The following is a 56,151-nucleotide window of genomic DNA, read 5'->3' as shown; positions in this document are numbered from 1 at the left end:
TGATAGTCACAAAGTACACGATCCATGTATTATTCCTTACAAAGGAAAGTTCTATTTGTACTACAAAGGAGAACAAATGGGAGAAGCTATTACTTTTGGAGGTCGTCAAATTAGACATGGAGTTGCCATTGCAGACAATCCTAAAGGTCCTTATGTAAAATCAGAATACAATCCAATTTCTAACAGTGGACACGAAATATGCGTTTGGCCATACAATGGAGGAATTGCATCGTTAATTACTACAGATGGTCCAGAAAGAAACACGGTACAGTGGTCTCCTGATGGAATTAATTTTGAAATTATGGGAGCTGTAAAAGGAGCACCACATGCAATAGGATTAAACAGAACTGCTGATAACGAAAAAGAGCCAACAGAAATTTTACGTTGGGGATTAACACATGAATACATGAATTACAACTATCAATACATTCGTGGGTTTAAAACAAGAGTTATGAGAAAGCATACTGCCAATTCTGATAAAGAAGCTAAAGACAAATAAGTTATTTTTATGTACAAAAAAGACCACTTTTAAGTGGTCTTTTTTGTTTTAGACTTGGTCGGATTTGTGTGTTTTTGTTTATCTATTTATTTTTATTTTTATTGGAGTTATTGATTTTTTAAGTCGGATTTGATTTGTTTTTAATGATCGTTTAAAATAATAGGTGTAATGAGAAATATAATAGAAAAAACAAGATTATTTTTTTGGTTCTTGATTTGTACATCCGTTGGATTTGCACAACCAGGAAGTATCAACTCACATGATGAAAATAGTCAGTTGGTAAGAGATTTAAGTGGACATCGTTGGAAAATGAAAATGATGTTGCCTGGAGAAGGTGTAAAGCAAGGTTTACACAAATTACCGCCAGAAGATATTGAAACTTTAGTTTGGAACCCTGCCAAAATTCCAGGAGATGTATATACAGATTTGTGGAAAGCAGGAGTGATAGAAGATCCTTATTTTGGAAGAAATAGCGTAAAGGCTCAATGGGTAATGCAATATGAATGGTGGTACTCTTATCAATTTAATGTAACTCAAGATTTAGGAGATAACTTGGCAAGGTTAGATTTTGATGGAGTAGATTATGCATGTGACGTATGGTTAAACGGTGAATATTTAGGAAGTCACGAAGGTGCTTTTTCTCCATTTTCGTTTGACATCAATCACGCTTTAAGAACTTCTAAAAAGAATTTAAAAAGTTCTAACTTATTAATGATTCGTTTGGCTCCACCTCCACAGGTAAACTCTAAAGTGGCGGGGAGAAAAACTCCTTGGTTTGGAGATTATTGGAGAGATTTAATTCCTTTTGGAATTTACAGACCCATTAAAATGGTATATACTGGATCTTCTAGAGTTACTGATTTGTATGTGCATTCTAATATTCATAAAGACAAATCGGCAACAGTACATCTACAGGTTGAGGTAGAAAACACCACTTCCAAACCTAAAAACATCACGTTTACAAGCTCTATAGAAGGTAGTAACTTTAAGAGCAAACAAATCAATACAAAATTTACTGCCTTGGTACAACCAGGTAAGCAGGTGGTAAAAAAACAAATTAAAGTAAAAAATGCTCAGTTGTGGTGGCCTTGGGATTTAGGAAAACCTAATTTGTACGTAGCCAAAGTTTCTATAACAGAAAATAAAGTAAATCAAGATTTTGCCGAAACTACTTTTGGGATTAGAGAAGTTAGCATGAAATGGAATCCTGGATTTTCTAAAGATCAAGTTAGTTTTCCAAGAACTACGGTTATTAATGGAAAGCCAATATTTATCCGTTCGGCTTGTTGGGGAGGTCCACCAGATATTTTTGTAGGAAGAACTACCGAAGAAAAATACAGAAGATTAATTCAGTTAGCCAAAGATGCAAATATGAATAACATCAGAATTTTTGGTTGGCATCCTCCTGAAATTCCAATTTTTTACAAGTTGTGCGATGAAGCTGGAATTACAGTTTGGCAAGATATTATTCCCTTAGGAACAGGAAATCTATCTAAAGATCCAGTGTTTTTAGAAAAAATATTAAAAGAAGGAGAAAATGTAATTACAGAAAGAAGAAATCATCCCTCTTTAATTATGATGGAAGGTGGTGAAGAAATGTTTTTAAGATCTGGAGATGCTATGTTTACACGTAACTTTTTAGAAACCTTAGGAAAAAGATTGCAAGCAAAAGTAGATTTACCTTATGTGCCAGATTCTCCGTTAACTTGTGAAACAGCACAATCAGCAGGATATAAACCCAAAGAGGCTGTGCATGCCTTAGGATATTTTTACGGTATGGGAAAATGGTTAATGGAAGATTGGTTCTCTAGTTTAGATTTTCCAATTGTACCAGAATTAGCCATTACATCAGTACCTAATGTAGAAAGTTTAAAAAAGTTTATTCCAAAAGATGAATTGTGGAAACCTGGAGTAAGTTGGGGACATCATTGGGCAGATTTAGATAGATTAAGAATTCAAAATTTTGATGCTTTTGGTGATGAAAAAACAGGATTGTTACAAGAATTTGTAGATGCTACTCAAGATGCACAGGGAATTATTTTTCAATTGTCTATAGAGCACTTTAGAAGAAATAAACCTAGAACTAGCGGAATTTCATTGTGTCATTTTATTACCTACTGGCCTGATATGAAATGGGGAATTGTAGATAATTACACACAACCTAAACGTTCTTACAATTATGTAAAAACAGCTTATCAACCCTTGTTGATTAATTTAAAGTTTGATAAACGTAGATGGAAAACATCAGATACTTTTAATGGAGAAATATGGGTAGTAAACGATTTTTACAAAACCTACAAAAATTGCAAAGCTAGTTATGTAATTAAAGATGATGATGGTAGTGTATTAGCTAAAAATAGTTTTGATGTAGGAACTGTAGGAGAAAATAGTTCTCTAAAACTAATGAGTCTGAATCATAAAGTACTTAAAACAGTAAAGAAAAATTTTTATGTTACTTTAGAATTAAAAGATAAAAAAGGAGATATAGTTTCTGCTAATGAGTATATGTTTTTAATTGGAGATCAGAAAGAAACTTCTAAAAAGTTTAAGACTATGGGCTTAGAAATTAGAAAGAGAAATCAGACCTATACTTATGGAAATTATTATAAGTTTTTTGATAAATTATCAGGTGAAAACGAACAAGAATATGAAACAAAACTAGATACTATAAAGTCTAGAGGTTTTTAATTGTTTAGAAAGTAAAGAGATACAATACTAACATAGATTAAATCATTTAAAATGAAAAAATATATAAAATTACTAGCTGTTTTAACACTTGTTTTTATAACAGCATCTTGTCAGCAAAAAGAGGAAAAAAAGAAGTATCAAGCAAATTGGGAATCTTTAAAAAAACATCAAACACCAGAATGGTTTTTAGATGCAAAATTTGGAATTTATTGTCATTGGGGACCTTATTCTGTACCCGAATATAAAAATGAATGGTATTCGCATTGGATGTATGTAAACAAAGATAATCCCGAAGCTAGAAATGGAGAGGCAAGTCATTATTACAAACATCATGTAGAAACTTATGGAACGTTATATAAATTTGGATACAAAGATTTTATTCCCATGTTTACTGCAGATAAATTTGATGCTGCAGAATGGGCAGATTTATTCCAAAAAGCAGGAGCTAAATTTGCAGGACCGGTATCAGAACATGCAGATGGTTTTGCTATGTGGGATAGTGATTTAACTCGTTGGAACGCTAAAGACATGGGGCCTAAAAGAGATATTATGGGAGAACTTTCTAAAGAAATTAGAAAGCGAGACATGAAATTTATTGCTACTTTCCACAGACAATGGTTGTATGCATGGTTTCCTACATGGGATGAAACTACAGATGCTGCTAATCCTGAATTTGCAGATTTGTATGGACCTAAAGTAAACAAAGGAGATTTTCAATTTCCACACAAAAAAAATCATGCAACTGCTAATGGAGAAAAATTTCATTATCCAATGGCAGGAAAAGAATTTGATGATGAATGGTTAAATAGATTAAAAGAAATCATCAATAAATACGATCCGGACTTGGTTTGGTTTGACAATAAAATGGATATTATTTCTGAAGAACACAGACAAGAGTTTTTAGAATATTACTATAATCATGCAGATAAAAAAAATCAAGAAGTAGTATCTACTTATAAATTTGAAGACTTTGCCAAAGGTTCTGCAGTACTAGATTTGGAAAGAGCCAGAATGAGTGAAAAGAAAGAATTTCCTTGGTTAACGGATGATTCTATAGATTGGAATTCTTGGTCGCATATTAAAAATCCAAAATATAAAACAACCAATAGGTTGATTGATTTTTTAGTAGATGTGGTTAGTAAAAACGGAGCTGTATTGTTAAATATTACACCCAAAGCCAACGGAGAAATTCCAGAACCTGTAAAAGAGCGTTTGTTAGAAATGGGAGCTTGGTTGCAAACTAATGGTGAAGCTATTTACGGAACTAGAACTTTTGATATTTATGGAGAGGGAAGTTTTAAAGCGGTAGAAGGACATTTGAGTGAGCAAAAAAATGCAGACAATACAGCAGAAGATATTCGCTTTACCACAAAGGGGAACATTTTATATGCTATTGCTTTAGATTGGCCAGAAGGAAAAGAATTTACCATACATTCTTTGGTAAAAGATAATGGTTTGTACCCAAAAAAAATAAAATCAATTCAAATGTTAGGAGACAATCAAGATTTAAAATTTGAGAGAAATAGCAAAGGTTTAACCATTCAACTTCCTAAAAACAAAAAAGGAAATCATGCGTTTACTTTTAAAATTACTCCGGTAGAATAGTAGTAAATCATATAAAAATTTAAAAACCTCGTATTTTTTACGAGGTTTTTTGTGTTTTAAGACTAGTGTGTTTGTGGTATTGATTTAACCATATGGTGTTAAAGGTGTTGTGTGAATGTGTGAACTTTGAGAGTCTAAACCTTTTTATATGAATTGTACTGTATTTAAAATAGTTTTTATGGGTCTTTTAGGATTTATGAGCTCTGGGTTCTCTCAGGTTACAATTACTTTAGACCCTTCTTGTCAACGATTTTTAGGAACTGTTTCGGCTCTAGATAGAACAAAATATTTTAGTGTTCATGATACAGGTAACGATGCAGAACAAAGTGCTTTTAGAAATGAGTATGGTGTTACCGGAGGTAGACAGTTTTGGGGAGCTTTTGCAAGAGCAAAACAATTAACAGGGCAAGTAGGAGTGTACCCTGCTAATAAATCGGGAAATGATGTTGTAAGAGCTGTTAAAAAGGGATATGTAAGTACACATCATCCTAGAGATGTTTTTGTTGATGGAATGGATGTGATTTCCGCTGCAGATTGGGCAGCAGAATATTACAAAGATTATTTAGCCAACGGAGAATCTCAAGAGTTTGTAGAGGTAATGAATGAACCTTTTGTACATGCTAAAGATTTTTACGAAGGAGCTTGGAGTGGTTCGGAAAATGATAGAATTAAACTACAAATGGCTAAGTTGTATAACGAGGTTGGAAAAAGAATACACAACACTCCTGCTTTGGCAAACGTAAAAGTTATTGGTTATTCTAGTGCATGGCCTTCTGTAGAACTAAATGATTTTGGTCATTGGGAAGAAAATTTAAAAATGTTTATGGATACGGCTGGAGAAAATATGTATGGATTTTCTACACATTTCTATGATGGAATTAATGTAGAAGGTCAAGACAATAAACGATCTGGGAGTAATTCTGAGGCTATTTTAGATTTAATAGAAAACTACAGCTATATTAAATGGAACAAAGTAAAACCACATGCAATTACAGAATATGGAGCTATAGAAAGTGGTTATGGAGATGCTTATAGTAAAATTGCAAGTGCTCAAACGTTAAGAGCTATTAATAATATTTTATTCAATTTGTTAGAGCGTCAAGACAGGTTGGTGAGTTCCATTCCGTTTATTACAGGAAAAGCTACTTGGCATATTAACGAAGCCAATAATTACCAACCTTACCAAGCTGTACTTTGGATTCCTACTAATATTGGAGAACCTACTCCTGCAGGATGGACCTACTCTCCACGAATTCGTTTTTATGATTTGTGGAAAAATGTACAAGGAGATAGAGTTCTAATTAAAAGTAACCACGTAGATGTACAAACTCAAGCTTTTGTAAATGGAAACACCTTATACGTAGCTTTAAATAATCTAGATGAACAAGATAGAACAGTAACTTTACCCACTCAATTTAACGGTCAAAATATTCAATCTGTTCGTAAAAGAAGCTTAAGAGTATATAGTCAAAATCCTTTGGAATATGTAGATGAAGAAATTAGTGGAATTCCTTCTGAAATAACTTTGCTTAAAGATGAAACGGTTGTTTTAGTATATACATTTAATCAACCTATAGCTTATACAAATAGCATTACGGCAAAATCTTATTACAGCACAGATTATTTAAAAACGATAGCAACCAATACTCCTATAAATTACAGTTTTAATAATGTAGATACAGGTGATGGCTATGCTGTGTTAAGAATGAGTATTTCTAGAAAACACGACAAAACAAAACAACCCATAGTAAAAGTAAACGGAGTTACAGTAGAGGTTCCTAACAATTGGAAAGGTTACGATCAGGCAAATAGAGATGACTTTTTTGGAATGATAGAAATACCAGTTCCCTCTTCCGTATTAAGTACAAATAACACCGTTAGTGTTACATTTCCAGATGCAGGGGGTAGAATAAGTTCTTTAATTTTAAATGTAGAAAAATATACAAATCCTGTAAATGTATTAAGTCTAGAAACAATTTCTAGTCCTTGTCCTGACGAGCATAAAGGAGCTATTGTAATTCAAACAAATGGGATAGATAATTACCAAGCAACAATAAAAGCTAATGGGTTTGAAGAGGTTTTTGAGTTTAGTGATAATTATACCATTTCTAATTTAGCCCCATCGGTTTATGATGTTCTAATTACTTCTAAAAACGATGTAAGTTTACAACAAGAATATCAAGTTGTAATTACCGAACCTACTAAAATAGCTGTAGAAACATTAATAGACCATCGGCTCCAAAAGTTGAATATCAATTTATCAGGAGCAAAAGAGTATCAAATTCAGTTCAACCAACAAAAAATTACAACCCAAGAACAAAATATAAGTTTGGATTTAGTTGACGAAAAAAATCATTTAATTGTAAAAACTACTAATGATTGTCAGGGAGTTATTGAAAAACAGATAGATGTAGCTTCTAGAATTTTTTTAGCATCTAATTTAATCGATGATCAAATAGAGATACATATACCTAGTGCTACAACTACAAATCAACAAGCTATTATAGAGTTAAGCAATTTGTATGGTGCTTTTGTAATTAAAAAGGAAATTAAAATAATTGATGGTAACTTATCTATTCCTGTGGCTAGCCTGTCTAAAGGAATTTATGTACTTAAAATTAAGATGCTAGAAGATGAACTTATTTCCAAAATAGTAAAGCAATAAGGTTAAAAAGAGGAACCTTCATTGATTCTATTTCTTACTACTTTAAAATAATCAAAAGCTTTTATTAATCTAGATCCAAACCAGCTAAACATTTCTCCGTCTACAAATACAGCACTAGATCTGTTGGTGTATTCGCTAATTTCAAAAGCATGTTCATCTTTAAAAGGAAAAGGTTCCGATGAAAAGAATAAGATTTCAGGATCTCCATCGTGTCTAATTCTTTTGGGGTTAATTTCTGGATACTGTTCTAAATTAGAATAGATGTTATCAAACTTATTAAGGTTTAATAAAGTGTTTATATATGTGTTGTTAGCAGCTACCATCCACGGATTGTACCAAATAAAATAAGCTGCTTTTTTAATGTCAAAATCAGTAATAAAATTGGTAAAGTCTTCTAATTTTAACTCAATTTTTCTGTTTAGTAAGTCAGCCTCTGTTCTTCTGTTTAAAAGAATTCCTAAGTTGGCAATCATACGTTTAGAATCTTCTATATTACTAATTTCTGTAACGTATACTTGGGTAAATTCTTGTAGTTGAGCTACTATTTCAGGTGTGTTTTCTTCTTTGTTACAAAAAACAATATCTGGTTGCAGTTCTTTTATTTTTTCTAGTTTGATGGTTTTGGTTCCTCCAATAATTGCTTTGGTGTGTTTAAAATGTACAGGATGCACACAAAATTTAGTCACACCAATAATAAACTCTTCTAGGTTTAAATCGTACAGCGTTTCGGTAATAGAAGGGACTAACGAAATTATTTTTTTAGGCTTTTTTTCAAAGCTAAGTTCGTTTCCTAAATCATCAGTAAAAGTCATTACGAAATGTTGTTTTTAGCTAAGATAGTAGCCATTTGTTGCTGTAATTTTTCTGCTTCTAATTTAGCTGCTTCGGCAAAATTAGTTCCGTTACTTGCGTAAATAATTCCTCTAGAAGAATTAATTAATAAGCCAATATTGTTTTTGTTAATTCCGTGTTCACAAACACCTTCTAAACTACCACCTTGTGCACCAACACCAGGCACCAATAAAAAACTATTAGGAGCAATCTCTCTAATACCTTTAAAATATTCTGCTTTTGTAGCACCTACTACAAACATTAAGTTTTCTGAATTGTTCCAGGTTAAAGATGTTTTTAAAACTTCTTTATACAAGGGTTTTCCATCTGTTAATTCTTTTCCTTGAAAGTCTAATCCTCCTTTGTTAGAGGTTAAGGCTAACATAATGGTGAACTTATCTTTAAAAGCTAAAAAAGGCTCTACAGAGTCGCTACCCATGTATGGAGCAACAGTTACAGAATCAAAATTTAAATCTTCAAAAAAAGCTTTGGCATACATGGTAGATGTATTTCCAATATCTCCACGTTTGGCATCGGCAATGGTAAAAATTTCAGGATAATTTTCGTTAATGTACCGAATGGTTTTGTCTAAAGATTGCCATCCTTTGATACCATAAGCTTCGTAAAAAGCAGTGTTAGGCTTGTAAGATACGGCCACATGATGTGTCGCATCAATAATCTGTTTATTAAATTCAAAAATAGGATCTTCGGTTTCCAATAAGTGTGGTGGAATTTTGTTTAAATCCACATCTAAACCTACACATAAAAAAGATTTTTTTCTTTTAATTTCTGAAACCAATTCTGCTAATGTCATCCGTTTGTTTTTTGCATTTAATAACTCTGCAAAAATAGGGATATCCTAGTAAATAATCACTCTAATTAGAGTTCGTAATTTTTAGAAGCATCTAATTTTATAAAAATAAAAAGCAGCATGGTAAATCCCCAAAGTGATGAACCTCCATAACTAAAAAAAGGTAGTGGAATACCAATGGTAGGAAACAGTCCAATAACCATGGCAATGTTTATTAATACATGAAAGAAAAATATACAAGCAACACCATAACCATACACTCTACTAAAGGTAGATTTTTGTTTTTCGGCCAGTACAACAATTCTTAAAATAAAGGTGATAAAAAAGACTACCACTAGCATAGATCCCCAAAAACCCCATTCTTCTCCAATGGTACTAAAAATATAATCAGTGTCTTGTTCGGGTACAAATTTACCTTGAGTTCTATCTCCTTGTAAATATCCTTTACCCCAAAAACCTCCAGAAGAAATAGTTTTAATAGATTGATAAGTATTGTATCCAATATCACTGGTATCATCACTTAGTCCTAACAGAATATTAAATCTATCTCTGTGTCTTTGTTTAAAAACATAATTAAATAAATAATAAACACTGTACACGTACCCTAAAATAATAGAAACAATACTTAGGATTTTTGGCCATTCAAAACGGAGCGATTTTTTACGTCCTTTGGCAATATACCATAGTATAAATGTGGTTACTACTAAAACTCCACCAATTACATAAATATAGCCAAATACAAGAGTGGCTAAAAAGAGCGCAACAGCTGTAATACCTACAATTAAAATATTAGGCGATAATCCTTCTCTGTAAAACAATAAGATAAAAGATAGGTAAACTAATGCCGAACCAGGATCAGGTTGTAGTGTAATTAAGATAGCCGGAATGGTAATAATTATAAAAGTTTTAATCTTGTTTTTTAAAGGTTTAAAACTAAATTGTCTATCGTTTAATAACCTAGCTAAAGCCAATACGGTTCCTGTTTTAGCAAACTCTGTAGGTTGTAAACTAAAACTACCTATGGAATACCAAGAAGTGGCTCCGTTTATGTTTTTACCAAAAATAAATAGTCCTGCCAATAAGAACATGGTGGCTAAATAGATATAGGCTGCAAATTTTTCGTAAAAAGAACTTTCTATAAATAATAGAAATACGGAAATTAGAATTCCCAATCCTATCCAAATAATTTGTTTACCGTAACGAGCAGCAAAATCAAAAATTTCGTTGTGATCGGCAGAACTGGATGCAGAATATATATTCATCCAACCAAAACCAACTAAGGCTAGGTATAGAAAAATTAAAATCCAATCTATTTCTAATTTTATGTTATTTCTTTGCGACCTCAAGTGATTGTATAGATAGTTGTTTGTTATATTCTTTTTCTAGAGAAGTATTGATGATTCTGTTTTCCCAGTATTTTAGTTTATGTGTACCTAATAGATATTTCTCAATCATTAAACTAGCAATAGGTGCAGCAATCATAGAACCGTAACCTCCATTTTCTACAAAAATAGCCAAGGCAATTTTTGGATTGTCTTTAGGAGCAAAAGCCACAAAAATTGAGTGATCTTCTAGTTCGTATTTTACTCCATTTTTACGAATGTAATTTTGTACTGTACCTGTTTTTCCACACATGTCCAATTCTTTAATTTGTACGTGTTTGGCAGTTCCACTTTTATAAACATCGTGCATTCCATCAATAACAGGAGCAAAATTTTCTTTATCTATGGTGGTTTGTCTTTTGGTGGTAAATTTTTCGATATCAATATTTTTATCGTTAACCTTTTTAAGAATATGTGGTGTGTAAAAATAACCTCTATTGGCAATAGCAGCAATCATGTTTGCTAACTGAATTGGAGTGGTTACAACTTCTCCTTGTCCAATAGCATTAGAAATAATGGTAGGGAATTTCCATGTTTTTCTAGGGTAAACTTTATCGTAATAATCTGATGTAGGAATGTTTCCTTTTCTACCTGAGGGTAAGTCGTATCCTAAATAATTTCCCAATCCAAAACTGTGTAAATGATCTGCCCATTTGGTTACACTTTCTTGTGGGGTTGGGTATTTTTCTATTAAACGTTTGTATACATTGGCAAAATAGCTGTTGCAAGATTTGGCAATTCCTAAACGTAAATCAATAGGTCTACCTACAATGTCGCAGTGGCAGCCCATAAAGTTGTGTTTACCACTAGCATACTTGTATCCGTGATGACAATAAAATCCTGTTTCTGGAGTGATTACTTTTTCTTGTAGACCAATTAATCCTTGAATTAATTTAAAAGGAGATCCGGGAGCATAAGCAGCTTGTAGTCCACGATCAATCATGGGTTTGTTAATACTATCGTTAAACAGAATAACAGAGTTTTTAGATTTTTTTCTTCCTACCATTAAATTAGGATCGTAGTTGGGTGCAGTTACCAAAGCAAGAATTTCTCCTGTGTTAGGTTCTATAGCTACAATTCCACCACGCTTGTTGTTCATTAAAAGTTCTCCATATTTTTGAAGTTCTAAATCAATGGTTAACGTTAAATCTTCTCCAGGTTTAGATATGGTATCAAAAATACCATCTTTATAAGGACCAATAACTTTGTTTAATCGGTTTCTTAATTTGTATTTAACTCCTTTGGTTCCTCTTAATAAGTGTTCATATTCTTTTTCTATTCCTTGAGTTCCTACCAACTCCCCCTGTTCGTAATAAGGATTTTGTTGGGCTAAATATTCATTTACCTCATTAATATATCCTAAAATGTTGGAGGAGGATTTATGTGGGTAGTTTCGTAAAGATTTACGTTGAATACTAAAGCCTTTATACTTGTATATTTTTTCTTGTAAGTAAGCATAATCTTCTTTAGATAACTGACTTAAAAATACAGAAGGTAGCCATCTGGAGTAGTTTTTAGCTCTTGCTAATTTATGCTCTAAATAGTCTTTGTCTATTTTTAAAAGCTTACAAAATTCAAGTGTATCAAAAGGTTTTACTTCGTTTGGAATAACCTTTACATCGTAAGTTTGCTCGTTGGCAACCATTAATTGTCCGTTTCTATCAAACACAAAACCTCTTTCCGGATAGGTGTATATTCTTTTAATAGTAGAACTATTCAAAGAAATATCATTACTATCGTGTTTTATAATTTGAAGAAAAAAAAGTCTAGAAATAAAGATAAATCCCGTAACGATGATTAGTAAGGGAAATAACAGACTTCTTTTTTTCATTGTTTTTTGGTTGAGGTAAAAATGGATAAGAAAATGATGACTACAAATGTAGTAAATAAACTATTGGTAAACGTTTTGTATAGGATACTTAGTATGTGAGAAAAGCTAAAATATTCTAAAGCGTAAATTGTGAGTTGATGAATGAGTGCTAAACAAAAAATAAGCACAATTTTAGGAACAGTTCCGTAGTTGCTGTATTTAAAAAGTTTTAGGTTTAAATCACGATCGTTAAACACAAACTTTAAGATTGGTAAACGAGCGTAAGCAATTAATAAACAAGCAGCAGCATTTACACCTCCAGAATTGCTAAACATATCTATAATTAATCCAAACAGAAAACTAGTTACTAAAAATCCAGAAATGTCTTTTTTTAAAGGATACCATAATGCAAATAGCAAACATATTTGTGGGTTTATGTAACCAAACAATCGCATATGGTTTGCAATTAATACCTGCAAAGGAATTAACAACAGAAAACGAATTAGTATTTTAATATTAGCACTAGTCATTATTCTTGCTTTCTAATTGTTTTATTTCTTCTTTTTGTAAATTTCTAACGATGTAAACGTTGGTTACGTTTCTTACATCGTTAAATAAATTCACATTAATTTTTTCGTATCGGTTGTTTTGGTATTGAATGCTAGAAACACTTCCAATTAAAACACCTTCTGGAAAAATAGCAGAACGACCACCTGTTACAATAGTATCGCCTACTTTTAAAGAAGCTTGTCTGGGAATATCTATTAACTGAACTTCTTGATGAGATTTTCCATTCCAGGTTAAAGTTCCAAAATAATTGGCCTTTTTTAAACGAGCGTTTACTTTAAAATTAGTGTTTAATACAGAAATAGCACTTGTATAGTTTTTAGATGTATTGGCTGTAATTCCAATAATTCCTTTGGCATTGATAACCGCCATATCGGGTAAAATACTGTCTTTTTTACCTCTGTTAAGTGTTATAAAGTTGTTGTTCTTGTGAAAATCATTGTTGATGATTTTGGCAGGAGCGTATTGAAACTTCTGTTGAAACTTACCATTTATACTATCTTTAAAAGATACAGGTATAGAAATTTGTTCTGATAGTTTGTTTCTTAATTCGCTGTTTTCTTTAGCTAACAAAGTGTTTTCATCCTCTAGGTATAGGTAACTTCTAAATGAGGTTACGCTATTATACAATCCACCAGTAATTCCGTTTGCAGAATTGATGAATTTACTTTTTTGATAGGAGTGAAACTGTATAGTAAAAAACAATGCAATCAATTCCAAAACAAAAAACAGGAGAAAGGTTCTGTGTTTTTGAATTAAATATAAAATAAACTGCATGTGCTTAACTTAATAGAACGGATTTGTATTTTTCTAATTCTTTTAAAGCAATTCCAGTTCCTCTTACTACAGCTCTTAATGGATCTTCTGCAATGTAAACAGGTAAATCTGTTTTTCTAGATAAACGTTTGTCTAAACCTCTTAACATAGAACCACCACCAGCTAAATAAATACCTGTATTGTAAATATCAGCAGCTAACTCTGGAGGAGTAGATGATAAACATTCCATAACAGCATCTTCAATTCTTAAGATAGATTTATCTAAAGCTTTGGCAATTTCTCTGTAAGAAACTTGTACTTGTTTTGGTTTACCGCTAAGTAAGTCACGTCCTTGTACCAACATATCGTCTGGAGGAGTTTCTAAATCTTCGGTAGCAGCACCAATCTGAATTTTAATTTTTTCGGCAGTAGATTCACCAACATGTAAGTTGTGTTGGGTTCTCATGTAGTACATAATATCACTAGTAAATAAATCACCAGCTACTTTTACAGATTTATCGCACACAATACCAGCTAGGGCAATAACGGCAATTTCTGTAGTACCACCACCTATATCAATAATCATGTTACCTCTAGGTTCCATAATATCAATACCTACACCAATGGCCGCAGCCATTGGTTCGTAGATAAGGTATATTTCTTTTGCATTCATGTGAACGGCAGAGTCTCTTACGGCTCTTTTTTCTACCTCTGTAATTCCAGAAGGAATACAGATAACCATTCTTAATGAAGGTGCAAAAATTTTCTTTTTTATAGAAGGAATACTTTTAACAAACTCTTTAATCATCTCTTCTGATGCTTGGAAATCGGCAATAACTCCATCTTTTAACGGTCTAATCGTTTTGATGTTTTCATGCGTTTTACCTTGCATTAAACTAGCATCTTTACCTGTAGCGATAATTTTACCTGTGGTCCTGTCTCTTGCTACAATAGATGGCGAGTCAATCACAACTTTACCTTCGTGAATGATAAGTGTGTTTGCGGTACCAAGATCTATAGCAATGTCTTCAGTCCAAAAGTCAAAAAATCCCATGTTTGTAGTCTGTTTTTTTAGTTCCTAAGTTGTTCTATAAATGTAATCAAATTAATGTTTGAAATGACGTGTTCCTGTCATTACCATTCCAATTCCATTTTCGTTACAGTAATCTATAGATAATTGATCTTTAATAGATCCTCCTGGTTGAATTACAGCTTCAATTCCTGCTTTGTGAGCAATTTCTACACAGTCAGGGAAAGGGAAAAATGCATCACTTGCCATTACAGAACCTTGTAAGTCAAACTTAAAGTGTTTTGCTTTTGCAATTGCTTGCTCTAAAGCATCTACACGAGATGTTTGTCCTGTACCACCAGCACATAAAGTTTTGTTCTTTACTAAAATAATAGTGTTAGACTTTGTGTGTTTACAAATTTTAGAAGCAAATAATAAATCATCTATTTGAGCCTCTGTAACTACTTTTTCTGTTACGTTTTTTAAACCTTCTCTGCTATCTGTAATTAAGTTAGCATCTTGGAATAAAACTCCGTTTAAAGCAGTACGGTAAGAAACCTTAGGTAACTCAACATCTTTTAAAATTAAAATTACTCTGTTTTTCTTTCCTTTTAAAACTTCTAAAGCATCAGCATCATAAGCAGGAGCAATAACAACCTCACAGAATAATTTGTGAATTTCTTCAGCAGTAGCTAAATCAATAGTTTTGTTAGCAATTAATACACCACCAAAAGCAGAAGTAGGATCACCAGCTAAAGCATCTACATAAGCATCTTTTAAATTGTCTCTTTGTGCAAAACCACAAGCGTTGTTGTGTTTTAAAATAGCAAAAGTAGGAGCTTCTCCTTTAAATTCGTTAATTAAATTTACGGCAGCATCTACATCTAACAAGTTGTTAAACGATAATTCTTTACCATGTAATTTATCAAACATAGCATCTAAATCTCCGTAGAAAGCACCTTTTTGATGAGGGTTTTCTCCGTAACGTAAAGAAGTAACTTTGTCAAAAGATTGACGGAAGTTTGTTTCTTCTTCGTTCATGTAATTATAGATTGCAGAATCGTAGTGAGAAGAAACAGCAAATGCTTTTGCAGAAAAACGTTTACGGTCTGCAATTGTTGTAGTTCCGTTGTTTTCTGAAATAATGTTTAAAAACTCATCGTATTGTTCCATAGAAGAAACACAGATAACGTCTTTAAAGTTTTTAGCAGCAGCTCTAATTAAAGAAATACCACCTATATCAATTTTTTCAATAATATCTTGTTCAGGAGCACCACTTGCTACTGTTTTTTCAAAAGGATATAAATCCACAATTACGATATCCATTTCTGGAATTTCGAACTCCGCTAACTGAGCTTTGTCACTCTCGTTATCTCTACGGCTTAAAATTCCACCAAATACTTTTGGGTGCAAAGTTTTAACACGTCCTCCTAAAATAGATGGGTAAGATGTAATATCTTCAACTGCAACACAGTCAATACCTAAGTCTCTGATGAATTTTTCAGTTCCTCCAGTGGTGTAAATAGTAATCCCTAAGTCGTTAAACTTTCTAACAATTGGCTCTAAACCATCTTTGTGAAAAACTGAAATTAAAGCTGATTTAGCTTGTTTCGTAGTGCTCATTTTTGTGAATTTCGATTAAAAAGGCAAAATTACTAAAAGTACTCCAAAGCGTAAACTATTTAAAGCCTCTTTATTCTCAAAGTTTTATAAAAAGTATACAACTTTATTTTTTTAACTTTAAATTTGAGTAATAATTGACACTTGGCTATGAAAAATAAAAAAATATGGTGGTTTTTGTTCCGTTTTTTAGGAACTTACTTTTTCCTTTTTTTATTGTATTCTCTTTTTTTGATGAGTACACAAACTAAAGGGCCTGTTTTTATTTGTGATCCTTTAACAATTGATGTTGCCGAACAGTCTAAAAATATATTAAATATTTTTGATCAAGGAATTGTTACCGTTGCCGATCCTGCAGAGTTAAGCGTTAATATGCTGGTAGATGGAGAATATATTGTTGGAATTATAGAAGGGTGTAATTCTGTAAGTATTATTATCCTTTTTGTTGCTTTTATAATTGCTTTTAAGGGAAATTGGAAAAGAACAATTTTGTTTTCTGTAGTAGGAGCAGTGTCTATTTATTATGTAAACATTCTTAGAATAGTATTGCTTACTTACGGTATGTATCATTATCCTGCCTATACATGGTTATTTCACGATTTGGTTTTTCCTGCCATTATTTATGGTTATATATTTTTATTGTGGATTGTATGGGTTAATTATTTTTCGAACTTAAAAAACAGAAAACATGCCTAAGGTAGTTAGAGTTTTAGTAGTTGTATGTTTGTTACTTTGCCTAGTATTGGTAAGAGCTTTTGAGTACGATTTGTTTTACGATCCGTTTCTAAACTATTTTGAAAGTGACCATTTAACAAAACCAATGCCCGAGGTAGCTTATCTAAAATTATTTTTTTCTTATTTATTTCGATTTTCTTTAAATAGTGGAATCTCCTTTTTAATACTTAAAGTAGCTTTTCCTGTAAGATCTTTTTTAAAAACAATTATGAGTTTTTACGGAATTGCTTTTCTTTTCTTATCAGTTTTGTTTTTTGGACTGATTATTTCAAAAGTAGAAGTAGGGTATTTGTTTCCTTTTTATGTAAGACGATTTATTATTCATCCTGTTTTTATTATTGTTCTTTTTCCATTTGTTTACTTATTAAAAAAACGTTACCGTTTTAATTTAGAGTAAAACAAAGCGCATAAGCATTTTTTAGATTGTATTTTTGCAATCTCTAAATACAGATTATGTGGATTTACTTAGGATTATTATCAGCTTTGTTTTTAAGCTTTAATGCATTATCTAGAAAAAGAAGTGTTAAAGGAAACGCTGTTTTTCCTGTATTGTTGGTTTCCAATGCAACTAGTTTGTTGGTGTTGTTACCTGTTTTTTTAGGGTCTGTATTTTATGCAGATGAAATGAAAAACGTTGGTTTTTACATTTCAAGTATATCTTTAGAAGATCATTTTTTTATAGCTATAAAATCTGTGTTAATGACTTGCTCTTGGACTTTAGCTTTTTATGCTTTAAAACATTTACCCATTACCATTGTAACTCCTATAAGAGCTTCGGGACCTTTTTTTACTTTTTTAGGAGCTATTTTTATTTATAATGAGAGTCCTGTTTTGTTACAGTGGATTGGTTTTTTCTTGATTATTATATCGATGCTGTTTTATTCCAGAATAGGAAAAAAAGAAGGGATTGTCTTTAAAAGTAACAAATGGATTTTAGCCATTGTAGGGGCTACGGTATTTGGATCGGGGAGTGGTTTGTATGATAAGTTTTTATTTCAATATAAAAATTACGATGTCCTTGCTGTACAATGGTGGTTCTTTTTTTATATAACATTTTTTATGTTGCTCTTAGTGCTTTTTGTGTACAAGCCAAACAAAGAAAAAATGGGCAAATTTCATTTGCACTGGACCATTATGGCTAGTGGTGTTCTTATATTTTTAGCCGATTATTTTTATTTTAAAGGACTGCAAGATCCAGAAGCCTTAATAATGATTATGTCTGCTGTAAAAAGAAGTCAAATATTATTTACCGTTGTAATTGGTGGATTTGTGTTTAAAGAACAAAACAAACGAATGAAGTTAATTCCCTTGCTAGGAGTTTTGATTGGTGTTTTCTTTATACTGTATAGTTCTTAAATACTAACCAATACTACTGCAATTAAACCCAGAACAATTCCTGCAATTTTTAAAGGTGTAAGTTGTTCGCCTAAAAAAATAACACCTAAGCCAATGGTAATAAGCAAGGCTAAATTTCTAATAGGAACCACAGTGCTTAATTTACCATGTTTCATGGCTAAAAAAAAGCAAACCTGAGCCAAGCCTCCTAAAGCTCCACCAACAGCTATAAACTTAAAATGTTTGGCATCGTACTTTGTTTTTTCTACCAAGGATAAAATTCCCAAAACCAACATGTGACTCATAATAAAGATAGCAGCCCCTAGGCCTGTAGAAAAAAATGGAGTTCCTTGTTTGTATAAAAAAACCGCCACACCAAATAATAGCATGGCAGCTATAGCGTATAGAATAGATACCATTTAGATAGGAAGAATTATTTTTGCAATAGAAAAATAAATAAAGATTCCTAAGATATCATTACTAGTCGTAATAAAAGGTCCTGTTGCTAGTGCAGGATCTACACCTCTTTTGTGTAATATTAAAGGTACAAAGGTTCCTATTAATGCAGCTATGGTAATTACAATAACTAATGATGAGGCAATGGTAATGCTTAAAAGTAAATCGGAATGTTGAAGAAATCCATATCCAATAACCAAGCAACCTAAGACTCCACCATTAATAAGGCTTAATCCTATTTCTTTAAATAAACGATTCCACAAGCTTCCTTTGATGTTGTCATTAGCCAAACCTTGTACCATAATAGCAGAGGATTGTACACCTACATTACCACCCATAGCAGCAATTAAAGGAGTAAAAAAGAATAGTTCGGAAAAATCTCTTAGTAAATGACTATCAAAACTTCCCATAATAGCGGCAGCACATAAACTTCCAAACAGCCCTAAAATTAACCAAGGTAGTCTTGCTTTGGTAAGTTCAAGAATTGAATCATCTGCTTCTACACCATCGGTAATACCAGCAGCCATTTGGTAATCTTTTTCAGCTTCATCAATAATAATATCTACAATATCATCAATGGTAATTTGCCCTACCAAACGATTCATTTGATCTACAACAGCTACCACAACTAAATCGTATTTTTGCATGACTTTGGCAACATCTTCTGCTTTGTCGTCTACTTTTACAGAAGTAATAGAAGGAGAATAAACTTCGCTAACCGAAGTTTTTGTAGAGGTGGTTAATAAGCTTTTTAAAGACAATCTCCCCTTTAAAACATCATTATCATCAACTACATATATGGTGTATACTTTTTCTACCTCTTCAGCCTGCAAACGCATTTCTTTAATGCTTCGCATATTGCTCCAAGACTCGTTTACTTTAACAAGTTCTTTTCCCATTATACCACCGGCAGTATCTTCATCATAACGTAAAAGATCTATAATATCTTTTGCGTGTTCTAAGTCTTCAATTTGAGAAATTACCTCTTCTTTTTGTAATTCCGAAAGTTCAGAAATTACATCGGCAGCATCATCGGTATCTAGTTCATCAACCTCTTTGGCAATTTCGGCAGATGACATTCCTTTTAAAATAATTTCACGAATATCTTCATCTAGCTCTACAATGGCATCAGATGTTTTATCGGTGTCTAGTATTTTAATAATAGCAACGGCTAACTCTGGAGTTATTTCTTCAAAAAGCTCAGCCAAATCGGCATAGTGAACTTCTGCAAAGATTTCTTCTATCTGTTTTGTATTGTTTTGTTCTACAAGTTCAGATAGATAAGTAATAAATTCTTTATTGATTTGAAATTCCATCTTTTTCAATTAATGCAGTTAATTCAATAAACCCTTGTACAGATACTTGTTCTGGTCTTTTATTAAATATTTCTTGAGCTCTTAATTCTTCTGAGAGATTAAAACTTTTAAGACTACTACGCATCATTTTTCTACGTTGTCCAAAAGCAGTTTTAACAATGTGTTTAAATAACTTATCTGGGACAGGAAGAAATAAGTCTTTTTTACGTTTCATAATCATTACTCCAGAATCTACTTTTGGGGGTGGATTAAAAACTGTAGGAGGTACAGTAAATAAATATTCCGTATCGTAATAAGCTTGGGTAAGTACAGAAATAATTCCGTAAGCTTTACTTCCTGGATCTGCACAAATTCTTTTAGCAACTTCCATTTGAAACATTCCTCCTAATTCTGGAATAAATTCTCTGTAATCAATAGTTTTAAATATAATTTGACTAGAAATATTGTAAGGAAAGTTTCCTATAATGGCAAATTGTTCGGTTTTAAAAATTTCGTTTAAATCGGTTTTTAAAAAGTCTTTACCATAAATTCTAGGAGCTAAGTGTAAATAATTAGCTTGTAAGTATTCTACAGATTCATCATCTATTTCTATAGCGTGTGTGGTGTATGATTTTTCTAATAAGTATTTAGTCATCATTCCCATACCAGGACCAATTTCTAATACTTGTTTGTATCCATCTTCTGATAAGATATCAGCAATTTTTTGAGCAATACTTTCGTCTGTTAAAAAGTGTTGTCCTAAATGTTTTTTGGCTCTTACTGACATGTTATTTGTTTTTTTTATAGTACCTCCAAATAATGAAGGCAACAATGGCTACTAAAATATAAGGAATAATCATTAAGGTTACAATTCCATCATTTAACCCTTTGGCCAAACCAGAATCTCCGTTTTCTACTACTGCTTTACACATAGCACATTGGCTATAGGTATTGCTAGTTATAAAAACCAAAACTGTTAGAATGATATATTGTAAGTTCTTCATTTTAATAATAAGGATTAATCATTATATAAACAACAACACCTGTAACGGCTACATACAACCATAAAGGAAATGTATATTTAGCTATTTTTCTGTGTTTTTCATCTTCACGATTTAATCCACGTACAAAGGTGGTTAATACCAAAGGAATAACAGCTATAGATAGAATAATGTGTGTAATTAAAATAAAATAATACACATATTTAATAATTCCTTGTCCACCAAATGTAGTAGAATTACTAGTCATGTGATACAATACATACATGACTAAAAATAATGCAGAACATACTAGTGCTGATTTTATAAAAAGTTCGTGTCTTTTTATGTTTCCACTTTTTACAGCAATTACTGCTAATACTAACAATACGGCTGTAAATCCGTTAATAGTAGCGTAAATAGGAGGTAAGAATACAGGAAGTTCTATATCTATTTTTACTCCAAATAAAATGGCTACTGCTACGGGTATAGCAATAGATAAAACGGTAATTAGTTTTTTGTAGTTTTTAGTTGTTGTCTCCATTTTGTTCTTCTTCTAATAATAATTTAATATCTTCTATTAACAAAGCCACTTCTTCTTCTTCTATACCTTGATAGAAAATTTTTGGATTTCCGTGATTGTCTTTTCTGGATCTTAAGTATCCGTTTTTGTCTACCAAAGCAAAAAAACCTTGATGTTCAAAACCACCCTCAACTTCAGGGTTTAAACCTGCAAAAATGTTTAAACCTTTGTTAGCTATTTCAAAAATTGTATCTCTATCGCCAGTTAAAAAATGCCAGTTTAAACTAGTAACCCCATAATTTTCTGCATACTTTTTTAGTTTTATAGGAGTATCTACACTAGGGTTAATGGTAACAGAAGCAATTCCAAAGTCATTTCTATCTCCAAATTTTTCTTCTACTTTTAACATGTTTCTGTTCATAATAGGACAGATAGATGGACAAGTCGTAAAAAAGAATTCTACCACAAAGACTTTTCCTTCATAATCTATGTTAGAAACAGTTTGATTGTTTTGATCTGTAAGATTAAATTCAGGCATTTTACGCTCTTTTCTGTCAATCACTAAATAAGAAAGTCCGCTAGAATTTGGCAATTCTTTTTTTACATGATTTAGTCTAGAGTCTCTAGGTGTTGAATGGTGTTTGTAATTTCTAACTACAAAAACACCAAAAAGTAAAATAATAAAGCAGATTCCTACGTAAGAGTATTTTTTATTTTTCATCTTTTCCTAATCTTTCTTTTCTAGAAGTAGTAGATACTTCTTGTTCGTAAAAAACGTTTTGTGTATCGGTTAATAATTTATTTTTTAAATCGTTTACAGAAGATAAATCGTAAGCAAATACATCTTCTCCTATTTTATCATCATCAGTTCTACCTCTTTGATGATTGTTTTTATCTACAATAAACGCTTTGTTTGCTGCTAAATTATGATCTAAACTAGAATTTGTTTTTAATGAGTTGTAAATTGTAACAGTTTGTAAAGAATCTAAACGTACAAACTTCCATTTAAAGAACTTACTTCCGTTAGTTTTAGCTAATCTATTTTTTATAGTTTCTATTTCAGGGTTGTTTTCTCCTATGTAAAAAGAAATTAATTGGAACTTGGTATACTTTGCTAACTTTTTAAAAACAACTTCGTTAATATTAAATATTTCCGTGTCTTTAGTTGTTGGTTTTTCTCCTAAAAAAGTAACAACATTTATATTATTACTTAAAGAAATACTATCATTTTTTAAAGCGGTAATGTCTACAACATCTGTTTTAAAAGTTTTACAAGGAATAAAGTTAACTTCTCCTAAGGATAGGAAAATAAAGAAAGCTAAAGGTCCTATAAAAAGGAGCGAAAGAATAATTTTTTTCTTCATAATGGATGAGGTTTGAATACCAAAAAAGGTGGATAAATCCACCTTTTAATATTGTACTAATTCTAAAGAATTAGTATTTCCAGTTGATAAAAGGAGCTAAAGTATCGTGTATGTAGCTACCTTCTATTAATAACAATGTTACTAAGTAAGGAATTAAAATTACTAAAGGAATAATAATAGAGTTTACAAAGTTTTTACGCTCATGGTTCATGTGCATAAAGTACCACATAATTCCTGCTGCTTTTACTATTGTTAAAATAATAAAGATCCAGTTTAATAAAGAAGTTCCTAAAAAGTTAGTGTAGTGTAAACCATGAGGTTTAATAATACCTAAAATTACTTCTATAATTGTTACTAATGATAAGAATCCGAATACTTGCCAGATTAACTTAGTGTTTGATTCGTGTTGTGCCATAATATAATATGCTGTCGCTTTTTTTTAATTAAACTAAGTAGAAGAATGTAAATACAAATACCCACACTAAATCTACAAAGTGCCAGTACAATCCAACTTTTTCTACCATTTCATAATGTCCTCTTCTTTCGTAAGTACCTAATAAAACATTGATAAAAATGATAATGTTTAATAAAATACCAGAACATACGTGGAATCCGTGGAAACCTGTAATAAAGAAAAAGAAATCTGCAAATTGGCTAGAACCATATTCGTTTACTTCTAAATTAGCTCCTCTAACTACTCTAGATGAATGCTCTAAGAATCTTAAAGCTTCCTCTTTGTTAAGGATAACAATTTTTTGTTTTGTTTCTGGGTTTATTTTTTCTAAACGAATTCCAACTTCTGGATTGTGTTTAAAAGCTTCTATAATTCCAGCAGTAGTATATTCGTATGTTGTTTCTCCTTTTTCAAACCATAATCCGTTTTCACGAGTATGTTCTATAACAGCGTTGTCTGGAGTAGCAAAGTCTTCTAAAGCAATTTGTTTACCATCGTGGTTTACAAACTGAATAATTTTACCATCGTTTAATTGTACAGCTCCAAATTCTCCTTTGATAAAGTTTTTCCATTCCCAAGCTTGAGAACCTACAAAGACTAAACCACCTATAATTGTTAAAAACATGTAAGTGATTACTTTGTTTTTCTTCATTTGGTGACCAGCATCAACAGCTAATACCATAGTTACAGATGAGAATATTAAGATAAACGTCATCAATGCAACATAATACATTGGGTATGTTCCATGAAAAAACGGAAAGTGAGTAAATACTTCATCGGCTATTGGCCAAATGTCTATGAATTTGTAACGAGTAAATCCATAAGCCGCTAAGAATCCTGCAAAAGTTAATGCATCAGATAAAATGAAGAACCACATCATCATTTTTCCATAGCTAGCACCCATTGGTCTAGTAGCTCCACCTTCCCATACGTTTGTGTTCTGATCAGCAGTTGTTGCTTTCATAAGTGTTATTGTTGTTTATTTAGTTCGGTTTTCGTTCGAATGGCAAATTTATAAATTTAGATTAAGTATTAAAATAAAAGAATAAAAATAGTATAATCCATAGTAAATCTAAAAAGTGCCAAAAAATAGCCCCTAATTCAAGGCCTAGAGTGTTGCCGTTGTTGTATTTACCTAAAAGTTGTCTTGTTAAAATTACAATTAAAACAATTAAAGCGGCAAAAATATGTAGCAAGTGCGTAAAAACAATCACCATTAACATAGAAGATGAGATCAAACTTTTAGGTCCTGTAAAAAATAAACCAGACTCTTTTAATTGATCAAATCCGTTAAATTGAGAAACCACAAATCCAATTCCTAACCCTAAAGTTATAGCTAATAGAATTGTTGTAACATTGGAGTTGTTCTTTTTTGCAAAGTAAACAGCTAAATGAATGGTAATACTGCTAATTAAAATTAAAACAGTACTTGCTACTAAAGAGCTAGGCAAATCAAAAGAAACCCAGTCTTCTCTATTGCTGCTAATTACATAAGCACTTACCAAACCTGCAAACATCATTGTCATACTAACTAATGAGATCCACAACATTGGTTTTGCTGCTTTTTTTCTACTTACGCTTAATTCGTCTTTAAGATTGATTGTACTATCCATTTAATGAAGAAATTTATCTATGATATAAATAATTTGAATTGCTGTAATGTAAAACACACTGGCAAGCATTAGTTTTTTTGCAGTTTCTTTACTAAGGTCTTTATATAGTAAAATACCGTAGTACAAAATTACACAACCGCTTAAGAATATAAGCACTGCAGTGGCAGGAAATATATATAAAGTTCCCGTTTTTTGAAATACAGGTATAATAGAAGCAAAAATTAGCATTACTGTGTAAATTAAAATTTGCACAACTGCCTTTCTATCTCTTTTACCCATGGGTAATAAATTATAGCCTGCTTTTAAATATTCATCGTGTCCTAACCAACCAATAGCCCAAAAGTGTGGAAATTGCCAAAAGAACTGAATCATAAATAAAATTCCTGCTTCAATACCAAAATGATCTGTAGCAGCTACCCACCCTAACATGAAAGGAATGGCTCCAGGAATAGCCCCCACAAAAACGGCTAAAGGGGTAACTCCTTTTAGTGGAGTGTAAGCACAAGTGTATAAAAATATAGAAATAGCTCCAAAAAGAGCCGTTTTCTCGTTAATAGTATATAGAATTCCTAAACCTATAATAGTAAAGCTAACAGCAATAATCATGGCTGTTTTTAAATCATATCTTCCTGTAGGTAAAGGTCTATTTTTGGTTCTTTGCATTAACTTATCTACATCCTTTTCTATAATCTGATTAAATGCATTAGAAGCTCCTACCATTAAGTACCCTCCAATAGCTAATAAAGCTACTGTAGTATAGTTAATTGTTTCGGCTGCTAATAAATAACCTGCTACAGCAGAAAAAACAACACTTAAAGAAAGACCAAATTTGGTAAGTTGTTTAAAATCACTCATGAAAGAGTTTTTAGGAGCTACCAAAGTATTATCTGTATTTGACATTTAGTTTTGTATTCTAAATTTTTTGCAAAGATAGGGATTAAATTTACTTAGGAATTGAAGTTTGACATTTAATTAAGTTATAAGGTTTGTAGTTGGATATCAGGTAGATGAAAAAAAAACTAAAAAAAACACAAATTTATTTTTTTGCAAAGATAAATATCCCTTATATTTGCACTCGCATTTGAAGAGATGCAAACGTTCTTTAAAACTGAAATAAAACATACCAAATATTTAGTGTAAACTGAATGCTCAAGTGGTGGAATTGGTAGACACGCTGGACTTAAAATCCAGTGGGCAGAAATGCCCGTATGGGTTCAAGTCCCATCTTGAGTACAAAAGTTTTATAAGAAATAAGTTTACACACGCTCAAGTGGTGGAATTGGTAGACACGCTGGACTTAAAATCCAGTGGGCAGAAATGCCCGTATGGGTTCAAGTCCCATCTTGAGTACAAAGCCTCATCGATTATTCGGTGAGGCTTTTTTGATTTTAATAATTAAGTTAAAAAAATTACATAAAAAAACTAGAAAGCTAATCCTCGGTTTTTAGTTGTTAAATAATGACTGTTTATTTTAAAAAGTTTCTAATACCATAGCTAGCTAAAACTCCTTCTCCAGTAGCAGCGGCTACTTGTGCAATGGCACCTTCTCTACAATCTCCAGCAGCAAATATTCCTTTTACAGAAGTTTCTGCTAAGTTTTTAGTTGTAATAAAACCCTGGTTGTTTAAGTCTACTAGTCCTTTAAAACTTTTAGTGTTTGGTATTAATCCAATAAATATAAAAGCACCATCGGCAGTAATTTCTTTTTCTTCTTCTGTTTTATTGTCTTTTACAATAATACCTTTAAATAGGTTTTTATCGTTTTTAGTAAAAGATATAGGAGTGTTGTCTGTGTAAACTTCTATATTATCAATACTATTTAGTTTTTCTATATAAGTTTTAGAGGCTTTAAATTCTGCAGATCGGTTAATAATTTTAACAGTTTTACAAAATCCTGCTAAAAAGATTCCTTCTTCTAAAGCTGAGTTTCCTCCTCCAATAACAACAACTTCTTTGTCTCTATAAAAAGCTCCATCGCAAGTAGCACAAAAGTGAACACCAGAGCCAATTAAATCACCTTCGTTAGGAATTCCTAATTTTCTGTAGGTAGAACCTGTAGATAAAACTACTGTTTTGGTTAAATAGGTTCCCATAATGGTGGTAAGTTCAAATAGTTCTCCTTTTCTTTCTATGTTAGATACTTCTTCTCCAGTTTTAATTTCAGCTCCATAGGTTTTTGCCTGATGCTCCATGCGTTCCATCAATTTAGGTCCAGAAATTTCTGTAAACCCAGGATAGTTTTCTATTTTTTCGGTTAAAAAAGCGTTTCCGCCAATGTTTTTCTTTTCAAGAATTAAAGTGTTAAATCTATCTCTTTGAGCGTAAATAGATGTGGTTAAACCTGCTGCACCTCCACCTATAATAATACTATCATATACTTTGTGTTCTTTGTTGGTATCAATATTTAATAATTCTTTAAGTTTTGCGTTGTCAGGATTTGTGTATGGAACTTCATTTAATAAAATGGTTGGTATAATTCTTTTTCCATTATTTATTTCTTCTACTTTGGCTGTAGCCCAATCGTGTTTGTCAACATCAATAAAAAGAAATTTTACTCCGTTATCGTTTAAATAGCTTTTTGCTCTTCTACAATCAGGACACCAATCAGCACCAAATAAGGTTAATTGCCCTTCGGGATTAATTCCCAAAATACTTGCTAATTTTGCATTGTTTGGATTAGTGTATGGCTTGTTGTTAATAATAACGGTAGGTATAATTCTTTTTCCGTTGTTGATGGTTTCTACTTTAGCAGTAGCTTCTTTATCTAGGTCAACATCTACAAATTCAAAAGTAATATTGTTGTCTTTTAAGTAGGATTTAGCTCTTCTGCAATCAGGACACCAATCGGCACCGTATAGTGTGATTTTATTCATAGTTCGGTTTATTTGCATTTGTAGTCGTTAACATACCATGTTTTTTACAGATAAAGAAATGTAATTTCTTTATGTTCTGTTGTTTTTTTACTCAAGAGCGACTGTGTTGGTTGAGTTTGTTTTGTGTTTGGCTTTATTGTTTTTCCAGTCAATCCATTTTTGCCCCATTGTTTTTCGCATGATATTTTCTACAGGTACCATAATAAGGAGATTGTATAGTGCATGTGAAATGTTTTTTGGAGATTTGGCAAGACTTCTTAAACTCATTGAAAATCCTGGTGTTATATATTTCATGTAGTGCCAATATCCTTCTGGTATATAAAGCATATCTCCATGCTCCAATTGTGCAATATAACCTTGGGCATTTTTTAAAGCAGGCCACTCTTCTAGGTCTGGATTAGAAAAATCTATACCTCTGTGACTCATTAAAGAGTTTGGAATTTTGTAAAGATGTTCGGTTTGTTGTTGATCGAATAAAATGCATTCTTTTTTACCTTCAAAATGAAAATGAAAAATATTAGCCAAATCTATATCATAATGCATAAAGGTATAGGAGTCATATCCTCCAAAAAACAGCGTAGGTAATCTTTTAATGAACGAAATTCCTAAATCTGGATATTTAAAGTCTTTTTGTAAAAGTGGAATTTCTTTTAAAATGTTCCATAAGAAAATTCGATATTTAGTAGGTTCTCTTTTTAGTAAATCTACATATTCATCCATTTGCATATAAGCATGGGGACTGTTAAATTTAGCTTTAGGATCTACGGGTCTGTCATCGTAAAGCGGAACTTTTTTGTCTCCAGCTACTTTTTTAATGTATTCTAAATTCCACTTAGTGTATGCTGGCCAATTTTTAGAGTACTGTTTTACAATTACGGGTTTTTGTTTTTTGTAATATTTTTTAATAAAATCCTTTTTACTAATGTTTTCTACAACATCAATAGGAGTAAGTTGTAATTCCATAAATGCATGTATTTTTAGAAACAAACGAATTGTTGGTCATAAAATTACAAGGAATCAATGTTTTTTTAAAATTTTAGAGGTTGATTGTTGTCAAGCTATTTCTAAAAATTAAATTTTTTGGGAATAGGAGCTTCTATTAAAAAGTTTTTGTTTTGATAATGAAAGCTAAGTTTCCAAGCATGAAGGAACAAACAATCTGTATTATAAGTAAGAGGATTGTTTTTAAAGTAATTACTGTCTTTGTAGCCAATATCTCCAACAATAGGAAAACCAAGTTGTGCTAAATGCAAACGAATTTGATTGGTTCTTCCTGTGTGTGGGGTAACTTCTAAAAGTGTTTGGTTGATTGTTGCTCTTCGTTCTAAGACTTTAAATTCGGTATAGGCATCTATTCCGTCTGTTGCCGATGCTCGTCCTCCTCCAGCAGTTTTATCTGTTCCAATTTTAGTGTTGGTGTTAAAATAATCATCCGTAGGAATTCCTTCTACTAAAGCTAGGTATGTTTTTTTAGTTTGTTTGCTTTCAAACTGAGAGCCAATTGTTTTTACAATTTCTTTGTTTCTTCCTAAAATTACAATACCCGTAGTGTTGGCATCTAACCTATGTACAATTTTAAAATCTTCTTTTGGAAAAGCGAGTTTTAAAATTTCGGTAAGTGAATTTCTATTAAATCTTCCACTAGGATGCATAGGAAGGGGAGCAGGTTTGTTAATTATAATAATAGCATCATCACTGTATAGTAATTGAATATTATTTGAAACTTCGGGTTCTGTTTTTGGTGCAGATGAATGCTCGGTAATATCTCCTCCTTTTACAATAGAATTAACAGTAGCAGGTTTACCGTTAATCAACAAAGTTTTAGTGTTAATTTTTTCTAGCCAAACTTGCTTGTTAGCACGTGGAACCAGTTTTAAAAAAAAGTCTATAATATTTAAATTTTCATACTTTTTTTTAACAGGTAATTTGTAGTGTGTTGGCATAGCTACACTGCCTGGTAAGGGTTGTGTTACTTTGCTTATGTGCTCTTTAAAAAGTTCTTTGGTAATTAGCATATGGCTACAAATATACTAGATAAGAATTTGTAAATATTTTTTAAAGTATGATTTATATCATTTAGATGGATGTTTTTATCGTATAAATTTACTTTCATAAATAAGGAATGAATATAGTTAGAAAATAAATGGTGTAGTAGCCACTAATAAACATGGAAAAAAATAAAAGTTTTTTACCCGAGAAAAAATCAAAATGGCGATCTATAGCTGTTTTTTCAATTGCCATTGTTATTGGTTTAGGAGCTTTTATGGCAAAGGAATCGTCTATTGTTTCTTATATGTCAGACGATCCTAAATCTTGTGTAAACTGTCATGTAATGGTGCCTATGTATAATGCTTGGATGCATAGCTCTCATAGAGAATGGGCAAGCTGTAACGATTGCCATGTACCACATAACAATGTATTTAATAAATATTTTTTTAAAGCCAAAGATGGATTGTTTCACTCTTCTGTGTTTACGGCAAGAGCAGAACCCGAAGTAATGTTTATGAGACCTGCATCTCAAGAAGTGGTGCAAAACAATTGTTTGCGTTGCCACGTACAACAAGTTACTCAAACTAAATACGATGGTTTTATAGCCAGTCATGGAGGAAACAGAACGGATAGACAATGTTGGTCTTGTCATAAAGAAGTGCCTCATGGAGATGTACATGGAATTTCTACCGTAAAATACAACATTGCTCCCTTGCCTACAGATGGTGAAGAAACTGTAGTTCCTAAATGGTTGCAAGAATCTATAGATAAAGAATAACTAAATCAAAAAATCATAAATTTAAAACGATACAAATGAAAAACAAGGTACTATTTGCGCTTACAGCAGTGTTTGTATTTTTACTGGGGTTGTTGGCTTCAAGCATCATTAATAGAAAAAATGAGGCGAAATACAAATACCTACCTAAAGTAAAAATTAACGAGAACGAACCAAGAAATGAGGTCTGGGGAGAAAACTATCCTGCAGAATATCAATCGTATATTAAAACGGCAGATACTTCTTTTGCATCTTATCAAGGAGGTTCTGCAAAAAGAGATATGTTAGAAGAAGATCCTAGATTGGTAGTGCTTTGGGCAGGGTATGGTTTCTCTAAAGATTACAATCAAGGAGGTGGTCATTTAAACGCAGTAAAAGATATTCAAAATACTTTAAGAACCGGTGGGCCAAAAGGAGAAGGTGATGGACCAATGCCTGCAACTTGTTGGACGTGTAAAGGACCAGATGTGCCTCGTTTAATGAATGAAAAAGGAGTGGCGGAATTCTATAGTGGAAAATGGGCAGATAAAGGAGCAGAAGTTGTGAATCCTATTGGGTGTGCCGATTGTCATGATCCTAAAACCATGAAGTTAACCATTACAAGACCTGCGTTAATAGAAGGGTTTAAAGCAATGGGGAAAGATATTAACAAAGCTTCGCATCAAGAAATGAGATCGTTGGTGTGTGCACAATGTCACGTAGAGTATTATTTTGATAAAAAGAAACCAGGTAAAGAAGGAGTTCCTTATTTAACCTTTCCTTGGAAAAACGGAATGACGGTAGAAGATATGGAGAGATATTATGATGATATTGAGTTTTCAGATTGGACTCATAAGCTAAGTAAAACCCCAATGTTAAAAGCACAGCATCCAGGTTACGAAACTTATTTAACAGGGGTGCATGCAGATAGAGGTGTTTCTTGTGCAGATTGTCATATGCCTTATAAAAGTGAAGGTGGTCAAAAATACACAGATCATCACATTCAATCTCCTTTAAATAATGTGGCTAATTCATGTCAAGTTTGTCATAGAGAGGATAAAGACAAGTTGATTGCCAATGTTTATGAACGTCAACAAAAATCTACACAAAGCAGATTAAAGTTAGAAGACTTTTTGGTAAAAGCACATATAGAAGCTAAAAAAGCTTGGGATTTAGGAGCAACAGAAGCTCAAATGAAAGAGATTTTAATGGATATCCGTCATGCACAATGGAGATGGGATTATGCAGCTGCATCACACGGAGCTTCTTTCCATTCACCTGTGGAGATTGCAAGAGTAATTAGTTCTGGATTAGATGTGGTTCAAGAAGGTCGTGTAAAATTAGCAAGATTGTTGGCAGAGTTAGGTTATAACAAACCTGTAGAAATGCCAGATATTTCTTCTAAAGAAAAAGCACAGGCTTACATTGGTTTGGATATGAAAAAATTAAACTTAGAAAAAGAAGAGTTTAAAAAGACTTTGTTACCTGAGTGGTTAAAAGAGGCAAAAGAGCGTGAAGCTAATTATCCAGAAACAACATTAGAATAAACTAAACTAAATCTATAATTCACGGTAAAGACACATGGGTATGCCTATTGTGTCTTTACTTATTTTAAAAACAAACGCTATGAAAATTTTATATAGAATTTTTGCTTCCCCTGCCTTAGCGGTTTTATCCTTAATTGCATTTGCCGTTTCTATGGCTGTAGCCACTTTTGTAGAAAATGACTACGGAACAGCTACTGCTTGGGTATTGATTTATGATGCTTGGTGGTTTGAAATGATTATGCTCTTAATGACGGTTAGTTTTGTGTTTAATATTTTTAAATACAAGTTGCTTAGAAAAGAAAAATGGGCGGTGTTAATGTTTCATCTTGCGTTTGTGTTAATTATGGTAGGTGCTGCTATTACCAGGTATTATTCTTATGGAGGAGTGTTAAGAGTTAGAGAAGGGCAAGAATCTAATACGGTATTGTCTACAACCAATTTTGTAACGGTAAAACTACATCACCACGGTAAAACAAAAGTAGTTCAGAAAAAAGCATCATTTTCTCATGCCAAAAGTAATTCTTTTGAGTTGTCTACGGATTATAACAATACACCTGTAACGTTGGTTTATAAAGATTATATTCCTGATGCAACTTCTAAAATAGCGATTGACACTTTGGTGGGAAAACCCATATTAGAAGTAGTTGTTTCTGTAGGAGATGGAAGAAAAACCATTTTTTTAACGGACGGAGAAATTAGGGTTGTAGGAAAAGAAAATTATAAGATAGGTTTAAATACAGATGAAAAGGATGCTGTTAATATCCTAAATAAGGATGAAACTTTTCAAATAAAAGCTCCTAACGGGTTGGATTATTTTATCATGGCTTCTCAAAATGCAGGAAAAATAAAACCCAATACTTGGGATGTAATGCATTTAAGCACCTTGTATAGATATCAGAACTTATCTTTGGTTCCATTGGCTTTTCATGCAAAAGGGAAAGTCGCTTTTGAATCGGGGACTGTAGAAGGTTCTAAAGAAAACGACAAAAACAAAGATGATGTATTGTTGTTAGAAGCAAGATCAGGAAATCAGGTTGTAGAAGTTCCTTTATTGTATAGAGAGGGTTTTGTTCCAGAAACACATCGTATTAATTTAAAAGGAACTTATATGGATATAGCTTATGGATCTAGAGAAATTACTTTGCCTTTTTCTATTCGTTTGAATGATTTCCAATTAGATCGTTATCCGGGTTCTACAAGTCCTGCTGCTTATGCTAGTGAGGTTTCTGTGATAGATAATGGAAAAGAAACTCCGTTTAGAATTTTTATGAACAATGTATTAGATTATAAAGGGTATAGATTTTTTCAGGCAAGTTATGATACTGATGAAAAAGGAACTGTGTTGTCTGTAAATCACGATGCTATTGGAACAAATATAACCTACTTAGGATATTTGTTTATGGGAATTGGAATGTTTTTTACTTTGTTTGGAAAAGGAACTAGGTTTAGAACTGTTTTAACTAAGATGAAAAAATTAGAAACGGTTAAAGTTGTTGCCATCTTGTTTACGTTGTTATCCTCTTTTTCTAACTATGCTCAAGCTAACACTACAGACAAAACAACTAGTGTAGCTGCTTTTGTAAAAATTTCCATGGATAATCATCATTCTAAACAATTTGAAAAGTTGTTGGTTCAAGATTTAGATGGTAGAATAAAACCAATAGGAACTTTAGCTTCGGAATTTCTAAGAAAAATATCAGGAAAAACGTATTATAAGTATAGAAAAGATGGAGTGATTAAAAAGCTAAATGCCAGTCAGGTGTTTTTGGCTTTGCAAATGGCATCAGAAGTAAGTCAGAACATTCCTATGATTAAAGTAGATGTTAAAAAAACGAAAGATGTTTTAAATGGCATTGAAATTTCTGAATTTAAAACAGTTGCTTTTAGAGATTTATTGGCAAATGATGGAAGTTATGTGTTATCTAAACATGTAGAAGAAGCAAATCAGAAAAAGCCAGCAGAAAGATCGGAGTTTGATAAAGAAATTTTAAAGATTGATGAACGATTCAATATTTTATACAATCTATTTATAGGGAGTTATTTAAAAATATTCCCAAATAAGTTAGATACCAATGATACTTGGTTTAGTTATACACATCACTTTGAAGATTTTCCGAATGAAGATGCTTTGTTTGTAAAAAGTGTCATCGCTAATTATTTTAAAAACCTATCTCTAAAAAGATGGGAAGAAGCTGAAAAAGATTTGTCTTATATCAGTACCTATCAAAAAGTGTTGGGTAGAGATATTATACCCTCAGAAAAAAGAATAGAGGCTGAGTTGTTGTACAATAAGTTGAATTTGAACTTTTGGTTGTTTCAGGTCTTTTTTGTTTTTGGTTTTGTGTTGTTAATTTTTGCGGTTATCCGAGTTTTTACACATCATAAAATAATTCATTATTTATGGAATGGAATTGTATTGCTTACTTGGTTAGGATTTATAGTGTTTGCTACTAACATTATTTTACGTTGGTATGTGGCACAACATGCTCCTTGGAGTAACGGATACGAAATGTTGGTTTTTGTTGCTTGGGTATTATTATTGTGCGGTTTGTTCGTCTATAAAAAATCTGATTTTGCCTTACCGCTAGCAACTATATTTACAGGTGCTTTGTTGTTTGTTAGTTATTTGGATTGGATTAGTCCGGAAATTACCAACTTAATGCCTGTGTTAAAATCTTACTGGTTAAAAGTACACGTAGCAACCATTGTAAGTAGTTATGCTCCGTTAGCATTGTCTGCCGTATTAGGAATGATGGCTTTAATTTTAATGGTAGTTAGAAACCCTAAAAACAAAGCAAGAGTAAATGTAAAAATAAAAGAGCTGACTTATTTAAACGAGTTAGCCATGACCATTGGTTTGTTTGTGCTTTCTGTAGGAACATTTTTAGGTGGAGTTTGGGCAAATGAATCTTGGGGAAGATATTGGGCTTGGGATCCAAAAGAAACTTGGGCTTTGATAAGTATTATTGTATATGCGGTAGTGTTGCACTTGAGGTTGATTCCGAAACTAAAAAGTGACTACGTTTTAAATATGGTAAGTATGTTTGCTTTTTGGTCTATAATTATGACTTCTTTTGGAGTGAATTATTATTTAACAGGTTTGCATAGTTATGCTTCTGGAGATCCTGTTCCTATTCCAAAATTTACCTATGTAATTATGGGGAGTATGATTTTTATTTCCGTTTTTGCTTACACAAGAAACAAACAGTTTAAAAAGAATAAGTAATAAAAAAGCTCGAGAATTTTCTCGAGCTTTTTTATTTATAAGAATACAATTTGTTAAGATTGTTGTTCTGCGTTGGCTTTTTTAACAAACTTTGTTAAAATTACAATTTGTGTTCCGCTAATTCTTCCTTCAATTTGTTCTGCATTGTCATGCACTAAAGAAATGTTTCTAACAGCAGTACCTCTTTTAGCAGTAAAGTTTCCTCCACCTTTTACATCTAAGTCTTTGGTAAGTGTAATAGTATCACCAGCTTCTAAAATAGCACCGTTGGTGTCTCTGTGAATAATTTTTTCATCATCACTTAAGTGGTCACCTGTAGCTTCTGCAAAACGTAAATCAGCATCTTCTAAATACATCATGTCTAATAAATCTTGAGGCCATCCTTCTCCTTTTAATCTATTTAACATTCTCCATGCTGTAATTTGAACTGCTTTTTGTTCGCTCCACATAGAGTCGTTTAAACATCTCCAGTGATTGGCATCCATGTTTTCAGGATTGTCAATTTGATCTTTACAAGTATCACAGATTAAAATATTGGTATCTAATGTGTCTGTTAAACTAGGCTTAAGTCTTACATCATTTAAGTTCCCCGTAGCTGTGCACAATTCACATTGATTTCCACTTCTTTTTTCTAATTCTTCTCTTACGTTCATTATAATATCAATTCTTTTAATTATTCATTCTCTGTCTTACTGTTTCGTATAAAAAGGCTCCACAGGCAACAGAAACGTTTAAAGAACCAATTTTTCCTAACAAAGGCAATTTTGCTTTTGTGTCAGCAATTTTTAAAATAGAAGGGTTAATACCTCTATCTTCAGAACCCATAACAATGGCCGTAGGTTGATTAAAGTTAACGTCAAAAACAGTGTCTTCTGTTTTTTCGGTAGCACAAACAATTTTAATGTCTGCTGCTTGTAACATAAAAATAGCATCCTTAATATGATCTACTTTACAAATAGGCACATTAAAAGCTGCCCCTGCCGATGTCTTTACAGTTTCTCCGTTAATAGGAGCATTTCCTGTTTTAGGAACTATAATTCCGTGTACACCTGTACAATCAGCGGTACGAATAATAGCACCAAAATTACGTACGTCAGAAATTTGATCTAGTAATACAAATAAAGGAGTTTCTCCTTTTTCTATAGTAGAGGTAATAAGTGTGTCAAGGTCGTAAAAAGCAACAGGAGCAATTAAAGCTCCAGCACCTTGGTGATTGTTATCTCTAGACATACGGTCCAGTTTTTCAACGGGTACAATACTAGAGGTTATATTGTTTTCTTTAATCAATTGTTTTAGTTCAATCATTAAAGGTCCGTTTACATCTTTTTGTAAAAAAACCTTGTCGATTGAGTTACCAGCATTAATAGCTTCAATGATAGCTCTAATACCAAATATTTTTGATGATTGTTTTTCCATGGTGCAAATGTAGTTAAAAGCTAGAATATGGTAACAAAGTTGATGTGAAACAATCCGTTACTTATATTAAAATTTGTATTTTGATTTTTTCCAACGGCATAACTTATTTTTAAAAGTCCCGATGGTGTTCCTAAAGTGTATCCCAAACCAATGCTTATTAAGTTGTTCTGGCTGCTTAAATTTCTAAAATGACCAACATCAGAAAAAGCATACAAGTAACTAATAGGATTGTTAAAATATCTGTATTCAAAATTTGCGTAATCATATAAGTGACTCAAAATACTTTGTTCCAAAAAACCGCGCATAGTGGTAGCTCCTCCAATTCTGTAGAGTTCATTGTTTGTTTTGTTGGCAGATCTTAAATAGGCATTTCTGTTTCGAATGTAAAAATGATTATTGGGAGTTATTTCTATATTGTAAATTAAATCACTTTTAAAAGTTTGTTGTTGGGTGGTTTCTGCTGTTTTTCTAGTTCCGTAAGCAATGTCAAACTCAATTTTAATTTTAGGAATTCTCCAACTGTTAATCTCTTTATAGCTATATCCAAGTCCAATAAAACTTTTAGTGTATTCTGTGTTGTTAATGGTGTTGGCTAGCGTTGTAGAAGATTCGTTGTGGTAATAAGAGGATATTAAATGTTTGTAGTGAGGTTTGTAGCTTAGGCTAAATTGTTGTTGTGTGTTTACAAAGGTGCTGTCTTGTCTAAAAATATTTAATTGATAACCTACGTTTATGGGACTGTTAAAGATGTAAGGGTTGTCTATGTTTAAATCAATCTCTTGCTGATCTTGCCCTGAATTGTTCCATTTAAAAGCAAGTGTTTCTCCTTTGTGTAGTGTGTTGGTTAAAGATAAATCTATATATCCGTTAAACTGAATTTTGCTTTCTCCATCCTGATTGCTAAAACCAATTAAAGCATCTAATTTGTTTGCTTTTACTTTTTCTATATATAAATAAAGATGTGTAGAGTCTTTGGTAAAAAGAACGGCAGGTTTCTTTTGGTTTTGTACAAACGTAAGTTGATTTATTTTTTCTTCGGTTTCTTCAAGAAGTTCTTTATTAAAAGGTTTTTTACACTTTATGTAATATTTTAAAAATCGTTTAGAAAAACGACTGTATCCTTTTACCACGGTTTTATTGATGAATCTCTTTTTAGATTTTGATATAGATAAATCGCAATAAAGAGTATCGTTTTGTAGTTGTTGATTTTTTAACTCAATAACAGTAAAGTTTTCTCCTAATTTATCAAACTCGGAATTAAGTTGCTTCATCCAATCGTTTAGTTGATTAGGAGCTATGTAATAGATGTCTTTTTTTGTTTTTAAAATTGTATGAATCTCTTTATATGAGTTTTTAATTTTTAAAACGGAAGTTTTAGTTCCTAAGGAGATAGAGAAGATGTCAATACTATCTTTTTTGATGAGGGTAGAGGTGTAGTAATAATATCCTTTATTGTGTAAAGTTTTGTTTAAAGAAGAAATGTCTTTTACGTCATCAAGAGAAAAATCAACAGCTAAACTGTCTTTTAAAATAAATACAGCTGTTTTTTCTTGAGCCCAATTTGATGATGTTATCAAAAAGAACGAAAAAAATAAAAAAAAGAATTTTAAAAACTTCATAAAAATCAAATCTAGTTAATTCATTTGACGTTTCCATTTGTTGTTGCGAAATAAGAAACAAAACATTAAAATTTAGAAATTATTGTAGGTTTCTAAAAATCAAAAAAATAGGCTTTAAATAAAATTAACTCCTTGATATTTGATTATTTAGAAAATAATTGTACTTTTGCAAACCTTTGGAGAGAACTTCAGAGGGAAATATTAAAACGTTATATATATTAATTTATGCCAACTATTCAACAATTAGTTAGAAAAGGAAGAGCCCAAGTTACTAAGAAGAGTAAATCGGCTGCCTTGAAGGCATGTCCACAACGTCGTGGAGTATGTACGCGTGTTTATACCACTACACCTAAGAAACCTAACTCGGCAATGCGTAAAGTAGCCCGTGTTAGATTGACTAACGGTAATGAGATAAACGCCTACATCCCAGGAGAAGGACATAACCTACAAGAGCACTCGATAGTATTAGTAAGGGGAGGAAGAGTAAAAGATTTACCAGGGGTAAAGTATCACGTAGTACGTGGAGCTTTAGATACTGCTGGTGTTGAGGGAAGAACTCAACGTAGATCTAAGTATGGAACTAAGCGTCCAAAAAAATAATCTATAATCTTTTAAATTCTTAAGAAAACATGAGAAAAAGAAGAGCAAAAAAAAGAGTTCTTTTACCGGATCCAAAGTTCAATGATCAATTGGTAACACGTTTTGTGAATAACTTAATGTGGGATGGAAAGAAGTCTACAGCGTTCAAGATTTTTTACGATGCATTAGAGATTGTAGAAAACAAAAAAGGTGATGAAGAAGAAAAATCTTCATTAGAAATATGGAAAGATGCATTATCTAACGTAATGCCTCAAGTAGAAGTACGTAGCCGTCGTGTTGGTGGTGCTACTTTTCAAATTCCAATGCCAATTAGACCAGACCGTAAGGTTTCTATGGCAATGAAATGGTTAATTTCTTACTCTAGAAAGAGAAATGAAAAGACTATGGCTCAAAAATTAGCTGCAGAAGTATTAGCTGCTGCTAAAGAAGAAGGAGCTGCTGTTAAGAAGAGAGTTGATGTTCACAAGATGGCAGAAGCTAACAAAGCATTTTCACACTTTAGATTTTAATAGAAATGGCTAGAGATTTAAAATTAACTAGAAATATTGGTATTGCTGCTCATATTGATGCAGGAAAAACAACAACAACAGAACGTATTTTGTACTATACAGGAGTTTCTCACAAAATTGGAGAAGTTCACGATGGTGCTGCAACTATGGACTGGATGGAACAAGAGCAAGAAAGAGGTATTACAATTACTTCTGCTGCTACTACTTGTGAATGGAAGTTTCCTGTGGAAAACGGACAGCCTACTGCTGATGCTAAAGAATATCACTTTAATATTATCGATACTCCAGGTCACGTTGACTTTACAGTAGAGGTAAACCGTTCTTTACGTGTTTTAGATGGATTAGTGTTTTTATTTAGTGCTGTTGATGGTGTTGAGCCTCAGTCAGAAACTAACTGGAGATTAGCTGATAACTATAAAGTGCCTCGTATTGGATTCGTAAACAAAATGGACCGTCAAGGTTCTAACTTTGCTAAAGTTTGTACTCAAGTAAAGGAAATGTTAGGATCTAATGCTGTTGAAATCGTTTTACCAATTGGTGAAGAAAACGATTTTAGAGGAGTTGTGGATTTAGTTAAGAACAGAGCAATCTTATGGCATGATGATACTCAAGGGGCAACTTTTGATGTAATTGATATTCCAGAAGATTTAGTTGATGAAGCTGCTGAAGCTAGAGCTAGATTGATCGAAGAAGTTGCTTCTTATGATGAGGAATTATTAGAGAAATTCATGGAAGATGAAAACTCTATCTCAGAAGATGAAGTACATGCTGCTTTAAGAGCTGCTGTAATGGATATGGCTATTATTCCAATGATTTGTGGTTCTTCGTTTAAAAACAAAGGAGTTCAATTCTTGTTAGATGCTGTATGTCGTTACTTACCTTCACCAATGGACAGACCAGAGGTTGTAGGTGTAGATCCTAGAACAGACGAAGAGACTACAAGAAAACCAGATGCAAAAGATAAATTTGCTGCATTAGCATTTAAAATTGCTACTGATCCTTTCGTAGGACGTTTAGCTTTCTTCCGTGCTTATTCAGGACGTTTAGATGCTGGTTCTTATATTTTAAATAACCGTTCAGGTAAAAAAGAACGTATTTCACGTATCTATCAGATGCATGCAAACTCTCAAAAAGCTATCGATTTTATTGAAGCTGGAGATATTGGAGCAGCTGTTGGATTTAAAGATATTAAAACAGGAGATACAATGTCATCATTAGATGCTCCTATCGTTTTAGAATCTATGGATTTCCCAGATCCAGTAATTGGTATTTCAATTGAACCTAAAACAAAGGGTGATGTTGATAGAATGGGAATTGCTTTAGGTAAATTAGCTGAAGAGGATCCAACGTTTACAGTAAAAACAGACGAGTCTTCAGGACAAACTGTAATTTCTGGAATGGGTGAATTACACTTAGAAGTATTAGTTGACCGTTTAAAGCGTGAATTTAAAGTTGAAGTTAACCAAGGACAACCTCAAGTAGAATACAAAGAAGCTGTAACTAAAACAACTGATCACAGAGAAACTTATAAAAAGCAATCTGGAGGACGTGGTAAGTTTGGTGATATTATATTCGAAATGGGACCTGTTGATGAAGATTTCGAAGGATCTGGATTACAATTTATTGATCAAGTTAAAGGTGGACGTATTCCTAAAGAATTTATTCCAGCTGTTGAGAAAGGATTTAAAGAATCTATGTCTAACGGACCTTTAGCTGGTTTCGTAATGGATACATTAAAGGTTGTTTTAAAAGATGGATCTTTCCACCCTGTGGATTCTGATGCTTTATCTTTTGAATTAGCTGCAAAATTAGGATACAAATCTTGTGCAAAAGCTGCAGGTGCTGTAATCTTAGAACCAATCATGTTATTAGAGGTGATTACACCAGAAGAAAACATGGGAGATATCGTAGGTGACTTAAACAGACGTAGAGGTCAAGTGAACGATATGAGTGATAGAAGTGGAGCTAAAGTTGTAAAAGCTGAAGTGCCTTTATCTGAAATGTTTGGATACGTTACAACGTTACGTACATTGTCATCAGGTAGAGCAACATCTACTATGTCATTCTCTCACTACGCTCAAACACCTTCAAACGTGTCTGAGGAAGTAATCGCAGCTTCTAAAGCTTAATTTAAAACATTCAGAAAATGAGTCAAAAAATCAGAATAAAATTAAAGTCTTACGACTACAACTTAGTAGATAAATCTGCTGAGAAGATCGTAAAGACGGTAAAGTCTACTGGAGCTGTAGTAAACGGTCCTATTCCTTTGCCAACAAATAAAAAGATTTTTACTGTATTACGTTCTCCACACGTAAACAAAAAATCTAGAGAGCAATTTCAATTATCTTCTTATAAAAGATTATTAGATATCTATAGTTCTTCTTCAAAGACTATTGATGCTTTAATGAAATTAGAATTACCTTCTGGAGTAGAAGTAGAAATCAAAGTTTGATAAAACTTAATAGACATGTAAAACCAGCCTAACTGTGTTAGGCCGGTTTTTGTGTCTCTTGGTAAATCATAAAATTTAATAACAATAATTAATTAATAATAATGTCTGGGTTAATAGGAAAAAAAATCGGAATGACTAGTATTTTTGATGAGAACGGGAAGAACATTCCTTGTACTGTAATTCAAGCTGGTCCATGTGTAGTTACCCAAGTCAGAACTGAGGAAGTAGATGGTTATTCTGCTATCCAATTAGGTTTCGATGACAAATCTGACAAGAACACTACCAAAGCATTGCAAGGTCACTTTGCAAAAGCTGGTACTACTTCTAAGAAGAAAGTCGTTGAGTTTAGTTTTGATGAGGAGTTGAATTTAGGAGATACAGTAGGTGTAGATCTATTTGTAGAAGGTGAATTTGTTGATGTAAGTGGAATCTCAAAAGGTAAAGGTTTCCAAGGTGTTGTAAAACGTCATGGATTTGCTGGAGTAGGTCAAGCTACTCACGGTCAACATAACCGTTTAAGAGCTCCAGGATCTATTGGTGCTGCATCTTACCCTGCACGTGTATTCAAAGGAATGCGTATGGCAGGAAGAATGGGTGGAGATACAGTTAAAGTTGAAAACTTAAGAGTTTTAAAAGTTGTTGCTGACAAGAACTTAATCGTAGTAAAGGGATGTGTTCCTGGTGCTAAGAACTCTTACTTAACTATCGAGAAATAATGAAAGTATCAGTTTTAGATTATACAGGAAAAGATACAGGACGTCAGGTAGAGTTATCTGATGCGGTATTCGCAATAGAGCCAAATGACCATGCAGTTTACTTAGATGTAAAGCAACACTTGGCAAACAAAAGACAAGGAACTCACAAAGCTAAAGAAAGAGCTGAGATTGCTGGGTCTACTAGAAAGATTAAAAAACAAAAAGGTACTGGTACTGCTCGTGCAGGATCTATCAAATCTCCTGTGTTTAGAGGAGGAGGTAGAGTTTTTGGACCAAGACCAAAAGATTATTCTTTCAAATTAAACAAAAACTTAAAGAGATTAGCTAGAAAATCAGCTTTAAGTTTACAAGCAAAAGAGTCAAATATTATCGTTTTAGAAGACTTCACATTTGAAGCTCCAAACACTAAGAATTTCATTAACGTATTGAAAGCTTTAGAGTTAGATAATAAAAAATCTCTATTTGTGTTGGGTGAGTCAAATAAAAATGTATATTTGTCTTCACGAAATTTAAAAGGGTCTGAAGTTGTAACTACCTCAGAATTAAACACTTACAAAGTATTGAATGCTGGTACAGTTGTTTTATTAGAGGGGTCTATTTCAGATATTGAAGCTAATTTAAGTAAATAGGGTACAGATATGAGTATTTTAATAAAGCCTATTATTACAGAAAAAGCAACAAAAGATACCGAGTTATTAAACCGTTATGCTTTTGTTGTAAATTTGAAAGCTAATAAAATTGAAATCAAAGAAGCTATAGAAGCTACTTATGGTGTTTCAGTTGAGAAGGTAAGAACAATGGTATATCCAGTAAAACGTTCGACTAAATATACTAAAAAAGGTATAGTTCAGTCGAAAATTTCTGCATACAAAAAAGCTATCATAGAGGTAGCTGAAGGAGAGAATATTGACTTTTATAGCAATATTTAATTATAAATAATTTTAAATTTTAACATGTCAGTTAGAAAATTAAAACCAATCACACCAGGTCAGCGTTTTAGAGTAGTAAATGGGTTCGACGCCATAACTACTGATAAGCCGGAAAAGTCATTATTGGCACCGAATAAAAGATCTGGAGGTCGAAACAACAGTGGTAGAATGACAATGCGCTACGTAGGTGGTGGTCATAAAAAAAGATACCGTATTATCGATTTTAATAGAGATAAATTCGGTGTTGCTGCAACTGTAAAAACAATTGAGTACGATCCAAATCGTACTGCATTTATTGCATTAGTAGAATATACTGATGGAGAAAAAAGATATGTAATTGCTCAAGCTGGTTTACAGGTTGGACAAACTATCATTAGTGGACAGGAAGCTGTTACTCCAGATGTAGGTAATGCAATGCCTTTAGCAAACATGCCTTTAGGTACAACAATTTGTTGTATTGAATTAAGACCAGGTCAAGGAGCTGTTATGGCTCGTTCTGCGGGATCTTTTGCTCAGTTAATGGCAAAAGAAGGAAAGTATGCTACTGTAAAATTACCGTCAGGTGAAACAAGATTGATCTTGTTAACTTGTATCGCAACAATCGGAGTTGTTTCAAACTCAGATCACCAATTATTAGTTTCTGGTAAAGCTGGTAGATCAAGATGGTTAGGTAGAAGACCAAGAACAAATGCTGTTAGAATGAACCCAGTCGATCACCCAATGGGAGGTGGAGAAGGACGTTCTTCAGGAGGTCACCCAAGATCAAGAAATGGTATACCTGCTAAAGGATACAAGACTAGATCTAAGACCAAAGCGAGTAATAAGTATATTTTAGAACGTAGAAAAAAATAAGAAGATATGGCACGTTCATTAAAGAAAGGACCTTTCATTTTTCATAGACTTGAGAAAAGAGTTATTGCTAATGCTGAGGCAGGAAGCAAAGAAGTAATCAAGACTTGGTCAAGAGCTTCTATGATTACTCCAGATTTCGTTGGGCAAACTATTGGAGTTCACAACGGAAGAACATTTGTACCAGTATATGTTACTGAAAACATGGTAGGTCATAAATTAGGAGAGTTTTCACCAACACGTACCTTTAGAGGTCACGGTGCAGACAAGAAAAACAAAGGAAAAAAATAGTAGGATATGGGAGTTCGTAAACATAATATGGCAAAACAGATCAAAGAGGCAAAGAAAGATGTTGCTTTCGCTAAATTGACTGGTTGTCCTACATCACCAAGAAAGATGAGATTGGTGGCTGATTTAGTAAGAGGAGTAGAGGTTGAAAAAGCTTTACAAATCTTGAAGTTTTGTGTTAAAGAAGCATCTATAAACATAGAAAAGTTATTGTTATCTGCTATTGCCAACTGGCAAGCAAAGAACGAAGACGCTAGTTTAGAAGAAGCTAACTTATACGTTAAAACAATTACTGTAGATTCTGCAGCGATGTTAAAGAGATTAAGACCAGCTCCACAAGGTCGTGCACATAGAATTCGTAAGCGTTCTAATCACGTTACTATTGTGTTGGGAAGTAAAAATGTTGAAAGCAAATAATCATAAGTAGAAATGGGACAAAAGACTAATCCAATTGGAAATCGTTTAGGAATCATCAGAGGATGGGACTCAAACTGGTACGGAGGTAATGACTACGGAGATAAAATTGCTGAAGATAATAAAATAAGAAAGTATTTAAACGCTAGATTATACAAAGCAAGCGTTTCTAGAATAATTATTGAGCGTACTCTTAAACTTGTAACCGTTACTATCACTACTGCTAGACCTGGTATCATTATCGGAAAAGGTGGACAAGAGGTAGACAAGTTAAAAGAGGAGTTAAAGAAATTAACTGGAAACGAAGTACAAATCAATATTTTTGAAATTAAGCGTCCAGAATTAGATGCTAATTTAGTAGCAGCAAGTGTTGCTCGTCAAATTGAAAATAGAATTTCATACAGACGTGCAATTAAAATGGCTATTGCTGCCACTATGCGTATGAACGCTGAAGGGATTAAAATCCAAATTTCAGGACGTTTAAACGGAGCAGAAATGGCACGTTCAGAGCACTATAAAGAAGGTAGAATTCCTCTATCTACTTTTAGAGCTGATATTGATTATGCTTTGGTAGAAGCACATACAACTTACGGTAGAATCGGGGTTAAAGTGTGGATAATGAAAGGTGAGGTTTATGGTAAGCGCGACTTATCTCCATTAGTAGGTCTGTCTAAAAAGACAGGAGGAAAAGGTGGAGCTAACGCAGGAGCTAAGAAAGGACCTCGTAGGAGAAAATAATTTTTCACAAAAATTAGAATTTAGAAATGTTACAGCCTAAAAGAGTAAAGTACCGTAAGGTGCAGAAAGGTAAAGGTAATATGAGCGGTGATTCTCACAGAGGGAATCAATTAGCTTTTGGTATGTTCGGGATTAAATCTTTAGAACAAGCCTTAATTACCTCTAGACAAATAGAAGCAGGTCGTATTGCTGCGACACGTTATATGAAAAGAGAAGGTCAATTATGGATCAAAATATTTCCAGATAAGCCTATTACAAAGAAACCTTTAGAGGTTCGTATGGGTAAAGGAAAGGGTGCTCCTGAGTATTTCGTAGCGGTAGTTAAGCCTGGTAGAATATTGTTTGAAATCGGAGGGGTACCTTTCGATGTTGCTAAAGAAGCGTTACGCTTAGCAGCTCAAAAAATGCCAGTTAAAACTAAGTTCGTTGTTGCGAGAGATTATGATAACGCTTAATATCTAAGAGAAATGAAACAATCAGAAATTAAAGAATTATCAGTAGCTGACTTACAAGAGAAATTAGTTTCTCTTAAAAAGAGCTATACTGATCTTAAGATGGCTCATGCTATTTCTCCATTAGAGAATCCTTTAGAGTTGAGAGCGCTTAGAAAAACTGTAGCAAGAGTAGCTACTGAGTTAACTAACAGACAATAAGTATTTTTACAAGATGGAAAATAGAAATCTTAGAAAAGAAAGAATTGGTGTTGTATCTAGTAACAAAATGGACAAGTCTATTGTTGTTGCAGAGGTAAAGAAAGTGAAACACCCAATGTACGGTAAGTTCGTATTGAATACGAAAAAGTACGTTGCACACGATGAGCAAAACGATTGCAACATTGGAGATACTGTAAGAATCATGGAAACAAGACCTTTAAGTAAATCTAAACGTTGGCGATTAGTAGAAATCCTAGAAAGAGCTAAATAGTATGTTACAAACAGAATCAAGATTAAACGTAGCAGATAACACTGGAGCTAAAGAGGTCTTAGTGATCCGTGTTTTAGGAGGAACAGGAAAGCGTTATGCATCTATTGGAGATAAAATTGTTGTTACTGTAAAGTCTGCAACTCCAAATGGAAACGCTAAAAAAGGTCAAGTATTTAAAGCTGTTGTTGTTCGTACTTCTAAGGAAGTACGAAGAAAAGACGGTTCTTACATTCGCTTTGATGACAACGCATGCGTGTTGTTAAACGCGACTGGAGAAATGTCTGGAACACGTGTATTTGGACCTGTAGCAAGAGAACTTCGTGATAAGCAATTCATGAAAATTGTATCATTAGCACCTGAGGTGCTTTAATATTTGTAAACAATGGCAAAGATTAAAATTAAATCAGGAGATACAGTAAGAGTTATTGCTGGAGATCAGAAAGGTAAAGAAGGGAAAGTAGTAACTATTATTACTGACAAAAACAAAGCAATTGTAGAAGGTGTAAACTTAGTTTCTAAGCACACTAAACCAAGCGCTCAAAACCCTCAAGGTGGAATTGTAAAGAAAGAAGCAGCTTTGCCTATTTCTAACTTAGCTATTTTAGAAGATGGAAACATCACTAAAGTTGGTTACAGAGTAGAAGATGGTAAAAAAGTGCGTTTTTCTAAAAAATCAGAAAAAGCTATTTAATATGAGTTATATTCCAAGACTTAAACAAGAGTACACTGACAGAATTAAGGCTGCCTTAACTGAAGAGTACGGATATAGCAATATTATGCAAGTACCTAAATTAGAGAAAATAGTTATCTCTAAAGGTGTAGGTGCTGCTATTGCAGATAAGAAATTAGTAGATTACGCTGTTGAAGAGTTAACTACTATTTCAGGACAAAAAGCAGTTGCAACATTATCTAAAAAAGATATCGCAACATTTAAATTACGTAAAGGTATGCCAATTGGGGCAAGAGTAACTTTACGTGGAATTAAAATGTACGAATTCTTAGACAGATTAATTACTGCTTCTTTACCACGTGTTAGAGATTTTAACGGTATTAAAGCTACTGGTTTTGATGGAAGAGGAAATTATAACTTAGGTATTACTGAGCAAATTATTTTCCCTGAAATTAATATTGATCAAGTGAAAAAGATTGGTGGTATGGATATTACTTTTGTAACATCTGCTCCTACTGATAAAGAAGCTAAATCATTATTAACAGAATTAGGATTACCATTTAAAAAGAACTAGTCATGGCTAAAGAATCAATGAAGGCTCGTGAGAGAAAAAGAGCTAAAACAGTTGCTAAATACGCTGAAAAACGTAAAGCTTTGAAAGAAGCTGGTGATTACGAAGGATTACAGAAGTTACCTAAAAATGCTTCTCCAGTTCGTGGTCATAACCGTTGTAAGTTAACAGGTAGACCAAAAGGATATATGAGACAATTCGGAATTTCTCGTGTAACTTTTCGTGAAATGGCTAACCAAGGGTTAATCCCAGGTGTTACAAAAGCAAGTTGGTAAAATTTTAAGAATTAATTTTAGATGCTAGCCCCGAAACTATTTCGGGGTGATAATCTAAAACCAATACAAATAATTATGTATACAGATCCAATAGCAGATTACTTAACAAGAGTAAGAAATGCTTATTTAGCAGGCCACAGAGTAGTGGAGATTCCTGCATCAAAGGTTAAAAAAGCGATCACAGAGATCTTATTTGACCAAGGATTTATTTTAAGTTATAAGTTTGAGGAGAAAACTGCTCAAGACTCTATTAAAATAGCTTTAAAATACAACCCTGAAACAAACGAGTCAGTAATTAAAAAAATTGAACGTATTTCTACACCAGGTTTACGAAAGTATGTTGGTGTTGAGGATTTACCAAGAGTTTTAAATGGTTTAGGTATTGCAATTGTGTCTACTTCTAAAGGAGTTATGACATCTAAGCAAGCTAAACAAGAGAACATTGGTGGAGAAGTAATTTGTCACGTTTACTAAAAAATAGAATAGTATGTCAAGAATAGGAAAAAGCCCAATCGCAATTCCAGCTGGTGTTACTGTTACTATTAACGGAGACACAGTTACTGTAAAAGGGAGTTTAGGAGAATTAACTCAAGAAATTACTGATGGTATCAGTATTAAAGAAGAAGAAGGATCACTTATCTTAGATAGACCATCTGAATCTAAATCACATAAAGCTAAACACGGATTATACAGAGCTTTAATCAATAACATGATTGAAGGTGTATCTAAAGGTTGGTCTAAAGAATTAGAATTAGTAGGGGTAGGATATAGAGCTTCTAATCAAGGTCAAGTTTTAGATTTAGCAATTGGATTCTCTCACAACATTGTGTTAGATATAGCTCCAGAAGTTAAAATAGAAACAGTATCTGATAAAGGTAAAAACCCAATCGTAAAACTTACTTCTTTCGATAAGCAATTGGTAGGTCAAGTAGCGGCTAAGATTCGTTCTTTCCGTAGCCCTGAACCGTACAAAGGAAAAGGAATTAAGTTTGTTGGTGAAGAATTAAGAAGAAAAGCAGGTAAATCTGCATAATTTATAGTATTATGGCATTATCAAAGCTTGAAAGAAGACAAAGAATTAAGCGTAGAATTAGAAAAATTTCTACTGGTACAGCATCTAAACCTAGATTATCTGTATTTAGAAGTAATAAAGAAATTTACGCTCAATTAGTTGATGACAAAGCAGGAGTTACATTAGCTTCTGTATCATCAAGAGATAAAGAAATCGATGCAAAGGGAACTAAAATTGAAGTAGCTACATTAGTAGGTAAATCAATTGCAGAGAAAGCATCTGCTGCAGGTGTAGAAACTGTTGCATTCGATAGAAATGGTTATTTATACCATGGTAGAGTTAAAGCATTAGCTGAAGCAGCTAGAGAAGCTGGTTTAAAATTTTAAGAAAATTATATTATGCAAGGATATAAAAACGTAGAAAGAGTTAAGCCAAGCGGATTAGAATTAACAGATCGCTTAGTAGCTGTGAACCGTGTAACTAAAGTTACAAAAGGTGGACGTACTTTCGGATTTTCTGCTATTGTAGTAGTAGGAAATGGAGAAGGTGTAGTAGGTTACGGATCTGGTAAATCTTTAGATGTTGCATCTGCAATTGCTAAGGCTGTGGAAGAAGCTAAGAAAAGCTTAGTTCGTATTCCATTAATGAATGCAACTTTACCTCACGAACAAAAAGGTAAATTTGGTGGATCTAAGGTATTATTATTACCTGCATCTCATGGTACCGGAGTTATTGCTGGTGGTGCTGTACGTGCGGTATTAGAATCTGTAGGTGTACATGATGTATTATCTAAGTCTCAAGGATCATCTAACCCTCATAACGTAGTGAAAGCAACTTTTGATGCTTTATTACAATTAAGAAGCCCACAACAAGTGGCTGCTGAGAGAGGAATTTCTTTAGACAAAGTATTTAACGGTTAATATTGAATACCATGGGAAAAATTAAATTAACACAAGTAAAGAGCCAAATTAACCGTACGCAAGTTCAAAAAAGAACTTTAGAAGCGTTAGGTTTAACTAGAATTGGAAAGGTTGTTGAGCATGATGCTACTCCATCAATTGTAGGAATGGTTAATAAAGTTAAACACTTAATTTCTGTTGAAGAAATTAAATAAGTTATAGAAAGATGAGTTTAAACAATTTAAAACCTGCCAAAGGTTCTGTCAAAAGCGGTAAGCGTATTGCTAGAGGTGAAGGTTCTGGTCACGGAGGTACTGCTACAAGAGGTCATAATGGACAACAATCTCGTTCTGGATATTCTAGAAAAGTAGGATTCGAGGGTGGACAAATGCCATTACAAAGAAGAGTACCTAAGTTTGGATTTACTAACGTAAACCGTAAGGAATACAATGGAATCAATCTAGACAAGTTACAATCTTTAGTAGATAGTGGTAAGATTACAGATACTGTTGATTTAGCTGTATTAGTTGAAAATGGTTTAGCAAACAAAAACGACTTAGTAAAAATACTAGGTGGTGGAGAATTAAAAGCTAAATTAAACGTAACTGCTCACAAATTTACAGGAACTGCTAAGGCTGCTATTGAAGCTGCTGGAGGTGAAGCTGTATCTTTATAATTATTATTAAGTAGATGAAGAAATTTATCCAAACCATAAAAGACATTTGGTCTATTGACGAGTTAAAAGGTAAAATATTATTGACTTTAGGGTTAATGGCAGTTTACAGATTTATGGCTCAGGTAACTTTACCTGGTATAGATCCTCAACAATTAACAGCATTAGGTGATAAAACATCTGATGGTCTTTTAGGTTTATTAAGCGCATTTACAGGTGGTGCATTCTCAAGAGCTTCTATTATGGCTCTTGGGATTATGCCATATATATCAGCATCTATTGTAGTTCAGTTAATGGGAATTGCGGTTCCTTATTTACAAAAATTACAAAAGGATGGTGAAAGCGGAAGAAATAAGATCAACCAAATTACACGTTGGTTAACAATAGGTATTACTGTTGTGCAAGGAGGAGCTTATTTAACAAGTTTACCAACCTTAGGTATTCCTCAAGAGGCATACTTATTAGGTCAAGGTGGAATGTTCTGGATTTCTTCAATGATCTTATTAACTGCAGGTACTGTTTTTGCAATGTGGTTAGGGGAGCGTATTACTGAGAAAGGAATTGGTAATGGAATTTCATTATTAATTATGATTGGTATTATTGCTAGATTCCCTGGTGCATTTATGCAAGAATTAACATCTAAGTATGCAGCTGGTTCTGGAGGTTTCATGATGATTCTTTTAGAAATTATTGTATGGTTGGCAATTATTTTGGCAAGTATATTATTAGTAACAGCTGTAAGAAAAATTGCAGTTCAATACGCTAGACGTACTGTTGTAGGAAGTATAGATGATGCTCAAGGAGCAAGACAGTATATTCCTTTAAAGTTGAATTCGGCAGGAGTTATGCCAATTATCTTTGCACAAGCAATTATGTTTGTACCTGGATTAGTTGCAAGAAACACTGATGGAACAATGCAAACAGTATTTAATGCTTTATCTGATTTTAATGGTTGGGGTTACAATATTTTATTCTGTGTTTTGATTATTGTGTTTAGTTATTTTTATACAGCAATCACAATTCCAACGAATAAAATGGCTGATGACCTTAAAAAAAGTGGAGGATTTATCCCGGGAACCCGCCCAGGTACTGAGACTGCAGAAAAATTAGATAGTATTTTGTCAAAAATTACGTTACCTGGATCTATTTTCTTAGCTTTGCTGGCTGTTTTCCCGGCCATTGTAGTACATTTTGGTGTACAACAAAACTGGGCTCTGTTTTACGGAGGTACTTCGTTAATAATTATGGTGGGTGTTGCAATTGACACGATCCAACAAATTAACTCGTACTTGTTAAACAGACATTATGACGGTCTAATGAAAACTGGAACTAAAAGAAGAGCGACAATTTAATTATGGCAAAACAAGCGTCAATACAACAAGACGGTACAATTACAGAAGCATTATCTAACGCAATGTTTAGAGTTGAATTAGAAAATGGTCATATTGTTACTGCACACATCTCAGGTAAAATGCGAATGCATTACATTAAGTTGTTACCAGGAGATAAAGTTAAGTTAGAAATGAGTCCTTATGATTTATCAAAGGCTCGAATTACTTATAGATACTAAAATATCATACGATGAAAGTAAGAGCATCAATAAAAAAGAGAAGTGCCGAGTGCAAGATTGTGCGTAGAAAAGGCAGATTATATGTAATCAATAAAAAGAATCCTAGATTCAAACAAAGACAAGGTTAGTTATGGCAAGAATTTCAGGTATTGACATTCCAAAAAACAAACGTGGTGTTATCGCGTTAACTTATATTTTTGGAATTGGTAGAACTAGAGCTAAAGAGATTTTAGCAAATGCTGGAGTAGATGAGAACATCAAAGTTCAAGATTGGACAGATGCTCAAATCGGAGCAATTCGTGAACAAGCAGGTACTTTCACTATTGAAGGTGAGTTACGTTCAGAAATCCAAATAAACATTAAACGTTTAATGGATATTGGATGTTTTAGAGGAATCCGTCACCGTGCTGGATTACCGTTAAGAGGTCAAAGAACCAAAAACAACTCTAGAACTAGAAAAGGTAAACGTAAAACTGTAGCGAACAAAAAGAAATAATTAAGTTATGGCTAAATCTAATACAAAGACCGCTAAAAAGCGTAAAGTTATTGTTGAGTCTGTTGGAGAAGCACACATTACAGCTTCATTTAACAACATCATCATTTCTTTAACAAATAAAAAAGGAGATGTAATTTCATGGTCTTCTGCAGGTAAAATGGGATTCCGTGGATCTAAAAAGAACACTCCTTATGCTGCACAAACAGCTGCTGAAGATTGTGCTGCTGTAGCACACGAAGCTGGATTACGTAAAGTTAAAGTTTATGTAAAAGGACCTGGAAATGGTAGAGAATCTGCTATCCGTACTATTCACAATGCTGGAATTGAAGTATCAGAAATTATTGATGTTACTCCATTACCACACAACGGATGTAGACCTCCAAAAAGAAGAAGAATATAATTTTATTTTTATTAACACTAAAATTGGCAATTAAGTTATCGAAGGACTAAGCCTTAATTCATAACTGCCAATTTTTTTTAATTTTTTACTATGGCAAGATATAATGGACCTAAAACTAAAATTGCTCGTAAGTTTGGTGAAGCAATTTTTGGAGACGATAAGTCTTTTGAAAAACGTAATTACCCACCTGGACAACACGGGTTGGCGAAGAAAAGAGCTAAGCGTTCTGAGTACTCTTTACAATTACAAGAAAAGCAAAAAGCAAAGTATACTTATGGTATTTTAGAGCGTCAATTCTCTAATTTATTTAAGAAAGCTTCTTCTAGCAAAGGTATTACCGGAGAGGTATTATTACAATTATGTGAATCTCGTTTAGACAACACTGTATTCCGTATGGGGTTATCTAACTCTAGAAGTGGAGCACGTCAGTTAGTGTCTCACAGACATATTACTGTTAATGGAGAAATCCTTAACATTCCTTCTTACCAATTGAAACCTGGTGATGTTGTTGGTGTAAGAGAAAAATCTAAATCGCTTGCAGTTATTGAAAGTAGTTTAGCTACTTCTTCTACTGTTTTTGAGTGGTTGACTTGGAATAATGATACAAAAACTGGAACGTTTGTTGCAGTTCCTGAAAGACTTCAGATTCCAGAAAACATCAAAGAGCAATTAATCGTCGAGTTATACTCGAAATAATAAATAGACACCAGTTAGCTATGGCAATATTAAATTTTCAGAAACCAGATAAAGTTATCATGATTGAATCTACCGATTTTGAAGGTAAATTCGAGTTCAGACCGTTAGAGCCAGGTTTTGGTTTAACAGTAGGTAATGCTTTGAGAAGAGTATTATTGTCTTCTTTAGAAGGTTTCGCTATTACATCTTTACGCATTGAAGGAGTTGAGCATGAGTTCTCAACTGTTGAAGGTGTTGTTGAGGATGTTACTGAAATCATTTTAAACTTAAAACAAGTACGTTTTAAGCAGCAGATAGAAGACACGGATAAAGAGACTGTTTCAGTATCTGTATCTGGTCAGAACCAAATCACTGCTGGTGATATACAAAAGTTTACTTCAGGTTTTCAAGTTTTAAACCCAGACTTAGTAATTTGTAACTTAGATAGCTCTGTAGCTGTAAGTTTTGATATTACAATAGAAAAAGGTAGAGGATTTGTTCCTGCTGAAGAAAACAAAAAAGTAAATGTGCCTTTAGGGACTATTTTTACAGATTCTATTTACACTCCTATAAAGAATGTTAAATATGCTGTTGAAAATTACCGTGTAGAACAAAAGACTGACTACGAAAAATTAGTTTTTGACGTAGTTACTGATGGATCTATTAATCCTAAGGATGCATTAACTGAAGCAGCTAAAATTTTAATCCACCACTTTATGTTATTCTCTGATGAGCGTATCACTTTAGAGGCAGATGAAATTGCAAGAACTGAAACTTACGATGAGGAGTCTCTACACATGAGACAACTATTGAAAACTAAATTAGTTGATATGGACTTATCTGTAAGAGCTTTAAATTGTTTAAAAGCTGCAGAAGTTGAAACGTTAGGTGATCTTGTATCATTTAACAAAAATGACTTAATGAAGTTCAGAAACTTTGGTAAAAAATCTTTAACAGAGTTAGACGAATTAGTAAACGTTAAAAATTTACATTTCGGAATGGATTTAAGCAAATACAAATTAGATAAAGACTAAACTCTTTCATAGTTTGCTCCCCAAGGAGGGTAGAAGCAAGATGAAAGCCAAAAATCATTTACAATGAGACACGGAAAGAAATTTAACCACTTAGGTAGAAAAACAGCACATAGACACTCTATGTTAGCTAACATGGCTTGTTCTTTAATAGAGCACAAGCGTATCAACACTACTGTTGCTAAAGCAAAAGCTTTACGTATGTATGTTGAACCAATCATTACTAAGTCAAAAGAGGATACTACACACAATCGTAGAATTGTTTTTTCTTCATTAAGAAACAAATATGCTGTTAGTGAATTGTTCCAACAAATTGCTGTAAAGGTTGCAGACAGACCAGGAGGATATGTTCGTATCATCAAGTTAGGAAACCGTCAAGGGGATAATGCACCTATGGCTATGGTAGAATTAGTTGATTACAACGAAATTTACAATCCAAACGGAGCTAAGAAGAAGAAGACTACTCGTAGATCTAAGAAAAAAGCAGATGCACCACAAGTTGAGGCAACTGAATCAAAAGAATCTACTGAAGAGTAATCATGATTTACTTAAAGTGAAATATATAAAGGATAAACTATTTAATAGTTTATCCTTTTTTTATATTTGCAAAAATATTTTTACAAACATTCTTTGTTGAAAGATTAGGTGATAAACCTCCACCCAACAACAAAAACAACTTTTATGAAGTACAAAGAATTAAAGAAAGCAATTTTATTATTGGAAGACGGAACTATTTTTGAAGGGAAGTCTGTTGGAATTGATGGAACTACTATTGGTGAAATATGTTACAATACTGGAATGACTGGTTATCAGGAAATTTTTACAGATCCTTCTTATTTTGGTCAAATTATGGTAACTACCAATGCACATATTGGTAACTACGGAGTAAATGACGATGAAGTAGAATCTGATGGAATTAAGATTGCTGGGTTAGTATGTAGAAATTTTAGTTATGAGTACTCTAGAGAACGTTCTAACGGTTCTTTAGAAGACTACTTTAAGAAACATGGATTAATTTCTATTACTGATGTTGACACAAGA

General features: G+C 32.9%; 68 protein-coding genes and 2 tRNA genes (2 of these 70 running past the window's edge). 45 read left to right on the top strand and 25 right to left on the bottom strand.

The annotated features are described in order from the left end of the window. From GGR97_RS08745 to GGR97_RS08730, 4 genes are all read left to right on the top strand, one after another. Positions 1–499 carry the 3' portion of a glycoside hydrolase family 117 protein gene (locus GGR97_RS08745; RefSeq protein WP_167898135.1) on the top strand. The gene continues 728 nt to the left of window position 1, outside the view, so only the last 499 of its 1,227 coding nucleotides appear in the window; its start codon lies off the left edge, out of view; the stop codon is at positions 497–499. Between the two features lie 168 nt (positions 500–667). Continuing rightward, positions 668–3,187: a glycoside hydrolase family 2 protein gene (locus tag GGR97_RS08740; RefSeq protein ID WP_167898134.1), complete on the top strand. Its 2,520-nt coding sequence runs from the start codon at positions 668–670 to the stop codon at positions 3,185–3,187. Positions 3,188–3,238: 51 nt separating this feature from the next. Beyond that, positions 3,239–4,792: an alpha-L-fucosidase gene (locus GGR97_RS08735; RefSeq protein WP_167898133.1), complete on the top strand. Its 1,554-nt coding sequence runs from the start codon at positions 3,239–3,241 to the stop codon at positions 4,790–4,792. A 148-nt stretch (positions 4,793–4,940) separates the two neighbouring features. Then, positions 4,941–7,457: a T9SS C-terminal target domain-containing protein gene (locus GGR97_RS08730; RefSeq protein WP_245229481.1), complete on the top strand. Its 2,517-nt coding sequence runs from the start codon at positions 4,941–4,943 to the stop codon at positions 7,455–7,457. A gap of 2 nt (positions 7,458–7,459) precedes the next feature. Here GGR97_RS08730 and GGR97_RS08725 read toward each other — a convergent pair whose 3' ends face one another. From GGR97_RS08725 to purH, 8 genes are all read right to left on the bottom strand, one after another. Then, the gene (locus GGR97_RS08725; RefSeq protein WP_167898132.1) at positions 7,460–8,269 is read right to left on the bottom strand and encodes an ABC transporter substrate-binding protein; all 810 of its coding nucleotides are present in this window, start codon (positions 8,267–8,269) and stop codon (positions 7,460–7,462) included. Next, on the bottom strand, positions 8,269–9,102 hold the full coding sequence (pyrF, locus tag GGR97_RS08720) for an orotidine-5'-phosphate decarboxylase (protein WP_167898131.1): 834 nt from the start codon (positions 9,100–9,102) through the stop codon (positions 8,269–8,271). The genes GGR97_RS08725 and pyrF overlap by 1 nt, the downstream gene beginning before the upstream one ends. Before the next feature lie 65 nt (positions 9,103–9,167). Continuing rightward, positions 9,168–10,445: a rod shape-determining protein RodA gene (gene rodA, locus GGR97_RS08715; RefSeq protein WP_167898130.1), complete on the bottom strand. Its 1,278-nt coding sequence runs from the start codon at positions 10,443–10,445 to the stop codon at positions 9,168–9,170. Further along, positions 10,426–12,312: a penicillin-binding protein 2 gene (gene mrdA / locus GGR97_RS08710; protein WP_167898129.1), complete on the bottom strand. Its 1,887-nt coding sequence runs from the start codon at positions 12,310–12,312 to the stop codon at positions 10,426–10,428. The genes rodA and mrdA overlap by 20 nt, the downstream gene beginning before the upstream one ends. Next, positions 12,309–12,821, bottom strand: a complete 513-nt coding sequence (locus tag GGR97_RS08705; protein WP_167898128.1) for a rod shape-determining protein MreD — start codon at positions 12,819–12,821, stop codon at positions 12,309–12,311. Before GGR97_RS08705 ends, mrdA begins: the two co-directional genes overlap by 4 nt. Continuing rightward, positions 12,814–13,635, bottom strand: a complete 822-nt coding sequence (mreC, locus tag GGR97_RS08700; RefSeq protein ID WP_167898127.1) for a rod shape-determining protein MreC — start codon at positions 13,633–13,635, stop codon at positions 12,814–12,816. The genes GGR97_RS08705 and mreC overlap by 8 nt, the downstream gene beginning before the upstream one ends. Before the next feature lie 4 nt (positions 13,636–13,639). Continuing rightward, positions 13,640–14,668, bottom strand: coding sequence for a rod shape-determining protein (locus tag GGR97_RS08695; RefSeq protein WP_167898126.1), 1,029 nt, complete (start codon positions 14,666–14,668; stop codon positions 13,640–13,642). A 51-nt stretch (positions 14,669–14,719) separates the two neighbouring features. After that, positions 14,720–16,246, bottom strand: coding sequence for a bifunctional phosphoribosylaminoimidazolecarboxamide formyltransferase/IMP cyclohydrolase (gene purH / locus GGR97_RS08690; protein ID WP_167898125.1), 1,527 nt, complete (start codon positions 16,244–16,246; stop codon positions 14,720–14,722). Positions 16,247–16,393: 147 nt separating this feature from the next. Here purH and xrtF point away from each other — a divergent pair, with 147 nt between their 5' ends. Genes xrtF through GGR97_RS08675 form a run of 3 tightly spaced genes read left to right on the top strand, consistent with a single transcriptional unit; the run spans position 16,394 to position 18,334 of the window. Further along, complete coding sequence (gene xrtF / locus GGR97_RS08685) at positions 16,394–16,939, top strand: exosortase family protein XrtF (protein ID WP_167898124.1); 546 nt, start codon at positions 16,394–16,396, stop codon at positions 16,937–16,939. Further along, positions 16,932–17,375 (top strand): exosortase F system-associated membrane protein, encoded by a 444-nt coding sequence (locus tag GGR97_RS08680; RefSeq protein ID WP_167898123.1) that lies wholly within the window; start codon positions 16,932–16,934, stop codon positions 17,373–17,375. Before xrtF ends, GGR97_RS08680 begins: the two co-directional genes overlap by 8 nt. 56 nt (positions 17,376–17,431) lie before the next feature. Next, positions 17,432–18,334 (top strand): EamA family transporter, encoded by a 903-nt coding sequence (locus tag GGR97_RS08675; RefSeq protein ID WP_167898122.1) that lies wholly within the window; start codon positions 17,432–17,434, stop codon positions 18,332–18,334. On the opposite strand, the gene GGR97_RS08670 is transcribed toward GGR97_RS08675, so the two are convergent. The 11 genes from GGR97_RS08670 to cyoE all read right to left on the bottom strand — a co-directional run bounded on the left by GGR97_RS08670 (position 18,331) and on the right by cyoE (position 25,895). Continuing rightward, entirely contained in the window at positions 18,331–18,732 is a 402-nt protein-coding gene (locus GGR97_RS08670; RefSeq protein WP_167898121.1) for an EamA family transporter, read from the bottom strand. The genes GGR97_RS08675 and GGR97_RS08670 overlap by 4 nt on opposite strands. Beyond that, the gene (gene mgtE / locus GGR97_RS08665) at positions 18,733–20,085 is read right to left on the bottom strand and encodes a magnesium transporter (RefSeq protein WP_167898120.1); all 1,353 of its coding nucleotides are present in this window, start codon (positions 20,083–20,085) and stop codon (positions 18,733–18,735) included. It abuts the gene before it with no gap. Further along, entirely contained in the window at positions 20,066–20,851 is a 786-nt protein-coding gene (gene rsmA, locus GGR97_RS08660) for a 16S rRNA (adenine(1518)-N(6)/adenine(1519)-N(6))-dimethyltransferase RsmA (protein WP_167898119.1), read from the bottom strand. Before rsmA ends, mgtE begins: the two co-directional genes overlap by 20 nt. A 1-nt stretch (position 20,852) precedes the next feature. Continuing rightward, entirely contained in the window at positions 20,853–21,068 is a 216-nt protein-coding gene (locus GGR97_RS08655) for a hypothetical protein (RefSeq protein ID WP_167898118.1), read from the bottom strand. Between the two features lies 1 nt (position 21,069). Continuing rightward, on the bottom strand, positions 21,070–21,585 hold the full coding sequence (locus GGR97_RS08650) for a DUF420 domain-containing protein (RefSeq protein WP_167898117.1): 516 nt from the start codon (positions 21,583–21,585) through the stop codon (positions 21,070–21,072). Next, positions 21,569–22,285: an SCO family protein gene (locus GGR97_RS08645; protein WP_167898116.1), complete on the bottom strand. Its 717-nt coding sequence runs from the start codon at positions 22,283–22,285 to the stop codon at positions 21,569–21,571. Before GGR97_RS08645 ends, GGR97_RS08650 begins: the two co-directional genes overlap by 17 nt. After that, entirely contained in the window at positions 22,275–22,928 is a 654-nt protein-coding gene (locus GGR97_RS08640) for a hypothetical protein (RefSeq protein WP_167898115.1), read from the bottom strand. Before GGR97_RS08640 ends, GGR97_RS08645 begins: the two co-directional genes overlap by 11 nt. 70 nt (positions 22,929–22,998) lie before the next feature. After that, entirely contained in the window at positions 22,999–23,343 is a 345-nt protein-coding gene (locus tag GGR97_RS08635; RefSeq protein WP_167898114.1) for a cytochrome C oxidase subunit IV family protein, read from the bottom strand. Between the two features lie 28 nt (positions 23,344–23,371). Continuing rightward, positions 23,372–24,346, bottom strand: coding sequence for a cytochrome c oxidase subunit 3 (locus GGR97_RS08630; protein WP_167898113.1), 975 nt, complete (start codon positions 24,344–24,346; stop codon positions 23,372–23,374). Between the two features lie 61 nt (positions 24,347–24,407). Continuing rightward, the gene (locus GGR97_RS08625; RefSeq protein WP_167898112.1) at positions 24,408–24,995 is read right to left on the bottom strand and encodes a cytochrome c oxidase subunit 3; all 588 of its coding nucleotides are present in this window, start codon (positions 24,993–24,995) and stop codon (positions 24,408–24,410) included. Next, entirely contained in the window at positions 24,996–25,895 is a 900-nt protein-coding gene (gene cyoE, locus GGR97_RS08620) for a heme o synthase (RefSeq protein ID WP_167898111.1), read from the bottom strand. It abuts the gene before it with no gap. Positions 25,896–26,142: 247 nt separating this feature from the next. Here cyoE and GGR97_RS08615 point away from each other — a divergent pair. Next, positions 26,143–26,228: transfer RNA gene (locus GGR97_RS08615), tRNA-Leu, on the top strand. 31 nt (positions 26,229–26,259) lie between these two features. Further along, positions 26,260–26,345: transfer RNA gene (locus GGR97_RS08610), tRNA-Leu, on the top strand. A 116-nt stretch (positions 26,346–26,461) separates the two neighbouring features. On the opposite strand, the gene GGR97_RS08605 is transcribed toward GGR97_RS08610, so the two are convergent. The 3 genes from GGR97_RS08605 to GGR97_RS08595 form a co-directional block, all read right to left on the bottom strand. Then, a complete protein-coding gene (locus GGR97_RS08605; protein ID WP_167898110.1) occupies positions 26,462–27,868 on the bottom strand; it encodes an FAD-dependent oxidoreductase in 1,407 nt (468 codons plus the stop codon). A gap of 87 nt (positions 27,869–27,955) precedes the next feature. Continuing rightward, positions 27,956–28,831 (bottom strand): cupin-like domain-containing protein, encoded by an 876-nt coding sequence (locus GGR97_RS08600; RefSeq protein ID WP_167898109.1) that lies wholly within the window; start codon positions 28,829–28,831, stop codon positions 27,956–27,958. Positions 28,832–28,932: 101 nt separating this feature from the next. Continuing rightward, entirely contained in the window at positions 28,933–29,883 is a 951-nt protein-coding gene (locus GGR97_RS08595; RefSeq protein WP_167898108.1) for an RluA family pseudouridine synthase, read from the bottom strand. A gap of 152 nt (positions 29,884–30,035) precedes the next feature. Here GGR97_RS08595 and nrfH point away from each other — a divergent pair, with 152 nt between their 5' ends. From nrfH to ccsA, 3 genes are all read left to right on the top strand, one after another. Beyond that, complete coding sequence (gene nrfH, locus GGR97_RS08590) at positions 30,036–30,635, top strand: cytochrome c nitrite reductase small subunit (RefSeq protein WP_167898107.1); 600 nt, start codon at positions 30,036–30,038, stop codon at positions 30,633–30,635. A gap of 29 nt (positions 30,636–30,664) precedes the next feature. After that, positions 30,665–32,158, top strand: a complete 1,494-nt coding sequence (gene nrfA, locus GGR97_RS08585; RefSeq protein ID WP_317165746.1) for an ammonia-forming cytochrome c nitrite reductase — start codon at positions 30,665–30,667, stop codon at positions 32,156–32,158. Positions 32,159–32,237: 79 nt separating this feature from the next. After that, on the top strand, positions 32,238–35,384 hold the full coding sequence (ccsA, locus tag GGR97_RS08580; protein ID WP_167898105.1) for a cytochrome c biogenesis protein: 3,147 nt from the start codon (positions 32,238–32,240) through the stop codon (positions 35,382–35,384). A gap of 53 nt (positions 35,385–35,437) precedes the next feature. Here ccsA and GGR97_RS08575 read toward each other — a convergent pair whose 3' ends face one another. From GGR97_RS08575 to GGR97_RS08565, 3 genes are read right to left on the bottom strand one after another with little or no spacing between them, the layout of a single operon-like run. Then, positions 35,438–36,037 (bottom strand): PhnA domain-containing protein, encoded by a 600-nt coding sequence (locus GGR97_RS08575; RefSeq protein ID WP_167898104.1) that lies wholly within the window; start codon positions 36,035–36,037, stop codon positions 35,438–35,440. 16 nt (positions 36,038–36,053) lie between these two features. Continuing rightward, positions 36,054–36,800, bottom strand: coding sequence for a 23S rRNA (guanosine(2251)-2'-O)-methyltransferase RlmB (gene rlmB, locus GGR97_RS08570; protein WP_167898103.1), 747 nt, complete (start codon positions 36,798–36,800; stop codon positions 36,054–36,056). 20 nt (positions 36,801–36,820) lie between these two features. Next, positions 36,821–38,419, bottom strand: coding sequence for a BamA/TamA family outer membrane protein (locus GGR97_RS08565; RefSeq protein WP_167898102.1), 1,599 nt, complete (start codon positions 38,417–38,419; stop codon positions 36,821–36,823). Between the two features lie 225 nt (positions 38,420–38,644). On the opposite strand from GGR97_RS08565, the gene rpsL reads away from it, so the two are divergent. The 33 genes from rpsL to carA all read left to right on the top strand — a co-directional run. Next, positions 38,645–39,019: a 30S ribosomal protein S12 gene (rpsL, locus tag GGR97_RS08560; RefSeq protein WP_068827466.1), complete on the top strand. Its 375-nt coding sequence runs from the start codon at positions 38,645–38,647 to the stop codon at positions 39,017–39,019. 29 nt (positions 39,020–39,048) lie between these two features. Next, on the top strand, positions 39,049–39,528 hold the full coding sequence (gene rpsG / locus GGR97_RS08555; protein WP_167188638.1) for a 30S ribosomal protein S7: 480 nt from the start codon (positions 39,049–39,051) through the stop codon (positions 39,526–39,528). Between the two features lie 5 nt (positions 39,529–39,533). Beyond that, positions 39,534–41,657, top strand: coding sequence for an elongation factor G (fusA, locus tag GGR97_RS08550; protein ID WP_167898101.1), 2,124 nt, complete (start codon positions 39,534–39,536; stop codon positions 41,655–41,657). 17 nt (positions 41,658–41,674) lie between these two features. After that, positions 41,675–41,980, top strand: coding sequence for a 30S ribosomal protein S10 (gene rpsJ / locus GGR97_RS08545; protein WP_010137088.1), 306 nt, complete (start codon positions 41,675–41,677; stop codon positions 41,978–41,980). 101 nt (positions 41,981–42,081) lie between these two features. After that, on the top strand, positions 42,082–42,696 hold the full coding sequence (gene rplC, locus GGR97_RS08540; protein ID WP_167898100.1) for a 50S ribosomal protein L3: 615 nt from the start codon (positions 42,082–42,084) through the stop codon (positions 42,694–42,696). Then, complete coding sequence (rplD, locus tag GGR97_RS08535; RefSeq protein WP_167898099.1) at positions 42,696–43,325, top strand: 50S ribosomal protein L4; 630 nt, start codon at positions 42,696–42,698, stop codon at positions 43,323–43,325. The genes rplC and rplD overlap by 1 nt, the downstream gene beginning before the upstream one ends. Positions 43,326–43,334: 9 nt before the next feature. Then, on the top strand, positions 43,335–43,625 hold the full coding sequence (gene rplW, locus GGR97_RS08530) for a 50S ribosomal protein L23 (protein ID WP_167898098.1): 291 nt from the start codon (positions 43,335–43,337) through the stop codon (positions 43,623–43,625). 24 nt (positions 43,626–43,649) lie between these two features. After that, complete coding sequence (rplB, locus tag GGR97_RS08525) at positions 43,650–44,477, top strand: 50S ribosomal protein L2 (protein ID WP_167898097.1); 828 nt, start codon at positions 43,650–43,652, stop codon at positions 44,475–44,477. A gap of 6 nt (positions 44,478–44,483) precedes the next feature. Continuing rightward, complete coding sequence (gene rpsS / locus GGR97_RS08520) at positions 44,484–44,765, top strand: 30S ribosomal protein S19 (protein ID WP_167898096.1); 282 nt, start codon at positions 44,484–44,486, stop codon at positions 44,763–44,765. A 6-nt stretch (positions 44,766–44,771) separates the two neighbouring features. Next, complete coding sequence (gene rplV / locus GGR97_RS08515) at positions 44,772–45,179, top strand: 50S ribosomal protein L22 (protein WP_167898095.1); 408 nt, start codon at positions 44,772–44,774, stop codon at positions 45,177–45,179. Positions 45,180–45,191: 12 nt separating this feature from the next. Further along, positions 45,192–45,914, top strand: a complete 723-nt coding sequence (rpsC, locus tag GGR97_RS08510; RefSeq protein ID WP_167898094.1) for a 30S ribosomal protein S3 — start codon at positions 45,192–45,194, stop codon at positions 45,912–45,914. Positions 45,915–45,940: 26 nt separating this feature from the next. After that, positions 45,941–46,369: a 50S ribosomal protein L16 gene (gene rplP / locus GGR97_RS08505; protein WP_167898093.1), complete on the top strand. Its 429-nt coding sequence runs from the start codon at positions 45,941–45,943 to the stop codon at positions 46,367–46,369. Between the two features lie 12 nt (positions 46,370–46,381). Then, positions 46,382–46,567 (top strand): 50S ribosomal protein L29, encoded by a 186-nt coding sequence (gene rpmC, locus GGR97_RS08500; RefSeq protein ID WP_167188604.1) that lies wholly within the window; start codon positions 46,382–46,384, stop codon positions 46,565–46,567. Between the two features lie 13 nt (positions 46,568–46,580). After that, complete coding sequence (gene rpsQ, locus GGR97_RS08495) at positions 46,581–46,838, top strand: 30S ribosomal protein S17 (protein ID WP_068827442.1); 258 nt, start codon at positions 46,581–46,583, stop codon at positions 46,836–46,838. Position 46,839: 1 nt separating this feature from the next. Then, on the top strand, positions 46,840–47,208 hold the full coding sequence (gene rplN, locus GGR97_RS08490) for a 50S ribosomal protein L14 (protein WP_167188601.1): 369 nt from the start codon (positions 46,840–46,842) through the stop codon (positions 47,206–47,208). A gap of 12 nt (positions 47,209–47,220) precedes the next feature. Next, entirely contained in the window at positions 47,221–47,529 is a 309-nt protein-coding gene (rplX, locus tag GGR97_RS08485; protein WP_167898092.1) for a 50S ribosomal protein L24, read from the top strand. Position 47,530: 1 nt separating this feature from the next. Then, entirely contained in the window at positions 47,531–48,082 is a 552-nt protein-coding gene (gene rplE, locus GGR97_RS08480) for a 50S ribosomal protein L5 (RefSeq protein ID WP_167898091.1), read from the top strand. Between the two features lie 2 nt (positions 48,083–48,084). After that, positions 48,085–48,354, top strand: coding sequence for a 30S ribosomal protein S14 (gene rpsN / locus GGR97_RS08475; RefSeq protein WP_073121980.1), 270 nt, complete (start codon positions 48,085–48,087; stop codon positions 48,352–48,354). A gap of 75 nt (positions 48,355–48,429) precedes the next feature. Continuing rightward, complete coding sequence (rpsH, locus tag GGR97_RS08470) at positions 48,430–48,828, top strand: 30S ribosomal protein S8 (RefSeq protein ID WP_167898090.1); 399 nt, start codon at positions 48,430–48,432, stop codon at positions 48,826–48,828. Between the two features lie 13 nt (positions 48,829–48,841). Then, positions 48,842–49,387: a 50S ribosomal protein L6 gene (rplF, locus tag GGR97_RS08465; protein ID WP_167898089.1), complete on the top strand. Its 546-nt coding sequence runs from the start codon at positions 48,842–48,844 to the stop codon at positions 49,385–49,387. A gap of 11 nt (positions 49,388–49,398) precedes the next feature. Further along, positions 49,399–49,752, top strand: coding sequence for a 50S ribosomal protein L18 (rplR, locus tag GGR97_RS08460; RefSeq protein WP_167898088.1), 354 nt, complete (start codon positions 49,399–49,401; stop codon positions 49,750–49,752). Between the two features lie 9 nt (positions 49,753–49,761). Then, the gene (gene rpsE, locus GGR97_RS08455; protein ID WP_167898149.1) at positions 49,762–50,286 is read left to right on the top strand and encodes a 30S ribosomal protein S5; all 525 of its coding nucleotides are present in this window, start codon (positions 49,762–49,764) and stop codon (positions 50,284–50,286) included. An 11-nt stretch (positions 50,287–50,297) separates the two neighbouring features. Beyond that, the gene (gene rpmD, locus GGR97_RS08450) at positions 50,298–50,480 is read left to right on the top strand and encodes a 50S ribosomal protein L30 (RefSeq protein ID WP_167898087.1); all 183 of its coding nucleotides are present in this window, start codon (positions 50,298–50,300) and stop codon (positions 50,478–50,480) included. An 11-nt stretch (positions 50,481–50,491) separates the two neighbouring features. Next, a complete protein-coding gene (gene rplO, locus GGR97_RS08445) occupies positions 50,492–50,941 on the top strand; it encodes a 50S ribosomal protein L15 (protein WP_167898086.1) in 450 nt (149 codons plus the stop codon). Positions 50,942–50,955: 14 nt separating this feature from the next. Next, entirely contained in the window at positions 50,956–52,290 is a 1,335-nt protein-coding gene (gene secY / locus GGR97_RS08440; RefSeq protein ID WP_167898085.1) for a preprotein translocase subunit SecY, read from the top strand. 2 nt (positions 52,291–52,292) lie between these two features. Continuing rightward, positions 52,293–52,508, top strand: a complete 216-nt coding sequence (gene infA / locus GGR97_RS08435) for a translation initiation factor IF-1 (protein ID WP_010137062.1) — start codon at positions 52,293–52,295, stop codon at positions 52,506–52,508. An 11-nt stretch (positions 52,509–52,519) separates the two neighbouring features. Then, the gene (gene ykgO, locus GGR97_RS08430) at positions 52,520–52,636 is read left to right on the top strand and encodes a type B 50S ribosomal protein L36 (RefSeq protein WP_013621733.1); all 117 of its coding nucleotides are present in this window, start codon (positions 52,520–52,522) and stop codon (positions 52,634–52,636) included. Between the two features lie 2 nt (positions 52,637–52,638). Then, the gene (gene rpsM, locus GGR97_RS08425) at positions 52,639–53,004 is read left to right on the top strand and encodes a 30S ribosomal protein S13 (RefSeq protein WP_068827420.1); all 366 of its coding nucleotides are present in this window, start codon (positions 52,639–52,641) and stop codon (positions 53,002–53,004) included. Between the two features lie 7 nt (positions 53,005–53,011). Further along, entirely contained in the window at positions 53,012–53,404 is a 393-nt protein-coding gene (rpsK, locus tag GGR97_RS08420; protein WP_068827418.1) for a 30S ribosomal protein S11, read from the top strand. Positions 53,405–53,494: 90 nt separating this feature from the next. Continuing rightward, entirely contained in the window at positions 53,495–54,100 is a 606-nt protein-coding gene (rpsD, locus tag GGR97_RS08415) for a 30S ribosomal protein S4 (protein ID WP_167898084.1), read from the top strand. Positions 54,101–54,120: 20 nt separating this feature from the next. Beyond that, complete coding sequence (locus GGR97_RS08410) at positions 54,121–55,113, top strand: DNA-directed RNA polymerase subunit alpha (RefSeq protein ID WP_167898083.1); 993 nt, start codon at positions 54,121–54,123, stop codon at positions 55,111–55,113. A gap of 63 nt (positions 55,114–55,176) precedes the next feature. Then, positions 55,177–55,647, top strand: coding sequence for a 50S ribosomal protein L17 (gene rplQ / locus GGR97_RS08405; RefSeq protein WP_167898082.1), 471 nt, complete (start codon positions 55,177–55,179; stop codon positions 55,645–55,647). A gap of 144 nt (positions 55,648–55,791) precedes the next feature. Beyond that, positions 55,792–56,151, top strand: partial view of a glutamine-hydrolyzing carbamoyl-phosphate synthase small subunit gene (gene carA, locus GGR97_RS08400; protein WP_167898081.1) — the start only. The gene runs 738 nt beyond the window's last position; only the first 360 of its 1,098 coding nucleotides appear in the window; it begins with the start codon at positions 55,792–55,794; its stop codon lies off the right edge, out of view.

This window comes from Wenyingzhuangia aestuarii (assembly GCF_011927765.1).
GTDB classification, from domain to species: Bacteria; Bacteroidota; Bacteroidia; order Flavobacteriales; family Flavobacteriaceae; genus Wenyingzhuangia; species Wenyingzhuangia aestuarii.
The sequence above is the reverse complement of the archived record's forward strand: the minus strand, read 5'-3'. Positions and strand labels throughout refer to the sequence as shown.

Coding starts and splice junctions, on each gene's coding strand:
- GGR97_RS08740 (WP_167898134.1), top strand. CDS start 668: ATGAGAAATATAATAGAAAAAACAAGATTATTTTTTTGGTTCTTGATT.
- GGR97_RS08735 (WP_167898133.1), top strand. CDS start 3,239: ATGAAAAAATATATAAAATTACTAGCTGTTTTAACACTTGTTTTTATA.
- GGR97_RS08730 (WP_245229481.1), top strand. CDS start 4,941: ATGAATTGTACTGTATTTAAAATAGTTTTTATGGGTCTTTTAGGATTT.
- GGR97_RS08725 (WP_167898132.1), bottom strand. CDS start 8,269: ATGACTTTTACTGATGATTTAGGAAACGAACTTAGCTTTGAAAAAAAG.
- pyrF (WP_167898131.1), bottom strand. CDS start 9,102: ATGACATTAGCAGAATTGGTTTCAGAAATTAAAAGAAAAAAATCTTTT.
- mrdA (WP_167898129.1), bottom strand. CDS start 12,312: ATGAAAAAAAGAAGTCTGTTATTTCCCTTACTAATCATCGTTACGGGA.
- GGR97_RS08705 (WP_167898128.1), bottom strand. CDS start 12,821: ATGACTAGTGCTAATATTAAAATACTAATTCGTTTTCTGTTGTTAATT.
- mreC (WP_167898127.1), bottom strand. CDS start 13,635: ATGCAGTTTATTTTATATTTAATTCAAAAACACAGAACCTTTCTCCTG.
- GGR97_RS08695 (WP_167898126.1), bottom strand. CDS start 14,668: ATGGGATTTTTTGACTTTTGGACTGAAGACATTGCTATAGATCTTGGT.
- purH (WP_167898125.1), bottom strand. CDS start 16,246: ATGAGCACTACGAAACAAGCTAAATCAGCTTTAATTTCAGTTTTTCAC.
- xrtF (WP_167898124.1), top strand. CDS start 16,394: ATGAAAAATAAAAAAATATGGTGGTTTTTGTTCCGTTTTTTAGGAACT.
- GGR97_RS08680 (WP_167898123.1), top strand. CDS start 16,932: ATGCCTAAGGTAGTTAGAGTTTTAGTAGTTGTATGTTTGTTACTTTGC.
- GGR97_RS08675 (WP_167898122.1), top strand. CDS start 17,432: ATGTGGATTTACTTAGGATTATTATCAGCTTTGTTTTTAAGCTTTAAT.
- GGR97_RS08670 (WP_167898121.1), bottom strand. CDS start 18,732: ATGGTATCTATTCTATACGCTATAGCTGCCATGCTATTATTTGGTGTG.
- mgtE (WP_167898120.1), bottom strand. CDS start 20,085: ATGGAATTTCAAATCAATAAAGAATTTATTACTTATCTATCTGAACTT.
- rsmA (WP_167898119.1), bottom strand. CDS start 20,851: ATGTCAGTAAGAGCCAAAAAACATTTAGGACAACACTTTTTAACAGAC.
- GGR97_RS08655 (WP_167898118.1), bottom strand. CDS start 21,068: ATGAAGAACTTACAATATATCATTCTAACAGTTTTGGTTTTTATAACT.
- GGR97_RS08650 (WP_167898117.1), bottom strand. CDS start 21,585: ATGGAGACAACAACTAAAAACTACAAAAAACTAATTACCGTTTTATCT.
- GGR97_RS08645 (WP_167898116.1), bottom strand. CDS start 22,285: ATGAAAAATAAAAAATACTCTTACGTAGGAATCTGCTTTATTATTTTA.
- GGR97_RS08640 (WP_167898115.1), bottom strand. CDS start 22,928: ATGAAGAAAAAAATTATTCTTTCGCTCCTTTTTATAGGACCTTTAGCT.
- GGR97_RS08635 (WP_167898114.1), bottom strand. CDS start 23,343: ATGGCACAACACGAATCAAACACTAAGTTAATCTGGCAAGTATTCGGA.
- GGR97_RS08630 (WP_167898113.1), bottom strand. CDS start 24,346: ATGAAAGCAACAACTGCTGATCAGAACACAAACGTATGGGAAGGTGGA.
- GGR97_RS08625 (WP_167898112.1), bottom strand. CDS start 24,995: ATGGATAGTACAATCAATCTTAAAGACGAATTAAGCGTAAGTAGAAAA.
- cyoE (WP_167898111.1), bottom strand. CDS start 25,895: ATGTCAAATACAGATAATACTTTGGTAGCTCCTAAAAACTCTTTCATG.
- GGR97_RS08605 (WP_167898110.1), bottom strand. CDS start 27,868: ATGAATAAAATCACACTATACGGTGCCGATTGGTGTCCTGATTGCAGA.
- GGR97_RS08600 (WP_167898109.1), bottom strand. CDS start 28,831: ATGGAATTACAACTTACTCCTATTGATGTTGTAGAAAACATTAGTAAA.
- GGR97_RS08595 (WP_167898108.1), bottom strand. CDS start 29,883: ATGCTAATTACCAAAGAACTTTTTAAAGAGCACATAAGCAAAGTAACA.
- nrfH (WP_167898107.1), top strand. CDS start 30,036: ATGGAAAAAAATAAAAGTTTTTTACCCGAGAAAAAATCAAAATGGCGA.
- ccsA (WP_167898105.1), top strand. CDS start 32,238: ATGAAAATTTTATATAGAATTTTTGCTTCCCCTGCCTTAGCGGTTTTA.
- GGR97_RS08575 (WP_167898104.1), bottom strand. CDS start 36,037: ATGAACGTAAGAGAAGAATTAGAAAAAAGAAGTGGAAATCAATGTGAA.
- rlmB (WP_167898103.1), bottom strand. CDS start 36,800: ATGGAAAAACAATCATCAAAAATATTTGGTATTAGAGCTATCATTGAA.
- GGR97_RS08565 (WP_167898102.1), bottom strand. CDS start 38,419: ATGAAGTTTTTAAAATTCTTTTTTTTATTTTTTTCGTTCTTTTTGATA.
- rpsL (WP_068827466.1), top strand. CDS start 38,645: ATGCCAACTATTCAACAATTAGTTAGAAAAGGAAGAGCCCAAGTTACT.
- rpsG (WP_167188638.1), top strand. CDS start 39,049: ATGAGAAAAAGAAGAGCAAAAAAAAGAGTTCTTTTACCGGATCCAAAG.
- fusA (WP_167898101.1), top strand. CDS start 39,534: ATGGCTAGAGATTTAAAATTAACTAGAAATATTGGTATTGCTGCTCAT.
- rpsJ (WP_010137088.1), top strand. CDS start 41,675: ATGAGTCAAAAAATCAGAATAAAATTAAAGTCTTACGACTACAACTTA.
- rplC (WP_167898100.1), top strand. CDS start 42,082: ATGTCTGGGTTAATAGGAAAAAAAATCGGAATGACTAGTATTTTTGAT.
- rplD (WP_167898099.1), top strand. CDS start 42,696: ATGAAAGTATCAGTTTTAGATTATACAGGAAAAGATACAGGACGTCAG.
- rplW (WP_167898098.1), top strand. CDS start 43,335: ATGAGTATTTTAATAAAGCCTATTATTACAGAAAAAGCAACAAAAGAT.
- rplB (WP_167898097.1), top strand. CDS start 43,650: ATGTCAGTTAGAAAATTAAAACCAATCACACCAGGTCAGCGTTTTAGA.
- rpsS (WP_167898096.1), top strand. CDS start 44,484: ATGGCACGTTCATTAAAGAAAGGACCTTTCATTTTTCATAGACTTGAG.
- rplV (WP_167898095.1), top strand. CDS start 44,772: ATGGGAGTTCGTAAACATAATATGGCAAAACAGATCAAAGAGGCAAAG.
- rpsC (WP_167898094.1), top strand. CDS start 45,192: ATGGGACAAAAGACTAATCCAATTGGAAATCGTTTAGGAATCATCAGA.
- rplP (WP_167898093.1), top strand. CDS start 45,941: ATGTTACAGCCTAAAAGAGTAAAGTACCGTAAGGTGCAGAAAGGTAAA.
- rpmC (WP_167188604.1), top strand. CDS start 46,382: ATGAAACAATCAGAAATTAAAGAATTATCAGTAGCTGACTTACAAGAG.
- rpsQ (WP_068827442.1), top strand. CDS start 46,581: ATGGAAAATAGAAATCTTAGAAAAGAAAGAATTGGTGTTGTATCTAGT.
- rplN (WP_167188601.1), top strand. CDS start 46,840: ATGTTACAAACAGAATCAAGATTAAACGTAGCAGATAACACTGGAGCT.
- rplX (WP_167898092.1), top strand. CDS start 47,221: ATGGCAAAGATTAAAATTAAATCAGGAGATACAGTAAGAGTTATTGCT.
- rplE (WP_167898091.1), top strand. CDS start 47,531: ATGAGTTATATTCCAAGACTTAAACAAGAGTACACTGACAGAATTAAG.
- rpsN (WP_073121980.1), top strand. CDS start 48,085: ATGGCTAAAGAATCAATGAAGGCTCGTGAGAGAAAAAGAGCTAAAACA.
- rpsH (WP_167898090.1), top strand. CDS start 48,430: ATGTATACAGATCCAATAGCAGATTACTTAACAAGAGTAAGAAATGCT.
- rplF (WP_167898089.1), top strand. CDS start 48,842: ATGTCAAGAATAGGAAAAAGCCCAATCGCAATTCCAGCTGGTGTTACT.
- rplR (WP_167898088.1), top strand. CDS start 49,399: ATGGCATTATCAAAGCTTGAAAGAAGACAAAGAATTAAGCGTAGAATT.
- rpmD (WP_167898087.1), top strand. CDS start 50,298: ATGGGAAAAATTAAATTAACACAAGTAAAGAGCCAAATTAACCGTACG.
- rplO (WP_167898086.1), top strand. CDS start 50,492: ATGAGTTTAAACAATTTAAAACCTGCCAAAGGTTCTGTCAAAAGCGGT.
- secY (WP_167898085.1), top strand. CDS start 50,956: ATGAAGAAATTTATCCAAACCATAAAAGACATTTGGTCTATTGACGAG.
- infA (WP_010137062.1), top strand. CDS start 52,293: ATGGCAAAACAAGCGTCAATACAACAAGACGGTACAATTACAGAAGCA.
- ykgO (WP_013621733.1), top strand. CDS start 52,520: ATGAAAGTAAGAGCATCAATAAAAAAGAGAAGTGCCGAGTGCAAGATT.
- rpsM (WP_068827420.1), top strand. CDS start 52,639: ATGGCAAGAATTTCAGGTATTGACATTCCAAAAAACAAACGTGGTGTT.
- rpsK (WP_068827418.1), top strand. CDS start 53,012: ATGGCTAAATCTAATACAAAGACCGCTAAAAAGCGTAAAGTTATTGTT.
- rpsD (WP_167898084.1), top strand. CDS start 53,495: ATGGCAAGATATAATGGACCTAAAACTAAAATTGCTCGTAAGTTTGGT.
- GGR97_RS08410 (WP_167898083.1), top strand. CDS start 54,121: ATGGCAATATTAAATTTTCAGAAACCAGATAAAGTTATCATGATTGAA.
- rplQ (WP_167898082.1), top strand. CDS start 55,177: ATGAGACACGGAAAGAAATTTAACCACTTAGGTAGAAAAACAGCACAT.